General features: G+C 65.0%; 61 protein-coding genes (1 of these 61 cut by a window edge). 28 read left to right on the plus strand and 33 right to left on the minus strand.

The features are described from left to right. Window positions 1-127: 127 nt before the first annotated feature. A complete protein-coding gene (gene ilvD, locus LI953_RS10985; RefSeq protein ID WP_227076127.1) occupies window positions 128-1,987 on the minus strand; it encodes a dihydroxy-acid dehydratase in 1,860 nt (619 codons plus the stop codon). A gap of 146 nt (window positions 1,988-2,133) precedes the next feature. Here ilvD and eno point away from each other — a divergent pair, with 146 nt between their 5' ends. After that, a complete protein-coding gene (eno, locus tag LI953_RS10990; RefSeq protein ID WP_227076128.1) occupies window positions 2,134-3,411 on the plus strand; it encodes a phosphopyruvate hydratase in 1,278 nt (425 codons plus the stop codon). A 53-nt stretch (window positions 3,412-3,464) separates the two neighbouring features. On the opposite strand, the gene LI953_RS10995 is transcribed toward eno, so the two are convergent. Beyond that, window positions 3,465-4,193, minus strand: a complete 729-nt coding sequence (locus LI953_RS10995) for a tetratricopeptide repeat protein (RefSeq protein WP_227076129.1) — start codon at window positions 4,191-4,193, stop codon at window positions 3,465-3,467. A 297-nt stretch (window positions 4,194-4,490) separates the two neighbouring features. Here LI953_RS10995 and LI953_RS11000 point away from each other — a divergent pair, with 297 nt between their 5' ends. From LI953_RS11000 to LI953_RS11020, 5 genes are all read left to right on the plus strand, one after another. Beyond that, window positions 4,491-5,000, plus strand: a complete 510-nt coding sequence (locus LI953_RS11000) for a YbjN domain-containing protein (RefSeq protein WP_227076130.1) — start codon at window positions 4,491-4,493, stop codon at window positions 4,998-5,000. 13 nt (window positions 5,001-5,013) lie between these two features. Beyond that, window positions 5,014-5,820, plus strand: a complete 807-nt coding sequence (proC, locus tag LI953_RS11005) for a pyrroline-5-carboxylate reductase (RefSeq protein WP_227076131.1) — start codon at window positions 5,014-5,016, stop codon at window positions 5,818-5,820. A 63-nt stretch (window positions 5,821-5,883) separates the two neighbouring features. Further along, window positions 5,884-6,816 carry a ribose-phosphate pyrophosphokinase gene (locus tag LI953_RS11010; RefSeq protein ID WP_227076132.1) on the plus strand — a complete coding sequence of 311 codons (933 nt, stop codon included), beginning with the start codon at window positions 5,884-5,886 and terminating at the stop codon, window positions 6,814-6,816. Between the two features lie 29 nt (window positions 6,817-6,845). Continuing rightward, window positions 6,846-7,463: a glutathione S-transferase family protein gene (locus LI953_RS11015; protein ID WP_227076133.1), complete on the plus strand. Its 618-nt coding sequence runs from the start codon at window positions 6,846-6,848 to the stop codon at window positions 7,461-7,463. A gap of 4 nt (window positions 7,464-7,467) precedes the next feature. Next, window positions 7,468-8,031, plus strand: coding sequence for a histidine phosphatase family protein (locus LI953_RS11020; RefSeq protein ID WP_227076134.1), 564 nt, complete (start codon window positions 7,468-7,470; stop codon window positions 8,029-8,031). A 172-nt stretch (window positions 8,032-8,203) separates the two neighbouring features. Here LI953_RS11020 and LI953_RS11025 read toward each other — a convergent pair whose 3' ends face one another. The 8 genes from LI953_RS11025 to LI953_RS11060 all read right to left on the minus strand — a co-directional run bounded on the left by LI953_RS11025 (window position 8,204) and on the right by LI953_RS11060 (window position 14,158). Then, complete coding sequence (locus tag LI953_RS11025) at window positions 8,204-9,004, minus strand: exodeoxyribonuclease III (protein ID WP_227076135.1); 801 nt, start codon at window positions 9,002-9,004, stop codon at window positions 8,204-8,206. 31 nt (window positions 9,005-9,035) lie between these two features. Next, the gene (locus tag LI953_RS11030; RefSeq protein ID WP_227076136.1) at window positions 9,036-9,671 is read right to left on the minus strand and encodes an outer membrane lipoprotein carrier protein LolA; all 636 of its coding nucleotides are present in this window, start codon (window positions 9,669-9,671) and stop codon (window positions 9,036-9,038) included. A gap of 7 nt (window positions 9,672-9,678) precedes the next feature. Further along, window positions 9,679-10,059: a MarR family transcriptional regulator gene (locus LI953_RS11035; RefSeq protein ID WP_227076137.1), complete on the minus strand. Its 381-nt coding sequence runs from the start codon at window positions 10,057-10,059 to the stop codon at window positions 9,679-9,681. Window positions 10,060-10,421: 362 nt separating this feature from the next. After that, window positions 10,422-11,792 (minus strand): M17 family metallopeptidase, encoded by a 1,371-nt coding sequence (locus LI953_RS11040; RefSeq protein ID WP_227076138.1) that lies wholly within the window; start codon window positions 11,790-11,792, stop codon window positions 10,422-10,424. Window positions 11,793-11,913: 121 nt separating this feature from the next. Then, on the minus strand, window positions 11,914-12,162 hold the full coding sequence (locus LI953_RS11045; protein ID WP_227076139.1) for a cold shock domain-containing protein: 249 nt from the start codon (window positions 12,160-12,162) through the stop codon (window positions 11,914-11,916). 184 nt (window positions 12,163-12,346) lie between these two features. Next, window positions 12,347-12,793: a GcrA family cell cycle regulator gene (locus LI953_RS11050; RefSeq protein WP_227076140.1), complete on the minus strand. Its 447-nt coding sequence runs from the start codon at window positions 12,791-12,793 to the stop codon at window positions 12,347-12,349. A gap of 115 nt (window positions 12,794-12,908) precedes the next feature. Continuing rightward, complete coding sequence (locus tag LI953_RS11055; protein ID WP_227076141.1) at window positions 12,909-13,421, minus strand: SH3 domain-containing protein; 513 nt, start codon at window positions 13,419-13,421, stop codon at window positions 12,909-12,911. Further along, entirely contained in the window at window positions 13,403-14,158 is a 756-nt protein-coding gene (locus LI953_RS11060) for a molybdopterin-synthase adenylyltransferase MoeB (protein WP_227076142.1), read from the minus strand. Before LI953_RS11060 ends, LI953_RS11055 begins: the two co-directional genes overlap by 19 nt. A gap of 142 nt (window positions 14,159-14,300) precedes the next feature. On the opposite strand from LI953_RS11060, the gene LI953_RS11065 reads away from it, so the two are divergent. The 3 genes from LI953_RS11065 to LI953_RS11075 all read left to right on the plus strand — a co-directional run bounded on the left by LI953_RS11065 (window position 14,301) and on the right by LI953_RS11075 (window position 17,206). Continuing rightward, a complete protein-coding gene (locus tag LI953_RS11065; protein ID WP_227076143.1) occupies window positions 14,301-15,716 on the plus strand; it encodes a nitronate monooxygenase family protein in 1,416 nt (471 codons plus the stop codon). Window positions 15,717-15,734: 18 nt separating this feature from the next. Further along, on the plus strand, window positions 15,735-16,277 hold the full coding sequence (locus LI953_RS11070) for an NADPH-dependent FMN reductase (protein ID WP_227076144.1): 543 nt from the start codon (window positions 15,735-15,737) through the stop codon (window positions 16,275-16,277). Between the two features lie 77 nt (window positions 16,278-16,354). Beyond that, entirely contained in the window at window positions 16,355-17,206 is an 852-nt protein-coding gene (locus LI953_RS11075; RefSeq protein WP_227076145.1) for a division plane positioning ATPase MipZ, read from the plus strand. Here the strand turns inward: LI953_RS11075 and LI953_RS11080 are convergent. Next, entirely contained in the window at window positions 17,203-17,601 is a 399-nt protein-coding gene (locus tag LI953_RS11080; RefSeq protein ID WP_227076146.1) for a cytochrome c family protein, read from the minus strand. The two genes, LI953_RS11075 and LI953_RS11080, sit on opposite strands and share 4 nt — an antisense overlap. A 247-nt stretch (window positions 17,602-17,848) precedes the next feature. On the opposite strand from LI953_RS11080, the gene cobA reads away from it, so the two are divergent. The 11 genes from cobA to LI953_RS11135 all read left to right on the plus strand — a co-directional run bounded on the left by cobA (window position 17,849) and on the right by LI953_RS11135 (window position 27,347). Continuing rightward, window positions 17,849-18,604 carry a uroporphyrinogen-III C-methyltransferase gene (gene cobA / locus LI953_RS11085; RefSeq protein ID WP_227076147.1) on the plus strand — a complete coding sequence of 252 codons (756 nt, stop codon included), beginning with the start codon at window positions 17,849-17,851 and terminating at the stop codon, window positions 18,602-18,604. A gap of 114 nt (window positions 18,605-18,718) precedes the next feature. Next, window positions 18,719-20,635, plus strand: a complete 1,917-nt coding sequence (locus LI953_RS11090; RefSeq protein WP_227076148.1) for a methyl-accepting chemotaxis protein — start codon at window positions 18,719-18,721, stop codon at window positions 20,633-20,635. Window positions 20,636-20,685: 50 nt separating this feature from the next. Continuing rightward, entirely contained in the window at window positions 20,686-20,985 is a 300-nt protein-coding gene (locus tag LI953_RS11095; protein WP_227076149.1) for an STAS domain-containing protein, read from the plus strand. Further along, window positions 20,982-21,347, plus strand: a complete 366-nt coding sequence (locus LI953_RS11100) for a response regulator (protein ID WP_227076150.1) — start codon at window positions 20,982-20,984, stop codon at window positions 21,345-21,347. Before LI953_RS11095 ends, LI953_RS11100 begins: the two co-directional genes overlap by 4 nt. A gap of 12 nt (window positions 21,348-21,359) precedes the next feature. Then, window positions 21,360-23,456, plus strand: coding sequence for a chemotaxis protein CheA (locus LI953_RS11105; protein ID WP_227076151.1), 2,097 nt, complete (start codon window positions 21,360-21,362; stop codon window positions 23,454-23,456). Window positions 23,457-23,459: 3 nt separating this feature from the next. Further along, window positions 23,460-23,912 carry a chemotaxis protein CheW gene (locus tag LI953_RS11110; protein WP_227076152.1) on the plus strand — a complete coding sequence of 151 codons (453 nt, stop codon included), beginning with the start codon at window positions 23,460-23,462 and terminating at the stop codon, window positions 23,910-23,912. Continuing rightward, window positions 23,909-24,796, plus strand: coding sequence for a protein-glutamate O-methyltransferase CheR (locus tag LI953_RS11115; RefSeq protein WP_227076153.1), 888 nt, complete (start codon window positions 23,909-23,911; stop codon window positions 24,794-24,796). Before LI953_RS11110 ends, LI953_RS11115 begins: the two co-directional genes overlap by 4 nt. Next, window positions 24,793-25,815, plus strand: coding sequence for a chemotaxis response regulator protein-glutamate methylesterase (locus tag LI953_RS11120; RefSeq protein ID WP_227076154.1), 1,023 nt, complete (start codon window positions 24,793-24,795; stop codon window positions 25,813-25,815). The genes LI953_RS11115 and LI953_RS11120 overlap by 4 nt, the downstream gene beginning before the upstream one ends. Further along, window positions 25,812-26,384 (plus strand): chemotaxis protein CheD, encoded by a 573-nt coding sequence (locus tag LI953_RS11125; RefSeq protein ID WP_227076155.1) that lies wholly within the window; start codon window positions 25,812-25,814, stop codon window positions 26,382-26,384. The genes LI953_RS11120 and LI953_RS11125 overlap by 4 nt, the downstream gene beginning before the upstream one ends. Before the next feature lie 77 nt (window positions 26,385-26,461). Next, window positions 26,462-26,839 (plus strand): hypothetical protein, encoded by a 378-nt coding sequence (locus LI953_RS11130; RefSeq protein ID WP_227076156.1) that lies wholly within the window; start codon window positions 26,462-26,464, stop codon window positions 26,837-26,839. 25 nt (window positions 26,840-26,864) lie between these two features. Continuing rightward, the gene (locus tag LI953_RS11135) at window positions 26,865-27,347 is read left to right on the plus strand and encodes a chemotaxis protein CheW (protein WP_227076157.1); all 483 of its coding nucleotides are present in this window, start codon (window positions 26,865-26,867) and stop codon (window positions 27,345-27,347) included. A gap of 52 nt (window positions 27,348-27,399) precedes the next feature. Here the strand turns inward: LI953_RS11135 and LI953_RS11140 are convergent, their stop codons facing one another. Beyond that, window positions 27,400-28,065: an alpha/beta hydrolase gene (locus tag LI953_RS11140; RefSeq protein WP_227076158.1), complete on the minus strand. Its 666-nt coding sequence runs from the start codon at window positions 28,063-28,065 to the stop codon at window positions 27,400-27,402. A gap of 230 nt (window positions 28,066-28,295) precedes the next feature. On the opposite strand from LI953_RS11140, the gene cysE reads away from it, so the two are divergent. The 5 genes from cysE to LI953_RS11165 all read left to right on the plus strand — a co-directional run bounded on the left by cysE (window position 28,296) and on the right by LI953_RS11165 (window position 32,719). After that, window positions 28,296-28,958, plus strand: a complete 663-nt coding sequence (gene cysE / locus LI953_RS11145; protein WP_227076159.1) for a serine O-acetyltransferase — start codon at window positions 28,296-28,298, stop codon at window positions 28,956-28,958. A gap of 5 nt (window positions 28,959-28,963) precedes the next feature. After that, the gene (locus LI953_RS11150; protein WP_370635795.1) at window positions 28,964-30,055 is read left to right on the plus strand and encodes a cysteine desulfurase family protein; all 1,092 of its coding nucleotides are present in this window, start codon (window positions 28,964-28,966) and stop codon (window positions 30,053-30,055) included. A gap of 31 nt (window positions 30,056-30,086) precedes the next feature. After that, window positions 30,087-30,410, plus strand: a complete 324-nt coding sequence (locus LI953_RS11155) for a ferredoxin family 2Fe-2S iron-sulfur cluster binding protein (RefSeq protein WP_227076161.1) — start codon at window positions 30,087-30,089, stop codon at window positions 30,408-30,410. Window positions 30,411-30,417: 7 nt separating this feature from the next. Then, window positions 30,418-31,458 (plus strand): tRNA 2-thiouridine(34) synthase MnmA, encoded by a 1,041-nt coding sequence (gene mnmA / locus LI953_RS11160; protein WP_227076162.1) that lies wholly within the window; start codon window positions 30,418-30,420, stop codon window positions 31,456-31,458. A 112-nt stretch (window positions 31,459-31,570) separates the two neighbouring features. Further along, on the plus strand, window positions 31,571-32,719 hold the full coding sequence (locus LI953_RS11165) for a Hint domain-containing protein (protein ID WP_227076163.1): 1,149 nt from the start codon (window positions 31,571-31,573) through the stop codon (window positions 32,717-32,719). Here the strand turns inward: LI953_RS11165 and LI953_RS11170 are convergent. The 15 genes from LI953_RS11170 to LI953_RS11240 form a co-directional block, all read right to left on the minus strand. Then, window positions 32,703-34,463 carry an ABC transporter ATP-binding protein/permease gene (locus LI953_RS11170; RefSeq protein WP_227076164.1) on the minus strand — a complete coding sequence of 587 codons (1,761 nt, stop codon included), beginning with the start codon at window positions 34,461-34,463 and terminating at the stop codon, window positions 32,703-32,705. The two genes, LI953_RS11165 and LI953_RS11170, sit on opposite strands and share 17 nt — an antisense overlap. A 1-nt stretch (window position 34,464) precedes the next feature. Beyond that, window positions 34,465-34,728 carry a DUF3253 domain-containing protein gene (locus LI953_RS11175; RefSeq protein ID WP_227076165.1) on the minus strand — a complete coding sequence of 88 codons (264 nt, stop codon included), beginning with the start codon at window positions 34,726-34,728 and terminating at the stop codon, window positions 34,465-34,467. Window positions 34,729-34,771: 43 nt separating this feature from the next. Beyond that, the gene (locus LI953_RS11180; protein ID WP_227076166.1) at window positions 34,772-35,617 is read right to left on the minus strand and encodes an EAL domain-containing protein; all 846 of its coding nucleotides are present in this window, start codon (window positions 35,615-35,617) and stop codon (window positions 34,772-34,774) included. A 132-nt stretch (window positions 35,618-35,749) separates the two neighbouring features. Beyond that, complete coding sequence (locus LI953_RS11185; protein ID WP_227076167.1) at window positions 35,750-36,985, minus strand: glycosyltransferase; 1,236 nt, start codon at window positions 36,983-36,985, stop codon at window positions 35,750-35,752. 16 nt (window positions 36,986-37,001) lie between these two features. Beyond that, window positions 37,002-37,337 (minus strand): Grx4 family monothiol glutaredoxin, encoded by a 336-nt coding sequence (gene grxD / locus LI953_RS11190; protein ID WP_227076168.1) that lies wholly within the window; start codon window positions 37,335-37,337, stop codon window positions 37,002-37,004. A 15-nt stretch (window positions 37,338-37,352) separates the two neighbouring features. After that, window positions 37,353-37,586, minus strand: a complete 234-nt coding sequence (locus LI953_RS11195; protein ID WP_227076169.1) for a BolA family protein — start codon at window positions 37,584-37,586, stop codon at window positions 37,353-37,355. A 17-nt stretch (window positions 37,587-37,603) separates the two neighbouring features. Continuing rightward, entirely contained in the window at window positions 37,604-39,772 is a 2,169-nt protein-coding gene (gene purL, locus LI953_RS11200) for a phosphoribosylformylglycinamidine synthase subunit PurL (RefSeq protein WP_227076170.1), read from the minus strand. Next, entirely contained in the window at window positions 39,769-40,428 is a 660-nt protein-coding gene (gene purQ / locus LI953_RS11205; protein ID WP_227076171.1) for a phosphoribosylformylglycinamidine synthase subunit PurQ, read from the minus strand. Before purQ ends, purL begins: the two co-directional genes overlap by 4 nt. A 30-nt stretch (window positions 40,429-40,458) precedes the next feature. Next, a complete protein-coding gene (gene purS / locus LI953_RS11210; protein WP_227076172.1) occupies window positions 40,459-40,701 on the minus strand; it encodes a phosphoribosylformylglycinamidine synthase subunit PurS in 243 nt (80 codons plus the stop codon). A gap of 101 nt (window positions 40,702-40,802) precedes the next feature. Continuing rightward, window positions 40,803-41,567 carry a phosphoribosylaminoimidazolesuccinocarboxamide synthase gene (purC, locus tag LI953_RS11215; protein ID WP_227076173.1) on the minus strand — a complete coding sequence of 255 codons (765 nt, stop codon included), beginning with the start codon at window positions 41,565-41,567 and terminating at the stop codon, window positions 40,803-40,805. Between the two features lie 122 nt (window positions 41,568-41,689). Then, entirely contained in the window at window positions 41,690-42,754 is a 1,065-nt protein-coding gene (locus LI953_RS11220; protein WP_227076174.1) for an alkene reductase, read from the minus strand. A 13-nt stretch (window positions 42,755-42,767) separates the two neighbouring features. Beyond that, window positions 42,768-43,073 carry a helix-turn-helix transcriptional regulator gene (locus tag LI953_RS11225; protein ID WP_227076175.1) on the minus strand — a complete coding sequence of 102 codons (306 nt, stop codon included), beginning with the start codon at window positions 43,071-43,073 and terminating at the stop codon, window positions 42,768-42,770. Window positions 43,074-43,121: 48 nt separating this feature from the next. Beyond that, window positions 43,122-44,144, minus strand: a complete 1,023-nt coding sequence (locus tag LI953_RS11230) for a TrkA family potassium uptake protein (RefSeq protein ID WP_227076176.1) — start codon at window positions 44,142-44,144, stop codon at window positions 43,122-43,124. A 70-nt stretch (window positions 44,145-44,214) separates the two neighbouring features. After that, window positions 44,215-45,528, minus strand: coding sequence for a citrate synthase (locus LI953_RS11235; protein WP_227076177.1), 1,314 nt, complete (start codon window positions 45,526-45,528; stop codon window positions 44,215-44,217). Between the two features lie 137 nt (window positions 45,529-45,665). Then, window positions 45,666-46,184: a histidine phosphatase family protein gene (locus LI953_RS11240; protein ID WP_227076178.1), complete on the minus strand. Its 519-nt coding sequence runs from the start codon at window positions 46,182-46,184 to the stop codon at window positions 45,666-45,668. Between the two features lie 82 nt (window positions 46,185-46,266). Between LI953_RS11240 and LI953_RS11245 the strand changes: the two genes are divergently transcribed. Further along, entirely contained in the window at window positions 46,267-46,926 is a 660-nt protein-coding gene (locus LI953_RS11245; protein WP_227076179.1) for a DUF6134 family protein, read from the plus strand. 6 nt (window positions 46,927-46,932) lie between these two features. On the opposite strand, the gene LI953_RS11250 is transcribed toward LI953_RS11245, so the two are convergent. From LI953_RS11250 to LI953_RS11270, 5 genes are all read right to left on the minus strand, one after another. Then, window positions 46,933-47,220, minus strand: coding sequence for a hypothetical protein (locus LI953_RS11250; RefSeq protein ID WP_227076180.1), 288 nt, complete (start codon window positions 47,218-47,220; stop codon window positions 46,933-46,935). A gap of 192 nt (window positions 47,221-47,412) precedes the next feature. Further along, window positions 47,413-48,456, minus strand: a complete 1,044-nt coding sequence (locus LI953_RS11255) for a ribonucleotide-diphosphate reductase subunit beta (protein WP_227076181.1) — start codon at window positions 48,454-48,456, stop codon at window positions 47,413-47,415. 106 nt (window positions 48,457-48,562) lie between these two features. Further along, a complete protein-coding gene (locus tag LI953_RS11260; RefSeq protein ID WP_227076182.1) occupies window positions 48,563-50,449 on the minus strand; it encodes a ribonucleoside-diphosphate reductase subunit alpha in 1,887 nt (628 codons plus the stop codon). A gap of 211 nt (window positions 50,450-50,660) precedes the next feature. After that, a complete protein-coding gene (locus LI953_RS11265; RefSeq protein ID WP_227076183.1) occupies window positions 50,661-51,731 on the minus strand; it encodes an acyltransferase in 1,071 nt (356 codons plus the stop codon). Between the two features lie 25 nt (window positions 51,732-51,756). Continuing rightward, window positions 51,757-52,479, minus strand: a complete 723-nt coding sequence (locus LI953_RS11270) for a tRNA1(Val) (adenine(37)-N6)-methyltransferase (protein WP_227076184.1) — start codon at window positions 52,477-52,479, stop codon at window positions 51,757-51,759. Between the two features lie 80 nt (window positions 52,480-52,559). Here LI953_RS11270 and LI953_RS11275 point away from each other — a divergent pair, with 80 nt between their 5' ends. Then, window positions 52,560-53,561, plus strand: coding sequence for a polyprenyl synthetase family protein (locus LI953_RS11275; protein ID WP_255643151.1), 1,002 nt, complete (start codon window positions 52,560-52,562; stop codon window positions 53,559-53,561). A 40-nt stretch (window positions 53,562-53,601) separates the two neighbouring features. Here LI953_RS11275 and yajC read toward each other — a convergent pair whose 3' ends face one another. Continuing rightward, a complete protein-coding gene (gene yajC / locus LI953_RS11280; RefSeq protein WP_227076185.1) occupies window positions 53,602-53,919 on the minus strand; it encodes a preprotein translocase subunit YajC in 318 nt (105 codons plus the stop codon). Window positions 53,920-53,994: 75 nt separating this feature from the next. Here yajC and LI953_RS11285 point away from each other — a divergent pair, with 75 nt between their 5' ends. Beyond that, window positions 53,995-54,715 carry the 5' portion of an ATP-binding protein gene (locus tag LI953_RS11285; RefSeq protein WP_227076186.1) on the plus strand. Its footprint extends 128 nt past the window's final position, so the window shows 721 of its 849 coding nt (coding positions 1-721); its start codon is at window positions 53,995-53,997; the stop codon falls past the right edge of the window.

A 54,715-nucleotide genomic window follows, 5' to 3' on the forward strand; every position in this document is an offset into this window, starting at 1 on the left:
ACGCCTACTCGCGCGCGGCTGTGGCGTAAAACGAACCGAAGTTTTTGTGCCGCTTGTTTACAAAAGCGGCGTCTTTTGAGCCTCAAACGAAAAAGGCCATGTCGCGAGGAGCATGGCCTTTTTGTATTCAGCCGCGCTTGAGCTGGGTCACATCGCGCACCGCGCCGCGGGCGGCGCTGGTGGTCATGGCGGCATAGGCTTGCAGCGCGGGGGAGACGTGGCGTTCGCGCTTGGGCGTCCAGGCGTCTTTCCCCTTGGCTTGCATGCGCGCGCGCCGGGCGGCCAATTCATCGTCGCTCACCGCCACGCGCAGCACGCGGTTGGGGATATCGATCTCGATGGTATCGCCCTCCTCGACCAGGCCAATGGCGCCGCCCTCGGCCGCTTCCGGCGAGACATGGCCGATGGAGAGCCCCGCCGTGCCGCCGGAGAAGCGGCCATCGGTGATGAGCGCGCAGGCTTTGCCCAGGCCCTTCGATTTCAGATAGCTGGTCGGGTACAGCATCTCCTGCATGCCGGGGCCGCCTTTCGGGCCTTCGTAGCGGATCAGCACGACATCGCCCGCCTTGATACGGTTGCCGAGAATGGCGGAGACCGCGTCATCCTGGCTCTCAAAGATGCGGGCGGGGCCAGAGAATTTCAGGATCGAGGGATCGACGCCGGCGGTCTTCACGATCGCGCCATCCAGCGCGATGTTACCGGTGAGCACGGCGAGGCCGCCATCCGGGCTGAAGGCATGGGCGATGTCGCGGATCACGCCTTTCTCGCGGTCCGTATCCAGCGCCTCATAGCGGCGGGACTGGCTGAACGCTTCGGTGGTGCGCACGCCGCCGGGCGCGGCGCGGAACAGGGTGGAGGCGGCATCGTTGCCGGTATGGCCGGGGGCGCAGATATCCCAGGCGGCGATGGCGTCGCCCAACGTGGGGGCATGCACGGTCGGCACGCCGGTATGCAGCAGCCCGCCGCGCGCCATCTCGCCCAGAATGGCCATGATGCCGCCGGCGCGGTGCACGTCTTCCATATGCACATCGGCCTTGGAGGGCGCCACCTTGCACAGATTGGGCACGTGGCGCGAGAGCCGGTCGATATCCGCCATGGTGAAATTCACCCCGCCCTCCTCGGCGGCGGCCAGCAGGTGCAGCACCGTGTTGGTGGAGCCGCCCATGGCGATGTCGAGCGACATGGCGTTCTCGAACGCCTCGAAGGTGGCGATGCCGCGGGGCAGGGCGGTGGCGTCGTCCCGCTCATACCAGCGCCGCGCGAGGTCCACGATCTTGCGCCCGGCTTCGAGGAATAATTCCTTGCGGTCGGCATGGGTGGCGAGCAGGCTGCCATTGCCGGGCAGCGAGAGGCCGAGCGCCTCGGTGAGGCAGTTCATGGAGTTGGCGGTGAACATGCCGGAGCAGGAGCCGCAAGTGGGGCAGGCGGAGCGCTCCATGCCCGCGGCCTCTTCGTCCGACACGTTGGGGTCGGCCGCCGCGACCATGGCGTCGATCAGGTCCAGCGCCTCGGTCTTGCCGCCATGGATGTATTTGCCCGCCTCCATCGGCCCGCCGGAGACGAAGATGGCCGGGATGTTGAGGCGCATCGCAGCCATCAGCATGCCCGGCGTGATCTTGTCGCAATTGGAGATGCAGACCATGGCGTCGGCGCAATGGGCGTTGACCATGTATTCCACCGAATCCGCGATCAGCTCGCGCGAGGGCAGGGAGTAGAGCATGCCGGAATGGCCCATGGCGATGCCGTCATCCACCGCGATGGTGTTGAACTCCTTGGCGACGCCGCCCGCCGCCTCGATCTCGCGCGCGACCATCTGGCCGAGATCCTTGAGGTGGACATGGCCGGGCACGAACTGGGTGAAGGAGTTGACGACGGCGATGATCGGCTTGTTGAAATCGCCATCCTGCATGCCGGTGGCGCGCCACAGCGCGCGGGCGCCAGCCATGTTGCGGCCGGAGGTGGAGGTGCGGGAGCGGTATGCGGGCATGGGTGCGTCCTGAGCTGAGGGCCGGAAAATGATGGCTTCCGGGTTATCCCTCTATGTAAGGAATGGCAACCGCCAAGGCCAATAGTGCTTGCTTGGGGGGCGTGGCTGGGCTACTCGCGCGGCATCATCAAGCAGGAGCCAGTCCGATGACCGCCATTGCCGATATCGTCGCCCGGGAAATTCTCGACAGCCGGGGCAACCCCACCGTGGAAGTGGATGTGCTGCTGGAATCCGGCGCGTTTGGCCGCGCCGCCGTGCCGTCCGGCGCCTCCACCGGCGCGCATGAGGCCGTTGAGCTGCGCGATGGCGACAAGAGCCGCTACAACGGCAAGGGCGTGCTGAAGGCGATCGAGGCCGTGGAGGGCGAGATCCTGGACACCATCGGCGGGCTGGATGCCGAGGACCAGGTCGGCATCGACAATATCCTGATCGACCTGGACGGCACCCCGAACAAGGCCCGCCTGGGCGCCAACGCCATTCTCGGCGTGTCGCTGGCCCTGGCCAAGGCCGCCGCCGTCGATAACGGCCTGCCGCTCTACCGCTATGTGGGCGGCGTGTCGGCCCGCACCCTGCCGGTGCCGATGATGAACATCGTGAATGGCGGCCAGCATGCCGACAATCCGATCGACATCCAGGAATTCATGATCCAGCCGGTTGGCGCCTCCTCGATCGCCGAGGCGGTGCGCATTGGCGCCGAGATCTTCCACACGCTGAAGAAGAAGCTGCACGATGCCGGGCACAACACCAATGTCGGCGACGAGGGCGGCTTCGCTCCGAACCTGAAATCGGCCGACGAGGCGCTGGGCTTCATCGCCAAGGCCTGCGAGGCCGCCGGGTATAAGCCGGGCGAGGATGTCACCTTCGCGCTGGATTGCGCCTCCACCGAATTCTTCAAGGACGGCGTGTATAAGCTCGAAGGCGAGGGCAAGACCTTCGACGCCGGGCAGATGATCGACTATCTGGCCGATCTGTGCGCGCGCTACCCGATCGCCTCGATCGAAGATGGCTGCGCCGAGGATGACTGGGCGGGCTGGAAGATGCTGACCGAGCGTCTGGGCGGCAAGGTTCAGCTGGTGGGCGATGATCTGTTCGTGACCAACCCGGTGCGCCTGCGCCGCGGCATCGAGGCGGGCACCGCCAACTCCATCCTGGTGAAGGTGAACCAGATCGGCACGCTGACCGAGACGCTGGAAGCCGTGGAGATGGCCCACCGCGCCGGATACACCGCCGTGATGTCGCACCGCTCGGGCGAGACCGAGGACGCCACCATCGCGGACCTCGCGGTGGCGACCAATTGCGGGCAGATCAAGACCGGCTCGCTGGCCCGCTCCGACCGTATGGCGAAGTATAACCAGCTCATCCGCATCGAGGCCGAGCTCGGTGGCACTGCCCGCTATTATGGCCCGCTGATGCGCCGCGTGTAAGCGCCGCGCCGCGGCACAAATGAAAAGCCCCGGCACTTGCCGGGGCTTTTTTGTTACGACCAGCTATTGGTGTCGATGCCGCCGCCGCCGGAATCATCCCAGCCAGGATTGCCGAGCAGCCCGTCATCGCGGCCCGGATCAGGGAAATCCGGCGTGGCCGCCTGGGCTGAGCCGCCGCCCATCATGCCGTCGATAATGCGCTCACCGGCCGCGAACCCGGCGCCCGCCGCCAGCCCGCCGAGCAGCGAGCCGCCCAGCCCGCCGCCGCCAAAGCCCGCGAACCCGCCGCCCGGACCATAGCCGGGGTTGCCGTAGCCGGTCGGTCCGCCCGGCATGCCGGGGGCGCCATACGGCGCATAAGCGCGCCGCCGCCCGAACAGCCGCAGCAGCAGGAACATCAGGACCAGACCGCCAATCACCATGAGCGCGGGGCTGGCATGGTGCGCGGCTGGGCGCGGCGGCGCGGCGGCGACATGCGCCTGCAGGGCCGCGACGTCCTGCGCATTGGCAAAGGGCAGGCCGGGCGCGATCTGCTGCGCCTTGGCCAGGGCCTGGGCGGCGGCGGATTCATGGCCCTGGGCATCCTGCGCCTCGGCCAGCAGATACCAGGCGACGCCGCTATTGGGGTGCTGCGTCAAAACATTGTTGAGCGCCTGCACGGCCTGGGTCTCCTGACCGGCGGCGATCATGGATTGAATGTCGTGCGGCGTCTGCGCCTGCGCGGCGGTGCCGAGCAGCAGCGCGCCAGCCAGCGCGAACGGGGCAAAGAAGACTTTGTTCATCGAAACTCCTGTGTCTGCCCCCAATATGGGGGCGACGGGTCAATATCCATGCGGGTATATTAGCACACCGCTTTGCCCGAGGGGATGAAATGCGTGCGCCAATTGGGTAACGGCCTGTTACGCTCCGGCAGAGGTATTAACGGCTAGTTAACCGTTTTAGCGCATTCCCTACGAAATCGGTTTTCGTTGCGCCGTATTGGGGAATCCGCTTAGACTCGGAGTCGCGGGGAGAAACACTGAGGCTCGGCGTCCCAGCAGCGTCTCACCCGGCACATCTGGCCGCAAGGAGACTTGGTGATGACGAGCCTCGCCCTTCATGAAGACGATACCGCCACCGTCTCGAATCCCCTCGATCTGGTTGAACAGGTGATCGCCGGCAATGACTGGATGTTTGACCGCCGCTCGGATGCCGAGCTGGCCGCCGAGGCCAATGGCAAATGGTGCGATTACGGGCTGTTCTTCTGCTGGTCCGACGAAATCTCGGTGCTGCATTTCTCCTGCGCGTTCGACATGAAGGCGCCGGTGAAGCAGCGCGCGGCGCTGTATGAGCTGCTGGCCAAGGCGAATGAGCGGCTCTGGGTCGGGCATTTCGGCATGGATGAGGAAACCGGGATGCCGGTGTATCGCCAGACGGTGCTGCTGCGCGGCACGCCCAGCGCCTCGGCCGAGTCGGTGGAGGATATGGTGGACATCGCCATCACCGAATGCGAGCGCTTCTTCCCAGCCTTCCAATTCGTGCTCTGGGGCGGCAAGAGTGCCGATGAGGCGCTGGACGCGGCGATGCTGGAGTGCGCCGGCGAAGCGTGACATAACGCCGCGCATGACTGATCTTCCCTCCCTCCTGCTCGTCGGCGGTGGCCGTATGGGCGGCGCCATGCTCGCCGGCTGGCGCGAGCGTGGCCTGTCTCAGGCCGTCGTCGTGGACCCTTCGCCCGAGGCCGCCAAGCTGGCGGGGCCGGGCGTGACCGTGGTACCGGCGGCGGCGGCGATCCCTTCGGGGTTCGCGCCCGCCGCCGTGGTGCTGGCCGTGAAGCCGCAGATGGCGGCCGAGGCGCTGCCCGCCTATGCGCGATACGCGGGGCAGGCGGTATTCATTTCCATCATGGCAGGCAAGACCGTGGATGCGGTCAGCCGGATGCTCGCCGCCCCGGCGGCGATCGTGCGCGCCATGCCCAATACCCCGGCGGCGGTGCGCCAGGGCATCACCGTGGCCTATGCCGCCGCGGCGGTGACGCCGGCGCAGAAGACCCTGGCCGACACGCTGCTGGCCGCCACCGGCGAGATCGCCTGGGTGGCGCAGGAGGGGCTGCTAGACCCGGTGACGGCGATCTCGGGCGGCGGTCCGGCCTATGTTTTTCTGCTCACCGAGCTGATGGAGCAGGCGGGGCTGGACCAGGGCCTGCCCCCGGCGCTGGCGCGGCAGATGGCCCGCCAGACCGTGATCGGCTCCGCCGCGCTGCTCGCGGCTTCCGACGAGGATGCGGCGCAACTGCGGATCGCGGTGACCTCGCCCAAAGGCACGACCGAGCGCGCCCTGGCAGTGTTGCGCGCGGATGACGCCTGGCCAAAAACGTTCAAACAGGCGATTCAGGCTGCAACAGAACGGTCACGAGAGCTCTCGTCTTAATTTACATTCCAGGACCTGATTGCTACACCCCGCCCGTCAAGACCTGTACCGGGAATAGCCAGCATGAAGATTGTCGCCTGCAACAGCAACCGCCCACTGGCCGAAGCTGTGGCGGCAGGGTTGAACCTGCCATTGGCGAAAGCCTCGATCCGCCGTTTCGCGGATATGGAGGTGTTCGTCGAAATCCAGGAGAATGTGCGCGGCGAGGACGTGTTCGTTGTCCAGAGCACCTCTTACCCGACCAACGACAATCTGATGGAGCTGCTGATCACCTGCGATGCGCTCCGCCGCGGCTCGGCCCGGCGCATCACCCCGGTGATCCCGTATTTCGGCTATGCCCGCCAGGACCGTAAATCCGGCCCGCGCACCCCGATTTCCGCCAAGCTGGTGGCGAATCTCATTACCGAGGCTGGCGCCAACCGCGTGCTGACGATGGATTTGCATGCCGGGCAGATCCAGGGCTTCTTCGACATTCCGGTGGATAATCTGCCTGCCGCACCGCTGTTTTCGCGCGATATCGAGGAGCGCTTCGCCAGCCGCTCGCCGATGATCGTGTCGCCCGATGTTGGCGGCGTGCTGCGCGCGCGCATCATCGCCCGGCGCCTGAACACCGATCTCGCCATCATCGACAAGCGCCGCGAGCGCGCCGGGGTGTCCGAGGTGATGAACATCATCGGTGAGGTGAAGGGGCGCGACTGCATTCTGGTCGATGACATCGTCGATTCCGGCGGCACGCTGTGCAACGCCGCCGAGGCGCTGCTGGCCGCGGGCGCGAAATCGGTTGAGGTGTATGTGTCGCACGGCGTGCTCTCGGGTGGCGCGGTGGCGCGCATCGCAGCCTCGCCGATCGAGATGATGACGATCACCGACTCGATCATGGCCACGGAAGCGGTGCGGCTCGCGCATAATATCCGCCAGCTTTCCATTGCCCCGCTGCTGGCCGAGGCGATGCGCCGTATCTCCACCGAAAGCTCGGTCAGCTCGCTGTTCGACTGACAGTTTCGCAAAACATAAGGGAAGCGCCGATGAAACTCTTCTATTTTCCGGGAGCCTGCTCAATCGGGATCCATGCGCTGCTGGAGGAGATCGGCAAACCCTATGAACTGCTGAAGGTCGATTTCCTCACAGGTGCTCAGTTTAAGCACGAATATACCGACATCAACCCGAAGGCGAAGGTGCCGGCCCTGCTGCGCGACGACGGCACGCTGGTCACGGAATGGCCCGCGATCGCCTGGTATTTGGCGAAATCCAACCCGCAGCTGGGCATGATTCCGGCGGATCTGGAAGGCGAAACCCGCCTGCTGGAAGTGCTGGATTACATGATCGCCACCGTGCATATGCGCGGGTTCACTCGTATCTTCCGCTCTGGTGCGTTTACCCCGACCAAGGCGGACGAACCGGCCGTGCAGCAAACCGGGCGCGATATTATCGCTGATGGCTTCAAGCTGCTCAGCCATACGCTTGGCGAAAAAACCTATCTCCTGGGTGAATATTCGATCGGCGATCTGGCCTTGTTCATGCTCGAATTCTGGGCCGGGGCGCGGCTGAACCTGCCGATGCCCGAGAACCTGAAGGCGCATTATGAGCGCATGTGCGCCCGCCCGGCGGTGCAGCGCACGCTGGCGGCGGAAGGCTTCGCGTAAGCCCTTGGCCCTGCCTCGCGTTCCCTTTTGGTTTCTCCGCCACGGCGAGACGGATTATAACGCTGCAGGGCTGAGCCAGGGCGCGCTCGATATCTCGCTGAATGCGACCGGCCGGGCCCAGGCAGCCGCGGCCGGGCCAATGCTGGCGGGGCAGGGGATCACCACGATCATCTGCTCGCCGATGCAGCGCACGCGCGAAACGGCTGATATCGTGAATGACTTCCTGAATCTGCCGGTAAGCTATGAGGCCGGGCTGCGCGAGGTGGTGTTTGGCGGCATGGAAGGCAAGCCGCTTTACCCGTGGTTCAGCGAGTGGCTGGAAGGGCGCTACACCCCCGAGGGCGCGGAGACGTTCTTTGAGGTATTGGCGCGGGTTGAGGACGCGATGGAGCGGGTGCTGAGCGGTAGGCAGGGGCCGTTGCTGATCGTGGCGCATGGCGGCATCTTCCGCGCGCTGCGCGACCTGATGCGCCTGCCCAAGCAAGGGCTCACCCCCAACGCGGTACCAATGTTTTGCGTGCCGGAAGATGATGGCTGGCAGGTACGCCTGCCAGAGCAGGACGCTTGATGCGCCTAGCTGGTTAGCGCCGCCAGGGCCATGCCCGCCAAAAAGGCGAGGCCGATGATCGCGGGTTTAGGCAAGGTGAACTTCATAGGACAACTCCATCGGCGCGCTATATGGGCGCAAAACGCCCGCGGGAGTCGCGATGATTCCACGCTTTAGCCATGCGGCATATGCGTTACAGTTTTAATGTTACGGCAACCGGCACGTGATCTGAAGGCTGAGCCCAATCCCGTGCCGTGCGCAGCACCTGACAATTTTGCAAGCCGCCGACAAGGTCTTGCGTGACCCAAACATGGTCGAGTCGGCGCCCGCGGTTGGAGGCCGCCCAGTCGCGGTTGCGGTAGGACCACCAGGTGTAAAGTTTTTGGTCCGCCGGAACGAAATGGCGCATCGCGTCGTGCCAGCCTTGCGCCATCCAGGCATTCAGCCCCGCGACCTCGACCGGCGTGTGGCTGACGACATCGAGCAACTGCTTGTGGCTCCAGACATCATGCTCCAGCGGCGCGATGTTGAGGTCGCCAACCAGCACCGCGCGATGCGGCGGATAAGCGGCGAAATGCGCTTTGGTCTCGGCCAGAAAGTCGAGCTTATGCGCGAATTTCTCGTTCTGCGCGCGGTCTGGAACATCGCCGCCCGCGGGCACGTAGAAATTATGCAGGGTGATCGGCGCGCCGCCGGTCTCCACCTCGGCGGAGATATGGCGGCAATCGGTTTTGCCGCACCAATCCGGCGTGTTTTCGGCCAGCCGCAATGGCAGGCGCGAGAGAATGGCGACGCCGTTATAGCCCTTCATGCCCCGCTTGAGCATGTGCGGGAAGCCGATCTCGGCGCCGATGCCTTCGGGGAACAGCTCATCCGGCACCTTGGTTTCTTGCAGGCAGATGATATCTGGCCGCAGTTCGGCGACGAGCTCGTGCAGTAGCGACTGACGCAGACGCAGCGAGTTGATGTTCCAGGTGGCGATGGTGAGTTGCATCGGGCCTTCCTACAGCAGCCGGCGCGAAAAACTACCCCCCGGAAGGCTGCGGCGCATGCGCCTCAAAGGTGAACAGCGAGTCGGGGTAAGGGCCGCCGGGCAGGATGTCATACAGGCTGACTCGGGTCTGCTTGCCCTGAGCGTCGGTGACGACCCATTGGCGCAGTTGCAGCGGATTGGTGCCGAACACCAGGGTGAGCGTGCCCTGGCCCGGCTTATCCTTGCGGATCAGGGTGATGTCATCCTCGCCGGGCAGGCGCTGGATGCCGGTAATGACGGTGTTGGAGGAGGTGAGATTAACATGCTCGGCCAGCAGGATGCCGAGCGGCGTGCTGTTGAGCGGGATATAGGAGGTCTGGTTCACCGATGGGTCGTGATACACCAGCGTGCCGAATCCGGCGACGAGTAGCGCTGGATCGGGCGGATCATATTGAAAGCGCATGCGCCCGGGGCGCTGCAGCCAAGCCTTGCCAGTACGGGTCGAGCCATCCCACGCGACCTGAAGGAAATTGGCGCTCAGCCCCTTCTGGTCGTTGAGATAGGCCTCAACCTGCGACACCAAGGCCTGATCGTCGGCGCTGAGTTGCAGAGGCGTGGTCTGGGCGGCCGCGGGCGCGGCCACACCTAGCCCCAAAAGCAACGCCGCCAAGGCGCGGCGGCGGATCATGGAGGATTTAGCCGGCGTTGCGGCGGCTGGCGGATTCGGTTTTGTTCGCGGCGAGAGCATCAGCCATAATATGGCGCGTTTCGCGCAGGAAAGCAGCCCCCTTCACGGTACGCTGCACCAGCACGCTGCGCCGGTCGGCGGGGTCAACCTTGCGGCGGATATAATCGAGCTCGCTCAGCCGATCGAGCGCGCGGGTGATTGCCGGCTTCGAGACGTTCAGCTCCTGTGCCAAGCCACGCACGGTATGCGCGCCTTCGGTCAGATAGCAGGTGAGAAACACGCCAAGCTGACGGGCTGAGAGATCGACGCCTTCCCGGCGGACCAGGGAGACGATTGTATCGCGGAGTATCCCAACCAGTTGGTCAGAGGAGAGCGGCGCAGCAGCCATAATCTTTTTATCCTTAAGCATCGAGGTGCGTAATGGTATCGCAACGAACGGCACAGCCGATACGGTGAGAAGATTTAGTACACTAAGTAATTATGAAACTCCAATAGTCGAAGGTTGTATTGGAAGAATTTCTTTGTCGGATTTATTAACGGTTCGTCATTAGCGCCAGCTAACGGTACTGTGTCGAAACGCACAACCTTGGCGTTGATTTGTCCAAAAAAAGCATAAATTTCTGCAATTCTGACGATTATTACACGCTGTTTTAGCGACGCGGCAGCGGCGATGTTAACGGTGTATCGTTCCGGTCTGTTAGATGAAACACACGTTTAACAAGATAATGTAATAACTTAGTGGGTCTGATTTCAGAATGTTTCAAGTGCGGTGGCAAGAGCCCGCAAGGTTTGCGCCTCGCCGCCTTCGGGCCGTCCGGGGCGCGCCGTATCGTTCCAGGCATAGACATCGATATGCGCCCAGGAGATGCCAGCCGCTACGAAACGTTGCAGGAATAAAGCCGCGGTGATTGCACCCGCATGCGGCTTGTTGGAGACGTTGCACAGATCGGCAACCGGGCTGTCCAGCCAGGCGGCATAGCCATCATGCAGCGGCAGGCGCCAGAGCGGGTCGGCGGTTTCCCGCCCCGCGTGCAGCAGGCGCTCGGCCATCTCGTCATCGTTGCAGAATAGAGCTGGCAAGTCTGGGCCAAGCGCGACGCGCGCGGCGCCGGTGAGGGTCGCGGCGTCGATCAGCCAGCGCGGCTTCGCCTCCGCCGCCTCGGCGAGAAGATCGCAGAGCACGAGCCGACCTTCAGCATCGGTGTTGCCGATTTCAACCGAAAGTCCAGCGCGCGTGCGCAATACATCTGAAGGTCGCATGGCGTGGCCAGAGATACTGTTCTCCACACAGCCAATCCGCAGCTCTAAGCGAATGGACAGATTCATTAACATGACCGTCTGCGCCAGGCCGAGCATGATGGCGGCGCCGCCCATGTCCTTTTTCATGCGTAACATCGCCGAACTGGGTTTGAGGTCGTAACCGCCCGTGTCGAAACAAACACCCTTGCCGCAGAGTGAGATCAGGGGGGCGTCGTCGCCGGCTTGGCTGCCACGCCAGCGCAGGATCACGGCCTCCGGCGCGCGCTCAGAGCCCGCGCCAACGGCGGTGAGGGTTGGGTAGCGGGTGGTCAGGGCAGGGCCGTTGACGCGCTCTGCCTGCGCGCCGTGGCGCGCCGCGAGGTGCATGGCGGCGTCAGCGAGTTCGGCGGGGCCGAGCAGGTTGGCGGGTGTGTTGATGAGATCCCGCGTTAGCGTGGCGGCGCCGGCGAGGATCGCGGCGCGGGGCGGCACGCTGTTTCTGGCCAGCTTGGCGGGGGTGGCGGGTTTTTGTTTTAACCGGTCGAACCGGTAGGCGCCGAGGAGAAAGCCGAGGGCGGCATCCTCCGCCGTGTAATCACCCGGGGCGATGGCCCAGGTGCTGCCTGTCGGAAGGCCGAACGCGCAGGCACCGAAACCATGCACCGCTGGGGCGCTGCCGAGGCCGAGCAGGGCGCGGGTTGGCCTGGCGCCGTCGGCCAGCAGCAAAATCTGCCCAGGCGCGGCCGTGAAATTTTGTAATTGCGCGGTTGCCGCGGCCTGCGGCCATTGGCGCAACAAATTGTCCAGCCCGCTGGGCCGCACGCCATGCAACGGCAGGCCCGCCACATCGTCATCCGCCAGCCCCGCGATGTGTCCGCTCATGCTCAAGCCCCTTCGTTGCGGGCGCTCTATAGCATGGGATGCGATCCGCCAATTGACCGCAAAAAACAAAAGGCCGGCGGAGCGGCTCCGCCGGCCTGGTTAGACGGCCCGGCGAGGCGGGTTAGTGCAGACGCTCGATGCCAACAGCGGCGACGCGGCCCTCGCGTTGCTGCAGCGCGAAGCGCACGCGCTCACCCTCGTTGAGCTTGCGCAAGCCTGCATGCTGCACGGCGCTGATATGCACGAAAATATCGTTCCCACCGGTATCCGGGGCGATGAACCCATAGCCCTTACCGGGGTTGAACCATTTCACGACACCCGTGAGCGACGCCCCCTCGGGGCGGTTCTGGTCTTCCTGCACCGTTTCCATTTTGATACCTTTCTTGGCCCGGTTGTCCCGGACATGCGTCAAACCCGCCGGCGCTTTTGTCCGGCGGAGTTAATTTAGGCGCAATGATTTCGCTGGGCAATCAAAAGAAGTGCTGCGGCGCAGCGGAGGATTACGTAAACAAGAGGTTTGTCTTGCTGACGTTATGGCGCTCTCGGCGGGGGTGTCAGGCTGCGTCCTCACGCTTGTCGCGCACGCGCACATAGGCGATGGCGGCGTGCTCCTCGCAATACGGCTTACCGGCGGCGGCGGCGGCATTGCAAAAATGGAAGCTCGGCTTGCCGGGCTCGCCGATGGGCCAGCAGCACGGCGTGGCGCGCGGCGCGGCCTTCGCGGCGGGCATGATCGCGCGCAGCGCCGGCATCGGCGCGCCGATGGAGGCGGCGAGCGGCGGCAGCGTGGGGCCCTGGGTACGCTTGGGCGCGGCTTGGCGCGGGGTGGCGTCACCCTCCAGGCGGCGGATCGGGGAGGGGCGGGCCGGCAGATTCAGCCGATGCGCCTTGCCGACCACCGCGTTCTTGGAAATGTTCAAACGCCGGCCGATCTCGGCCGTGGAAAGCCCTTCCGCCCAAAGCGTCCTGAGCTTGGCGATGGTCTCGTCTGTCCACTCCATATTGTGGGTCCCCCAGTTGCGGCTACCAAATACAGTATAGGCCGGGGCATGGTCTCGCAATATCTAGGGAAGGGCGTCCGAGTCCTTTTCTGTGGAAAACCGGAATTTTATGCGCTCACTTCACCGCCTCGCCGGGGAAGGCGCCCCAAAAATCGGCGCGCGCCAGATAGCCGGTCTCGTGCCCGGTGGAAACCTTGCAAAACGCGGCGCCGGCGGCGCAGCGCAGCAGGGCGCCGCTCACGCCCTGGCTGAGATAAGCCACGACCCCGGAGCCCTGGCTCGGCCCGGAATGCAGCACGGCCTGCGTGGCGGTGACGTAAAAACCGCGCCGGGCGCGAATGGTGGCCTCATGCACCCAGCCGGTGCCGCCATCGGGGGCCAAAACCTGCCGCCAGACATCGAATTCGCCGATGATCTCCACCGGCAGCCCGGCGCGCTGGTACACCCAGTTCACAGGATATTGGAAACCCGGCCCGGCGCGGAAATTCACCTGGTCTGAGCGCAGCGAGACGAAGCGCGGCACCGGCAGCTTGGTCACCTGCCCCAGCGCGGGCCCAGGCCCCTGGCCAGGATCGGGCGCGGCGGCGCAGAGCAGGAGCAGCGGGAGTATCAGCCACAGACGGGGCATGCGGGATCCTTGTTCAGCTTGATCTTGCGGAATTGCGCGTCGAGGGCGTTCCATATCAGCAGCCAGCCGGACATCGACTGCCCGATGCCGGTGATTTCCTTGATCACCTCGGTCGCTTGCAGCGTGCCCATCACGCCGGTGACCGCCCCCAGCACCCCGGCCTCCGAGCAGGAGGGCACCATGCCTTCGGGCGGCGGCTCGGGGTGCAGGCAGCGATAGCACGGCCCGCCCGCATGCGGCTTGAAGGTGGAGAGTTGCCCCTCGAAGCGCAGCACGGCGGCGCTGACCAGCGTCTTGCCCGCGGCGACACAAGCGTCGTTGAGCAGAAAGCGGGTGGTGAAATTATCGGTGCCGTCGCAGATGATGTCGTAATCGGCCAGCAGCGCGGCGACGTTGCCCGCGTCCAGCCGGGTCTCGTGCTGCACCACCTGCACCAAAGGGTTGATCCGCGTCAGGGCCTCGGCGCCCGAGGCGGTTTTGGCCCGGCCCAGGCTGGCGACGCCATGCATGATTTGCCGCTGCAGGTTGGAGAGCTCAACCCGGTCGGCATCGACCAGCCCGATCGTGCCCACCCCGGCCGCGGCCAGATAGAGCGCCAGAGGCGAGCCCAGCCCGCCAGCCCCAACCACCAGCACGCGCGCCGCCTTGAGCCGCGCCTGGCCGGTGCCGCCCAGCTCACGCAGCAGGATATGCCGCGAATATCGCTGGATTTCGTCTTCTGTGAGATTAAGTTCCATACTCTACTCTATTATTATGTGCGGCGCGCGGGGCCAAATCCTGGCAAAACACTTCACGCCTCATGTCAATGTGTAATACAAGCGGCATTGAGGGGTCTGCTCCAATCCGGGGGTGGCGTCCGTCCGAGCAAGGTTAGGGTTAATGAAGGCTATCAACGCCATCCGCATGGGTGGGTCGGAAATTCTTCCGCTGGTCGAGGGTGGCAAGGGTGTCGCCGTGTCCAACGGCGTGACCGCTGGCAGCTGGGCTGCCTGTGGCGGCGCGGGCACGTTCTCGGCCGTCAACGCCGACAGCTACGATGCCGATGGCAATGTGATCCCGCAGATCTACCGCGGCAGGACGCGGCGTGACCGGCATGAGGAGCTGATTGCCTACGGCATCGAAGGCGGCGTGGCGCAGGCCCAGCGTGCCTGGGACCTCTCAGGCGGCAAGGGGCGCATCCACGCCAACATCCTGTGGGAGATGGGCGGGGCCGAGCGCGTGATCACCGGCGTGCTGGAGCGCACCAAGGGCATTGTCAACGGCATCACCTGCGGTGCGGGCATGCCCTATCGCCTAGCCGAGATCGCGGCGCGCTTCAACGTCCATTACTATCCCATCGTATCCTCGGGCCGCGCCTTCTCGGCGCTGTGGAAGCGCGCCTATTCCAAGGTGGCGGAGCTGCTCGGCGGCGTGGTGTATGAAGACCCGTGGCTGGCCGGCGGGCATAATGGCCTGTCCAACTCCGAGGACCCGACCAAGCCCGAATCCCCGTTCCCCCGGCTGGTGGCGCTGCGCAAGGTAATGCGCGAATTCGGCCTGGGCGAAACCCCGATCATCATGGCCGGCGGCGTATGGGCGCTGGAGGACTGGGAAGATTACATCGACAACCCGGATATCGGGCCGATCGCCTTCCAGTTCGGCACCCGGCCGCTGCTGACCAAGGAAAGCCCGATCCCGCAAAGCTGGAAGGACCGGCTGCTGACCCTGAAGCCCGGCGATGTGTTTCTCAACCGCTTCTCGCCCACCGGGTTTTATTCCTCGGCCGTGAACAACAGCTTCATGCGGGAGTTGCGCGCGCGCAGCGAGCGCCAAGTGGCGTATTCGCCCGAGCCCGTGGGCGAGCATGTGGTCGAATATGGCGTCGGCGCGCGCAAGCGCTCGGTCTATCTCACCGCGCCGGATTATGAGCGGGTGAAGGGATGGGAGGCGCAAGGCTTCACCGAAGCGCTGCGCACCCCGGATTCCACCCTGATTTTCGTGACCCGCGAAAATGCCGAGGAAATCCATGAGGATCAGGTCAATTGCATGGGGTGTCTGAGCCAGTGCCGGTTCTCCAACTGGAGCCAGGAAGGCCCGAGCTACGATAACGGCAAGAAGGCCGATCCGCGCAGCTTCTGCATCCAGAAATCGCTGCAAAACATCGCTCATGCCGCGCCCGATGACCTGGAGGCGATCGAGAACAACCTGATGTTCGCGGGCCATAATGCCTATCGCTTCGGCAGCGACCCCTTTTATTCCAACGGCTTCATCCCCACTGTAAAAGAGCTGGTGGAGCGCATTCTCACCGGCAAATAAAACCGGTGGGAGTGAGGCATGAAAATTCTGGGGATTTCGGGGAGCCTGCGCGCGGGCTCCTGGAATACCGCGTTGCTGCGCACGGCGGCGGCGCTAATGGCGGGGCATGAGCTGAATATCGCCAATATTGGCGATTTGCCCCTGATGAACCAGGATTTGGAGCAGGATGGGCGCTTTCCGGCGCCAGTGGAGCGGCTGCGCGCCGAGATTCTGGCCGCCGACGCACTGCTCATCGCCACGCCCGAATACAACGCCTCGATCCCCGCGCCGCTGAAAAACGCGATCGACTGGGCCTCGCGCCCGGCCAACACCCTGGCCGGTAAGCCCGCCGCCATCATCGGCGCCTCGCCCGGTGCGCTGGGCACGGCGCGGGCGCAATACCCACTGCGGCAGACGCTGGGCGTGCTCAATGTGCAATTGCTCGGCCAGCCGGAGGTGTTTATCGGCGGTGCGGCGCAGAAATTCACCGATGGCAAGCTGACCGACACCGCCACGCGCGACTTTCTCGCCAAGGCGTTGGAGAGTTTTGCCGCCTTCGCGGCCAGGGTCAGGCTTCCGTAATCCTCTGCGCGACTCGGGCCGGGCGGCTAGATTCGGCTTCGCCCCCCAACCAAGCGCAACAGGAGCGGAGCAGAAACATGTCGAGCATCACCGCGCGGACGCGCCCTTATGTTGTCGTGCTGGGCAATGAGAAGGGCGGCTCGGGCAAATCCACCACGTCGATCCACATCATCGTCGCCCTGCTGCGCGATGGCTACCGCGTGGGCGCGATGGATCTCGACGCGCGCCAGGGCACGCTGGCCGGAACGCTGGCGGCGCGGCGGCAATTCGTGGACGCCAAGGGCATCGAGCTGCCGCTGCCGGAATTCCGTCCGGTGCATCGCTCCAGCCTCGATAACCGGCTGGAGGCCGAGGCCGAGGAGCGCGCGCGCTTCGAGGCGGCGATGGCCGAGCTGGAGAGCACGGGGGCAGAGGTGATCGTTATCGACTGCCCCGGTGCCGACACGCATCTCTCCCGTCTCGGCCATTCCTACGCCGACACGCTGATCACCCCGATCAATGACAGCTTCGTCGATTTCTCCATGCTGGCGAAGGTGGACCCGGACAACCACGATATCGTCAATCCGAGCATCTATTCCGAGATGGTATGGGAAGCCCGCAAGCAGCGTTTCATGCGCGATCGCGGGCGGATGGACTGGATCGTGATGCGCAACCGGCTCGCCGCCTCGGAAGCACGCAACAAGCGCGATGTGGGCGAGACGCTGGAATTGCTGGCCAAGCGCATCGGCTTCCGCACGCAAAAAGGGTTCGGCGAGCGCGTGATCTTCCGCGAGCTGTATCTGCTCGGGCTGACGCTGATGGATGTGCGCGAGGCGAATATCGGCATCGCCATGGGGCTGTCGCACATCGCCGCGCGCAACGAGGTGCGCGCCCTGGTCGGCGCCATCAGGCTGCCGCCGGCCAGGGCCAAGATGGAGATGGTCGCCTAACCCTTGTTCAGGCTGCGCAGATAGGCGATCAAATCGCCCCGGTCCTGCGCGCTGGGCACGCCCATATGCATCTCCGTTCCCGGCTGCGGCATTTTCGAGCCCGCGGCGATCAGGTCGGGGTTCATCAGGAATTTGGCAAGCTCATCGTCGGTCCAGACGACATTGGCTGTCCTCATCGCGGGCGAGTAATTGAAGCCCGGCTGTGAGGCCGAATGCATGCCATATACATTGGCGAGGCTGGGGCCGATGCCATTCTGGCCCGGCATCACGCTATGGCAGGCTGAACATTCGGTGGCGAATAGGAGCTTGCCTCTGGCGGCGTCCTGCGCCTGGGCGGCGCTGGCGAGCGCCAAGCCGCCGAGCAGGGCGGCCGTCATTATCCGGTAAGGGGTCATTGTGGCGTTCCTCTTGTTGATCGTGGTGGCACAAGGTCACGCCCGGCACCTCGGCCGATGAATATCAGGCGGCAGGCCAATCCGCCGTGCAATGACGTAGATCAATTCGCCGGGTCACCGGATGGTGGGCAAATGCAGAGACTAACGATACGTTATCATTAATAATAATCTGACAGGCGAAAAAATTTTTCTTGTAATCGGCCGAATTTCCGCCAATTAGAGAGCTGTGTCCGCGAGTGGTTTAAAAATGCCAAGTGTTTTCCTTGTTGGTTCAGGTCCTGGCGATCCTGATCTGCTGACGGTCAAGGCCCTGCGCCTGCTGCAACAGGCTGATGTTGTGCTGTATGACAGCCTCGTCGGGGAAAAAATTCTGGAACTCGTCTCTAACAGAGCAAGACTTGTCGATGTCGGCAAGCGCTGTGGAAAAACATCCGCCGCGCAGGCAGAGATCTGCCGCCTGCTGGTGCGCGAGGCGCGGGCCGGACAGCGCGTGGTACGGCTCAAAGGGGGCGACCCGATGGTGTTCGGCCGCGCCACCGAGGAGATGGACGCGCTGCGCCAGGCCGGGATCGCCTTTGAGGTGGTGCCCGGCATCACCGCGGCCACGGCGGCGGCGGCGGCGCTGCAGATTTCGCTGACCCGGCGCGAGGTGGCGCGCTCGGTGCATTTCCTCACCGGCCATGGGGCGGCGGGCGGTCTGCCCGCGCATGACTGGGTGGCCCTGGCGCGGGGCGGCGGCACCCTGGCCGTATATATGGGCGCGCAGACCCTGCCGGGGCTGGCGGCGCACCTGGTCGAGGCCGGGATGGCGCCCGCGACGCCGGCGCTGGCCGTGGAAAACGCCAGCCAGCCGGGGCAGCGCGTGTTGCGTGGCACGCTTGGCGGTTTGCCTCGGGTTTTGTCCGCGGCGGCGCCGGAGGGGCCGGTCTTGCTGCTCATCGGCCAGGCTTTAGCCGAGGACATGGCGGCGCAAGGCGCGCTGGCAGTGGCGCTGGCGGAATAGTTTACCGCTGAAAATAGTTTTTTAAGGATCTGGCCGCATAACCAGCCGGCGCCCGCGGGGCGCTGGCTGGCGCCGGAGCCGTTCATCGCCAGCCCGTTTCACTGGAGGCTGTGCGTGAAAAATCTGCCGATCATCGTTAAATCTCTTGCCGGATTGGCGGGGCTGGGGGTGTTTGCCGTCGCTGTCACCGTGTTTGCCACCCTGCAGATGCATAGCATCAACCAGCGCGCGGTTATGATGAACCAAACGGTGGTACGCGCGGCCGGGCAAATCACGAAGGCCGAGCAAGCGCTGAATGCGGAGGAAGCGGGGATGATCTGGTCGATGATCACCACCGACCCGCAGCAGGACAGCGCCGCCAAAGCGCAGGTTGCCGACTCGCGCAAGGCTTTCGACGCGGCATTGAGCGCCGCAGAGACCTCTGCCCCCGTGCACGCGGCCGAGATTGAGGCGGTGCGCCTAGCGGGCGACAAGTTGTTTGATCAGACTTGCGCCAACACGATGCAGATCGCGATGAACGCGACGACCGTGGCGTCGAACGAGCAGGGGCAGGCCGATTTCAACGCCCATTGCGAGCCAGCAATTCCTGAGGTGGGCGCGGCGATGAGCAATCTGCGCCAGGAATTACAGACGGAGGCCGATGCGGCATTTGCCCAGCTTCAGGACGAGGCGCGGCTAACCATCGTCGAGACCGATGCGCTGATGCTGGGCGGCTTCGGCATGGTGCTGGTGGCGGCGTATTTCGCCATCTCGGCCTCGCTGGTGCGCCCGCTGCAGCGCCTGCGCGCCAATATGGAGCGGATGGCGAAGGGGGATTTCAGCGTCGGGATCGAGACCGGGCGCGGCGATGAGATCGGCCAGATGGCGCGGACACTGCTGGTGTTCAAGGAGACGGGGCTGGAGAAGCAGCGCGCCGACGCCGCGGCGGCGGCGGCATCAGCGGCGCTGGACGCCGAACGAGAGCGCGTCCGCCTGGCCAATGAAGCGGCGGCGGCGGTGCAGGCGCAGGTGGTGGAGGGGCTGGCCGCAGGGCTGGAGCGGCTCTCCGCTGGCGACCTGCTATTCCGCCTGCACCACGTCTTCGCGCCAGAATATGACAAGCTGCGCACCGACTTCAACACCATGGTGGAGACGTTGGGCAAAACCATGCGCACCGTGGCCGTCAATGCGCAGGGTGTGCGCGCGGGCGCGGGCGAGATCACCCGCAGCGCGGACGATATGTCGCGCCGTACGGAGCAGCAGGCCGCGAGCCTGGAGGAGACCGCCGCGGCACTCGATGAGATTACCGCCACCGTGCGCAAGACCGCCGAGGGCGCGAATGAGGCCCGCGATGTGGTGAAGGTGGCGAAATCCGACGCCGAGCGCTCCGGCGCGGTGGTGAACGAAACCGTGGCGGCGATGAGCGGCATCGAGGCCTCATCGAAGCAGATTGCCAACATTATCGGTGTGATCGACGAAATCGCATTCCAGACCAACCTGCTGGCGTTGAATGCCGGGGTCGAGGCGGCGCGCGCGGGTGATGCCGGGCGCGGCTTCGCCGTGGTCGCCACCGAGGTGCGTGCCCTGGCCCAGCGTTCAGCTGATGCGGCCAAGGAGATCAAGACGCTGATCGCCGCCTCCGGCGTGCAGGTAGAGGCCGGGGTGAAGCTGGTTGGTGAAACCGGACGGGCGCTGACGCGCATCGTTGAGCAGGTGGAGCGGCTGAATCTGCTGGTGAGTGCGATCGCGGGTTCAGCGCAGGAGCAGGCCGCAGGGCTGAACCAGGTGAACGCCGCGGTGAACCAGATGGACCAAGTGACGCAGCAAAACGCCGCGATGGTTGAGGAAAGCACGGCGGCCAGCCATGCCCTCGCTGAGGAGGCCGAGGCGCTGGCGCGGCTGGTGGCGCGGTTCCGGCTGGATGACCTGCCAGTGCATGACGGCGCGGTGCCCGCGGCCAACCCCGCCCCAAAGCGGGCCGCGCCCGCCGCGCCGGTCGGTAAATTTGTCGCTCTGTCGACCGGCGCAGGTGATGATTGGGCGGAATTCTGAGCCGCGCGGCGTTAGCGAAGTCTTATGGATTATCAAAGAAAGTTTGATTCATGATGGAAACTCTTGACCTGCCCCCGGTGCTCGATCTGGTTGCCGCGCCTGGCTTGCTCGAAGCATTCAACGTCCGCCGTGGCCAGGATCTGGCCGTGGATGCCAGTGCCGTGCAGCGCCTGGGGGCGCAATGTCTGCAAATCCTGCTGGCGGCGCGCGCGGCTTGGGCGGCGGATGGCCAGGAGCTTGGCCTCAAGGCGCCATCAACCGAATTTTCCGCCGCGTTGGAATTGATGGGCGCCAGCCCGGCGCAACTGACGCATCAGGCAACGACCGGGCATAAGGAACAGGCCGCATGAGCACGACGGTATTAACGGTGGATGATTCGCGGGCGATGCGCGACATGCTGCGCCACTCTTTGGTGGCTGCGGGGTTCCGCGTGTTGCAGGCTGAGGATGGGATGCACGGGTTGGAGGTGTTGGCGCAAGAAACCCCGGATGTCATCGTCACCGATATCAACATGCCGCGTATGGACGGTTTTGGATTCATCGAGGCTGTGCGCAAGGATGAGGCCCGCCGCGCCGTGCCGGTGCTGGTGCTGACAACCGAGGTTGACGCGGCAAAGAAGCAGCGCGCCCGCGCCGCCGGGGCGACCGGATGGATCGTGAAACCGTTCGATCCGGTGAAGCTGGTCGAAGCTATCCGCCGCGTTGCGGCCTGAACAGGAGGGGCCATGCAAGACCCAATGGCGGAAATCCGGGCGACGTTTTTCCAGGAATGCGAAGAGCAGCTGGCGGCGCTTGAGGCGGGGCTGATCGCGATGGAAAGCGGCGCGTCGGAGGCGGAGACGGTAAACGCCGTATTCCGCGCCGTGCATTCGATGAAGGGTGGTGCGGGGATTTTCTCGCTCGATGCCTTGGTCCGCTTCGCCCATGTGTTTGAGACGGCGTTGGACAAGGTGCGCTCGGGCGATCTGACGGCGACACCGCGAGTGGTCGGGATTTTTCTGCGCGCCGCCGATGTTCTGGCGGATCTGGTGCGTGCGGCGCGCGATGGCGGCGCGGTGGATGAGCAGCGCACCGCGGCGATGGCGGCGGAGTTTGAGCATCTCGACACGCCCGGCGACGCCGTTGCCCCACTGGCCGAAGATGGCGTTGGGAGCTGGGAGATTGTCTTTTCCCCGCGTGCCGAACTTTACGCCAAGGCGAATGAGGCGGCGCTGTTGCTGCGCGAACTCGGGCGGCTTGGTGAGGCCCGGGTGACACTGGATACCAGCCGCCTGCCTGATTTAGAGGCGATTGATCCGGAAGGCGCTTATCTGAGCTGGAACATTTCATTACAGTCGGATTGCGACGAGGCGGAGATCCGCAATGTATTCGAGTTTGTCGAGGATGATTGCGAGCTCACGATTTCGCGCGCCGGGGTGTCAGGCTTCGCGCCCGGTACCGTGATCACCGGCGATAATGGCTTCAAGTTCGAGTTCTTCGCGCCGATGATGGAGGAAGAGCCGGAACCCGAACCGGCCGCGATACCCGCCACGGTGCAAGCAGAGGCCGCAGCCGAAGCACCGCGCAACGCGGTGGTTGAAGCGATAGCCGCGAAGGCGGAGAGTGCGACCGCGGTGAGCGCCACCATCCGCGTCGATCTCGACCGCGTGGACCGGATGATTGATCTGGTCGGCGAGTTGGTGATCAACGAGGCGATGCTGAGCCAGCGCGTGATGGAGGCGGGTATCGCGCGCGCTTCCGGTGTGGCCATGGCGTTGGAAGAGTTGGAGCATTTGACGCGGGAAATTCAGGACAGCGTGATGGCGATCCGCGCTCAGCCGGTGCGCTCTGTGTTCCAGCGCATGCCACGCCTGGTGCGCGAGGTGGCGGCGCAGACGGGCAAGCAGGTGCGGCTGCTCACCGAAGGCGAGGGCACGGAAGTCGACAAGACCGTGATCGAGCGCATCTCTGATCCGCTAACGCATATGATCCGCAACGCCATCGATCATGGTTTGGAGACGCCGGAGAAGCGCGTCGCCGCCGGTAAGCCGGAGGAAGGCACGGTGAAGCTGACGGCGCTGCACCGCTCGGGACGGATTGTGCTGGAAGTGGCCGATGATGGCGCGGGCATCAACCGCGCGCGGGTGAAGCAGAAGGCGATCGAGAACGGCGTGATCGGGACCGATGCGCAGCTCACCGATGATGAAATCGATAATCTCATTTTCCTGCCAGGATTTTCGACCGCGGCGAAAATTTCCGACATCTCGGGGCGTGGTGTCGGCATGGATGTTGTGCGTCAATCCGTGCAGGCGCTGGGTGGACGAATTTCGATTTCCTCAAGGCCAGGCCTAGGATCGACATTTACGTTGTCGCTGCCGCTAACATTGGCGGTGCTCGATGGCATGGTGGTTTCGGCGCGCGGGCATACGCTCATCATCCCGCTTGGCGCGATCGTCGAAACGCTGAAGCCGCGGGGGCAGGATGTGTTTCCGCTGGACCGCGACACAAATCTACTCGCGCTGCGCGGCGGTTATGTGCCGATGGTCGATGTCGCGGCGAGCCTCGGCTATTGCGAGGAATTGCTGGAGCCAGAGCAGGGTGTGGCGCTGCTGGTGGAGGGTGAGGGCGGTGTGCGGGCAGTATTGCTGGTCGATGCCATTCACGGCCAGCGACAGGTTGTGATCAAGAGCCTGGAAGCGAATTATCGCGCCGTGTCCGGCATCGCCGCTGCCACGGTGATGGGCGATGGCCGCGTGGCGCTGATTCTCGATGTGGATGCGGTGGTGCGCCAGGCGCGGAGCGAAGGCAACCGGGTCGATGCCGCGGCGATGGAGGCAAGCTGAGCCATGGGTCATGAAGCAGGCAACCGCGAGTTGATCGCGTTCCGTGTTGGCCGGCAGGAATTCTGCATCAACGTGATGATGGTGCGCGAGATTCGCGGCTGGACGGGCGCCACCGAGCTGCCGCGCACGCCGCGCTATGTGAAGGGCGTGATCAATCTGCGTGGCGCGGTACTGCCGATCGTTGATCTGGCGCAGCGGCTCGGCTTGCCGGGTACGGAGCCGACGGCGCGCAATGTCATCATCGTCGTCCAGATCGGGCATCAGCAAATCGGTCTTCTGGTTGACGCTGTGTCAGATATCCTTGCGGCTAGCGACGCTGAGATTCAGGTGGCACCGGATCTTGCGTCGGATCTGGTGAAGAATTTCGTGAAGGGGCTGCTGCCGGTGGAGGGGCGGATGATCAGCCTGATCGCGCTCGATAACGTGCTGCCCGCAAGCGAGCTGGAAGCCGCATGAGCACACAGCTCGAAGCCCGGCAACCGGCGCTGGTGGAGAATGCCGAGTTCGTTCTCACCGCGCGCGATCTTGGCGTCATCGCCCGGATCATGCAGGAAGAGGCGGGCATCTCGCTGTCCACCGCCAAGGCCAATCTGATTTATTCGCGTCTGGCCAAGCGGGTGCGCAAGCTGGGTCTTCCAGGCTTTGCGGAATATTGCGCGCTGGTGGGCAGCAGCGAGGGCGCGGCCGAGCGCGGCGAGATGATCGCGGCGCTAACCACCAATGTCACTAGGTTTTTTCGCGAGCTGCATCATTTCGACCATTTGCGCGAACATGTGTTGCCGCCCTTGCTGGCGCAGGCGCGTGCGGGCAAGCGCGTGCGGCTGTGGTCGGCGGCGTGTTCCTCGGGGCAGGAGCCATATTCCATGGCGCTGACCGTCTTGGCGCTGGTGCCCGAGGCCGCGCGCTATGACGTGAAAATCCTGGCGACCGATATCGACCCTAACGTGTTGGCGGTTGGCGAGGCTGGCGTTTATGACGAGGCAGCGCTGGAGCCGGTACCGGCCGCGTTGCGGCGCAACTGGTTTACCCCGGTAAATGGCGGCAGCGGGCGACTACGCGCCAATGACGAACTGCGCAGCCTGATCAGTTTCCGCAAACTTAATCTGATCGGCAGCTGGCCGATGCGGGGCAGATTCCAGGCCATCTTTTGCCGCAACGTGGTGATTTATTTCGATAGTGGCACCCAGGAAGCCTTGTGGTCGCGCATGGCGCCGCTGCTGGAGGAGAATGGCGCGCTGTATATCGGACATTCCGAGCGTGTCTCTGGCCCCGCTGAGGCGCAATTCGCCAATGATGGCATCACCGCCTATCGCAAGCGTGGGGGAGGCGTGGCGGCATGAGCGTGAAAGTCCTGGTGGTGGATGACTCCGCCACGATGCGTAGCCTGATCAGCGCCACGCTGCGGGCCGATCCCGAGATCGAAGTGGTGGGGCAGGCGGCCGACCCCTATGAGGCGCGCCAACTTATCAAGCAATTTTCGCCCGATGTGGTGACGCTGGATATCGAGATGCCGAACATGGATGGGCTGGCATTTCTCGACAAGATCATGCGCCTGCGCCCGACACCGGTGATCATGGTCTCCACGCTGACCCAGGCCGGGGCGGAGATCAACCTGAAGGCGCTGGAGATCGGCGCGTTCGATTGTGTGGCGAAACCCTCCTCTTATAACCCGGATAGTTTCGAGCAACTGCCCGAGAAGGTGAAGGCCGCGGCGAAATCGCGCCGCCGGCCATTGCTGGCGCAGCCCGCGCCGGTGAAGGTGAGCGGCGGCTACGCGCCCGATGGGCGGCTGGTAGCCATCGGCTCGTCGACGGGCGGGGTAGAGGCGCTGATCACCATTCTTGCCAAATTTCCGGCGAATTGCCCGCCCACCATCATCAGCCAACACATGCCGCCAGCCTTCACCACTAGCTTCGCGGCCCGGCTGAACACGCTCTGCGCCGCGGCGGTGAGCGAGGCGGTGGATGGCGCGCGGCTGCAAGCCGGGCAGGTCTATCTGGCACCTGGCAACATGCATCTGGAAGTCGCGGGAGGTGCCGTGCGCCTGAGCGACGCGCCGAAGGTGAACGGGCATCGCCCCTCGGTGGATGTGATGTTCCATGCGGTGCGCCGCAGCGTCGGCGGCCGGGCGGTGGGGGTTATCCTCACCGGGCTGGGGCGCGACGGCGCGGAGGGGCTGCTGGCCCTGCGCGAGGCCGGCGCCGAAACCATCGGCCAGGATGAAGCGAGTTGCGTGGTCTACGGGATGCCGCGCGCGGCTTATGAACGCGGGGCCGTGGCGCACCAATTGCCGCTGGAGCGGATCGCCGAGCGCATCCTGCTCGCCACCAATGCCCGCAGCCGGGCGTATGCCGGATGAGCCTGTTGAGGGATGTACCGGCCGGGCCCCAGCCTCAGCGCAAGATCAATATCGTGCAGGGTGAGCATTGCGTGTCGGATGACCCGTACACCGTGCTCACCACCATCCTTGGCTCGTGCATCGCCGCCTGCATCTGGGATGGCGGGGCCGGGATCGGCGGCATGAACCATTTCCTGTTGCCGGGCGATGGCGTGCACCGCCAGCCGGGTGGCGATGCGATGCGTTTTGGCGTGCATGCCATGGAATTGCTGCTGAACGCGCTGCTGCGCCGTGGCGCGCAGAAAAGCCGGATGCAGGCCAAGGTGTTTGGCGGCGCGCGGATGATCTCGGGGCTCACCGATATCGGTGAGATGAACGCCGCTTTCGCCGAGCGTTTTCTGCGCGAGGAGGGGATTGCGTTGGCTGGCGGCAGTTTGCGCGGCGATCAGGGGCGGCGCATCCAGTTTTGGCCCGTCACCGGCCGCGCGCGCCAAGTGTTGCTGGCCAAGGAGACCGCCTCCATCCTGCGGGCCGAGCGCGTGCGCCCGGCCGCGCCGCCACTGAATACCGGCATTGTTGAATTGTTCTGAAAACTTTGCCCGCCATTAACCCGCGGGCGGCATGTTCGGCCAACAGGCTTGCCCTGACGCGAGACGGGAGAGACAGGATGCAGACTGAGCGGAACGCCGAGGACGAACGGCACCATGCCTCGCTGAACGAAATCCTGGAAGCGCTGGGTGAGGAGTTCCACGAGCTTGGGCGCTTCGCCGAGCAGTTCCAGAGCTCGCTGAGCCCGGCGCTGCTGGAGGTGGCGAAGAACGCGGAGTGCCACCGCGATGTACAGTCGCTGGACCTGCTGGCCCAGCGGCTTGGGGCGCTCGCCAAATACGTACTCACCATCAGCCGCCTGCTGCCCGAGGAATGGCGCGTGAACCCCAATCACGCGCTCAACAGCATCACCCTCTCGGACCTGCAATACCGCCTGAAGGGCGTGCCAGTGCCGGAGGACAGCTCACGCCAATCCGGCGAATTCGAATTGTTCTGACCACAAGAGCCAAAGGAATTGAACGATGGACGGGATGCATCACCGCCACAGCCAGGAGCGCCGGGTGGAATTGCTCTCCGTGCGCAGCGGGGCGCAGGAATTCGCGCTGGATATACGCGCGATCCGCGAGATCCGCGGCTGGATCGCCTCCACCCACCTGCCGCACGCGCCCAGCTTCATCAAGGGCATGATCAATCTGCGCGGCACCGTGCTGGTGGTGGTGGACATGGCCGAGCGCCTCGGCCTGCCGCCGCATGAGCCAAGCCCGGCCTCGGTGGTCGTGGTGGTGGAAGCAGGTGACGCGGTCGCCGGGCTGTTGGTGGACGCGGTGTGCGACATCATCACCGTCACCGACGACATGCGCCAGCCTATCCCCGAGACCGGCTCGGCGGCGCCAAAGGACTATCTGCAAGGGCTGATCATGCGGGATAACCGCATCATCAGCATTATCTCCATCCCGGCCCTGATGCCCGATGCGGCGGTGAGGGAGCTGGCGGAAAGCTTCTGACCATAAAAAACGGCGCCCGAGGGCGCCGTTTTCGTCTGCGGAGTGGCGGGGGTTAGTCCGCCGCCAGCGCCATTTGCTTGCGGGCGAGCTGCTGGGCCACATAGCCCTCCACCGCCTCGGCCACCTTGTCGGCATGGTTGGCGAACACATGGTCCGCCCCCTCAAACACGCGGTAGTCGATGGCCACGCCCTTTTGCAGGTTGAGCTTATCCACCAGCTTGCGCACGGAATTCTCCGGCACCAGCTCGTCGGCATCGCCATGGATCATCAGCCCGCCGCAGGGGCAGGGGGCGAGGAACCCGAAATCATAATGTGCCGCGGGCGGAGCCACCGACACCCAGCCCGAGACTTCCGGCCGGCGCATCAGCAATTGCATGCCGACAAAGGCGCCGAACGAATAACCGGCGATCCACAGCCCGCCATGGCCGGGGTTGAGCGCTTGCATCCAGTCCAGCGCCGAGGCGGCGTCGTTGATCTCGCCCATGCCGCCATCAAACTTCGACTGGCTGCGGCCGACGCCGCGGAAATTGAAGCGCATGACTGAGAAGCCCAGGCGCTGGAACACCTGGTACATGGTGTAGGTGATGCGGTTATTCATGGTTCCGCCATGCAGCGGGTGCGGGTGCAGCACCAGGGCCAGCGGGGCGCCACGTTCCTTGGCATGGTGGTAACGGCCCTCAAGACGGCCTTCAGGGCCGGCAAACATCACTTCAGGCATTCTCTGACTCGTCTTTCATCAACATCATACGGGAAAACGCTCCAGCAGAGCTTTAGCTGTAAAACCACCGGCCCGGGGGAAGCCCGCTGCCGGTGTAAAGTTGACCTCTCCGGTCCTGATAACTAAATGCTCCTCGAAGCTCGACAAGATTGCAGATCGTCTAGCGCGGACGCTCCGCACTGGTCTGTTAATATAGACTGCTTCTGGCCTGTTTATCCACGGAAATTCGCATGCCCCTTATGTTTTTAGCAGAGACGGTCAGGGCCTACCGGGAGCGGGACCCGGCAGCGCGTTCGAATCTCGAGGTTTTGCTGTGTTACCCTGGGTTGCACGCGGTGGGCATCCACAGCGTCGCCAGCTTCTGCTGGCGCCATGGTTGGCACACGCTGGGGCGGTTCATCTCGCATATCGGGCGGTTCCTCACGGGCATCGAGATCCACCCCGGCGCCAAGCTGGGGCGGCGTTTTGTCATCGATCACGGCATGGGGGTGGTGATCGGCGAGACCGCCGAGATCGGCGATGACGTGTATATTTACCATCAGGTGACACTGGGTGGTACCAGCCTGTCGGGCGGCAAGCGCCACCCGACCATTGGCAATAACGTGATCATCGGCGCCGGGGCCAAGGTGCTGGGCGCGATCCAGATCGGCGATGGCGCGCGGATCGGGGCGAATGCGGTGGTGGTGTCGGAGGTTCCAGCGGAGACCACGGTGGTCGGCATCCCGGCCCGCCCGGTGGAGCGCCAAGCCAACCGGCCGCGTTTCGACGCCTATGGCACGCCCTGCGATCCGTGCCTCGACCCGCTCTTCCATGAGGTGGAGCTGCTGCGCGCGGAACTGACCTCGCTGGAGGCCAGGCTGGCCACACAGGCCTCTCGCCAGCCAGAGGCATGAACCAGATGCTGTATCTCGACGCCAACGCCACCGAGCCGGTCCGCCCCGAGGCGCGCGCCGCCGCGCTGGCAGCCATGGAAACGCTGGGCAATCCATCCTCCACCCATGCGGCGGGCCGGGCGGCGCGCAAATTGCTGGAAGAGGCGCGCGACGCCGTGGCCCGCGCCTGCCATGCGCGCCCGGCGGATATCGTGTTCACCGCCGGGGCGACCGAGGCCAATGCCCTCGCTTTGCACGCGCTGGGCGAGGGGCGGACGATCCTGACTGGCGCCACCGAGCATGACTCGATCCGTGCCGCCGCCCCGCATGCCGTGCCCGTGCCGGTGCGGACGGATGGCACGCTGGATTTGGACGCCCTGGCGGCGCTGCTGGAAATGCACCCGGACCCGCTGGTCTGCCTGATGGCGGCGAATAATGAGACCGGCGTGCTGAACGACATCGAAGCCGCCGGGCGGCTCTGCACCGCGCATGGCGCGCTGTTGCATGTGGACGCCGTGCAGGCGGTGGGCCGCTGCAACCAGAATTGGCTGGCCCTGGGGGCGACGAGCTTCGCCCTGTCGGGGCATAAATTTGGCGGCACCATGGGGGCGGGGGCGCTCATCACCAGGCCCGGGCAGGAGCTGCGGCCGCTGATGCGCGGCGGCGGCCAGGAGTTGGGGCGGCGTGGCGGCACGCCCCCGCTGCCCGCCATCGCGGCCCTGGCGGCGGCGTTGGGCGCGGGTTACGACGGCGCCAAGATCGCCAAATACCGTGACGAGATGGAGGCCGCCTGCGTCGCGGCGGGCGGCGTGGTGATGGGTGCGGGGGCGCCGCGCCTGCCCAACACGCTCTGCGTGGCGCTGCCGGGGCGGCGGGCCGATGCGCAGCTCATCGCGCTGGACATGGCGGGCATTGCCGTTTCCGCCGGAGCGGCCTGTTCCTCCGGCAAGGTCACGGCCAGCCATGTGCTAGCCGCCATGGGCGCGGGGGAGCTGGCCGGGCAGGCCATCCGTGTCTCGCTGCCCTGGAACGTGGCGCCGGACGCGATGCCGGAATTCAGCACCGCCTATGCCGCGATGGCCAAACGCGGCTTGCGCGCCGGGGCCGCTTCGGCTTAACGACGCCGCGACAGTATCAGGGTACTCAGACATGCCGAAAATGACTTTTATCGAACGTAATGGCGAGCAGCGCGAGGTGGACGCCCCGCTCGGGCTCTCGGTGCTGGAGGTGGCGCACAAGCATGGCGTCGATCTTGAAGGCGCATGCGAGGGATCGCTGGCCTGTTCCACCTGCCATGTCATCGTCGCGCCGGACTGGTTCGACCGGCTGAAGCGCCCCTCCGAGGACGAAGAGGATATGCTGGACGTGGCGTTCGGGCTGCAGAAAACCTCGCGCCTGGGCTGCCAGATCGTGATGACCGAGGCGCTGGACGGGCTGACCGTAAGCCTGCCGCCCAGCAAGAAGGCGGGTTGAACCGGCGATGAAGGTGGTGGTCGCCATGTCCGGCGGCGTCGACAGCTCGGTGGTGGCCGGGCTGATGGCGCGCGAGGGACATGAGGTGATCGGCGTCACGCTGCAACTCTACGACCACGGCGCCGCCGTGGGCCGCAAGGGCGCGTGCTGCGCCGGGCAGGACATCCACGACGCCAAGCGCGTCGCGGACCGGCTGGGCATCGCCCATTACGTGATCGACTCGGAAGCCCGCTTCCGGCAGAGCGTGATCTCCGCCTTCGCCGATTCCTATGCCGACGGGCAGACGCCGGTGCCGTGCATCGCCTGCAACCAACACCTGAAATTCGGCGATCTGCTGGAGATGGCCCGCGATTTGGGTGCCGACGCCATGGCCACCGGGCATTATGTGCGGCGCTTCGAAGGCCCCGAGGGTGCGGAGATGCACAAGGCGGTGGATGACAGCCGCGACCAGAGTTGGTTCCTGTTCGCCACCACCCGCGCGCAGCTGGAATTCTGCCGGTTTCCGCTGGGCGGCTTCGCCAGCAAGGCGGAGGTGCGCGCCATCGCCGCCGAGATGGGCCTTGCCGTGGCCGAAAAGGCCGATAGCCAGGATATCTGCTTCGTCCCCTCCGGCACTTATGCCGGGATCGTGGAGAAATACCGCCCCGAGGCGCTGGCCCCGGGCGAGGTCGTGGCCGAGGATGGGCGCGTGCTGGGCGCGCATCAGGGCATCGCGCGCTATACCATCGGCCAGGCCAAGCGCCTGCCGGATGCCGCGGCGCATATGGTGGTCAAGCGCATCGAGCCAGGTACGCGGCGCATCGTCGTCGGCCCGCGCGGGGTGCAGAGCCGCGAGGTGCGGCTGCGCGGCGTGAACTGGCTGACCGACCCGCGCGAACTCCGCGCCGGGGTAAAGCTGCGCGCGCGCGATACGCTGCACCCGGCCCGCGTGGTGCCGGAAGGCGAAGGCGCCGTGCTATATCTCGACGAGCCGGCCCTCGCCGCGCCGGGCCAGGCGGCTGTGTTTTACGACGGCACGCGCGTGCTCGGCGGCGGCTTCATCGTCTGATCCGTTGCGTTGTTGATTCGTTAACCGGATCATCTACAATCTAAAATAGATAGCCTGTTGATGATCCGGCGCGCTGGTTGTGCCGGGTGGAGCATGGCGCGTGGGAACAGAAATGGCGACTTACAGCATCGCGTCGGGCGGCACGCTCACCATCACGCAGCCCTCGACGGTTGGCACCAATATCGAGTTTCTCAACAACGCCGGGGATAGCGGCGTGCTGATCTTCACGAATGGCGCGATGGGGGTGAACACCGCAACGGTCAATGGCACGCTCTCCACCAGCGCCTATTTCGGCGGCACGGTGCAGAATTTCCAGCCCGGCGCTTATGGTGTGGGCGGAGATCAGGTGACGCTGCAGGTTATCAAGAGCCTGTTCTCGGCGCTCGATGTCGCCGCCACCGCGGCCACTGACAATGTCAGCTTCGCCAATATCGCCACCTTGGCGTCGCAAGGCGGCGAGGCGATCCTGCTCGTCGATGGCACGGTGACGCCCGCCGCTGGCGCCCCCTTGACGCTGGACGCCAACCAGCAGACGATCATCGAGGAGATGGCGGTGGGGCTATTCGGCACCGCCGTGGCGAGCGCGACCCTGATGCTGAGCTTCGCTGATGTCAGGCCGGACCCGAACAGCAACCACCCTTACGTCGATGGCGTGTTCACCGCGCTGGCGCCGGTCAATCCGTGTTTCGCGGCGGGCACGCGCATCCTCACCCCGCGCGGCGAGGTGGCGGTGGAGGAGCTGGCGGTGGGCGATCTCGTCATCACCCGCGCGGGCGAGGAGCAGCCGGTGGTGTGGATCGGGCGACGCGAGATCGATCTCACCGCGCAGTTGCGGCCCGAGGCCGTGCGGCCCGTGATCATCGAGGCCGGGGCGCTGGGCGAGGGCATGCCGGCGCGCGATCTGCGCCTTTCGCCCGATCACGCGCTGTATCTCGACGGCATGCTGGTGCCGGCCAAGGCGCTGGTGAATTGGGCGAATATCCGGCAGGACCATGCGGCAAGGCGCGTGACCTATTACCATCTGGAATTGCCGCGCCATGACGTGATTTTCGCCGAGGCGGCGGCGGTGGAGAGCTTCCTCGATACCGGGCATCGCGGCGTGTTTGATAACGCCGACGAGCCGGTGATCGCCCTGCCTGAGGCGATGCAAGCGCGGCGCGAAGCGGAGAGCTGCGGGTCGCTCTGCACCGGGGGCCCGGCGCTGGAGGCGATCCGCCAGCGCATCGCGGGCCGTCAGGTGGGGGTCAGGCTCTCGCTGTAGCCCCCGCCGCCTCCGCCAGCGCGCCATTGGCGAGATGCAGCCGGCGCGCCCCCCCACCATCATGGTGGCTGATGGCGACGATGGTGGTGTTGGGCAGGTGCTTGGCCAGCGCGGCCTGCACCTGCGCCGCCAAAGGCGGGTCGAGTGCCGAGGTGGCTTCGTCGAGGAACAGCCAGTCCGGCGCCGCGACCAGGGCGCGGGCGAGGGCGAGGCGCTGCTGCTCACCGCCCGAAAGTTGCAACCCCCAATTGGCGGTGTCGTGCAGGCGCGGCGCCAGATGCCCCAGCCCCAGCGCGGTCAGCGCGTCCACCGCCGCTTCATCGCTCACCGCGTCTTCCGTCGCCGGATAGGCGATGCTGCGCTTGAGGCTGCCGAGCGGGAAATAAGGTTTCTGCGGCAGGAAGAGCAGGCTGCCGGAAGGCGGGGTGATCCGCCCCTCGCCAAACGGCCAGATGCCCGCGATGGCCCGGAACAATGTGGATTTGCCCGCGCCGGACGGGCCGGTGACGGTGATCTTTTCGCCCGGCGGCAGGGAGAGCGAGGCGTTCTCCAGCAGCTTGCGCCCGCTGGGCAGGGTGAGGGTGAGGCCGTGCAGCATGAGCGCGGCGCCCGGCTCGCCCAGGCGCGGCCCGCCTGCGGCGGCGAGGCGCGCGGCCTCCATCGCCTCGCGGAAGCCGTAAAGACGCGACACGGTGGCGCGCCACACCACCAGCTGCGCGTACACATTCACAAACCATGACAGCGCGCCCTGCACCTGCGGGAACACGCTGCTGATCTGCGTCAGCCCGCCGAGCGTGATCTTGCGGGCGAAATATTGCGGCATGGCGGCGATAAAGGGGAAGTAATTGGCGACCTGCGTGAACCCGATGGTGAAGAAGTTCAGCAGCTTGGTCCGGCGCATGATCGCCCAGAAATTATCCCGCACCGCCTGGAAGCGCTCGCCCAGCGTGGCCTGCTCATCCCACTCGCCGCGCGAGAGGGCGATCGCCTCCGGGTTTTCGCGCACGCGCATCAGGCTGTAGCGGAAATTCGCCTCCAGCCGCTGCTGGCTGAAGGAGAGCGCCACCAGCTTGCGGCCGATGAGCTGGGTGATGATGGTGCCGAAGATGGAGTAGAGCAGCGCCACCCACACCATGTAGCCATTGATGGTGACGCCAAACAGCGTGATCGAGCCCGAGATGGCGTAGAGCACGAAGATGAAGCTGAACAGCGTGACGACGTTGGAGATGAAATCCAGCCCCAGCGACAGCGTGTTGGTGGTGAAGTCGCGCAAATCCTCGGAGATACGCTGATCCGGGTTGTCGATCACGGCGCCGGGGTCGTGGCTCAGGCTGATCGTGTAATAGGCGCGGTCGGACAGCCAGTTTTCGACATAATGCGTGGTCAGCCATTGCCGCCACTTAATCTGCAGCATCTGGTTGAGGTAGAACGCATAGACCGCGATGATGATGTAGAGCACCAGCAGCTCGCTCAGCCCCGCCATGGCCAGATGGCCCTTGGAATAGATGAGCGGCAGGAACAGCAAATGCCAAGCGGCGGTGGCGTCGTAGGTCTGGATCGCGTTGAAGAACAGGTTTTGCCAATAGGTCAGCACCACGTTCATCCCGACCATGATCAGGTTGAGGGCGATGATGGCGCCGAGCAGCAGGAAGGCGCCCCAGCGCTCCTCGGACGAGAAATAGGGCTTGGCCAGCGTCCAGGCTTCGCCGAAGCCGGTGATGAAATTGCTGATCCGCTCGCGCATTTCAGTCCTCTTGTTTCAGGCGCAGGCGCAGCACACCGTGCAGCACATCCGGGCTGATCGGCTTGCCCTTGCGCAGGATCTCGATAACCCCGGCGCGGGCGAGGCGCTGGGCGGCCAGCTTCACCGGGGCGAGGCTCTTGCGCCAGCTGTCATCCGCTGGGTTGCCGGCCAAGGTGCGGGCGGCTTCCGTCGGGCAGATGGATTTATGGGGCCCGCGCGCGGCGAGCGTGGTGAGGATCGCCTGTTCGGCGGGATCGTTGGTCATGCGGCAAGGCTTATGCCCGAATGTCCGCCCAGGGCAAAGATGCTCAGCCGGGGGCGAACATCGCGGCCATCTCCTCTGGCCCTACCGCCGCGCCGAAATACGACCCCTGGCCCTCATCGGCGCCCAATTCCAGCAGGCGCTGATATTGCGTCTCGGTCTCCACGCCGTCGGCCAGCACCGTCTGGCCCAGGGCGTGCCCGGCCTCAATGGCGGCGCGGATCATGGCGGCGCCGGAGGGTTCCTCAAGATTTTGCACCAGAGAGCGGTCGAGCCGCAGGGTGGCGAAGGGCAGGCGTTTCAGCGCGCTGAGGCTGGCGTAGAACGTGCCGAATTGGTTTAGCGCCAGGCGCACGCCGATGCCTTGCAGCGCCTTCAGCGCAAACATCGTATCGTCATTGCCGTCGAGCAGCATCGGTTCGCTGATTTCCAGTTCCAGCCGCTCGGGCGCGATCTTGCTGTCGCTCAGCCCCTCCAGCAACTGCCGCACCATCTGGCCGCTCTGCAAATAAGGCAGTGATAACGGCATGGCGATGGAGAAATGCGGTGGCCAGGCGGCGGCCTGACGGCAGGCTTCGTGCAGCGCCCAGCCCGATATGGCTGTGGAGAGGTCGGAGCGCTCTGCGATGGGCATGAAATGCTGGGCCGGGACGAAGCCGCGCCGTGCATGGCGCAGGCGGATCAGGGTCTCCGCGCCGCGGGCGAAACCGCTGCGCAGCGTGATGATGGGTTGGTAATGCAGCACGAAGCCGCCGGCCATCAGCGCCTGGCGCAGGCGTTGGGTCATGCGGCGGCGTTCGGTGATCTCGCGCCGCGCGTTGCGCTGGCGCAATTCCCGCAGGTCGCCGGGCGTGGCGGGCAGGTCGGCGGTGTGGAGATCAAGCTCGGTCATGGCGCATCCAGAAAGTCATGGGCGCGAGACTGCGGTCCGGTGGTTAATGAATTGGAAAAGAAATTTTCTAAAATTTAGGCAAAGTTTGGCGATTTCCGCCGATAGGGCGCGCCCGGGCGTGCGCTTTTTGGCTCAAAGGCTGAGCGGGCGGAGATCGTCCTGCATTTCGGTGGCGGCCCGATGGCTGAGCGCGGCGCCCAGCCCGGCGAAGCTGGCCGCCACACCGTAATGCAGCGTGGCGTAGGCCAGCGCCGATTCGGCTGTGGGCGGAGATTTAGCATGGCGGAGCACGGCCTCGGCGAAGATGCCGGTACTACCCGCCATGACAAACGGGGCGCCAGGGCCAAGATAGAACCCTTGCAGACTCGGCGGGGTGGCGATGGTGGTGAGCCCATGGCGGGCGTAATCGAGCAGCTTGATCTTAAGACCAGACCCGGTGCGCAGCGGCGCGATGGCGAGCGAGGCGCTGTGCAGGAGGGGGGCGAGATCCGGCACCCGCCCCCAGGCCTTCACCCCGCGCGGCAGGCGCATCAGGGCGCGGCCGCAATCGCCCACCAGGTCCAGCGTGACGCCGCTTCCCTGTAATTGCGGCCAGATTTCGGAGAAGAACCAGCGTAGCCCGTCGAGATTGGGCAGGCTGTCGCTGCCGACGAAGACCAGCCGGCCAGGGATGCGCGCCGCATCGGGCGGCGGCGGGCAGGGCAGGGCAGGCATCGGCGCGGTGAAGATGTTGCGCGCCGGGCACATGGCGCGCAGCACCTCGGCCTCCTCGGGCTGAATGGCGGCGATGGAGCGCGCCCGCCCGAGCAGCGTGGCCTCGCGCACGCGGGAGAAATGTTCGGGCAGCACGCGATACCCGGCCGCCGCGAGCGCCTGGGCCCGGCGGTGGAAGACATCATGCGTGATGACGATGCTGTTGCGCCCGGCCAGCTCCGGTTCGGCCAGTAGCGGCGCGCGGAACACGGTGTCGATGAGCACGGCGCTGGGGTTCAGCCGTTCCACGGCGCGGGCGCACCAGCGCAGATCGCCAGGGCTGGGAAAGCTGCCGAGCACCGCATCGGCCCCGTGCCGGGCGCGGCGCAACTGGGCGGAGAGGCGGGGCGGCAGGCGCCGCAACAAGGCGCGCAGGGAGATGCCGAGCGCCGTTTTTGGCGATAGCGCGGCGACATGCTGGCCAAAACCGGTGACATGCGGGCCAATCACCGGGGCGATGCCGTAGCGCTGCACCGGTGCCGCGAGCCGCGCGCCGGTGAGCAGGATGGTGACCGCAAAACCCTGGCTTTGCAGCCAATCGATGATCGCGTGATTTAGGGCCAGATGTCCGGCGCTGCCGGGCCTGGGCAGTTCATCGGTGACGAAGGCGATCACCGGGGCATGGGCGCGGTCAGGCGGCGTTTTGCGTGATGCCTTTTTCTTCGAGCAGGGCCTGCAATTCGCCCGTCTGGTACATTTCAGCCACGATGTCGCAACCGCCGATGAATTCGCCCTTGACGTAAAGCTGCGGGATCGTCGGCCAGTTGGAGAAGGATTTGATGCCTTCGCGGATTTCCGCGTTCTCCAGCACGTTGAGCGAGGCGAACGGCACGCCGGAATGCTTGAGGATCTGCACCACCCGCGCGGAGAAGCCGCATTGCGGAAAAAGCGGCGTGCCCTTCATGAACAGGAACACGTCAGAACCTTCGATATGGTTCTGAATTTCAACGAAGACGGGGTTATCCATGGGTCTCTACAATCCTTATTCGGGCGCCGAGGTTTGCAGCGCCAAAGCGTGAAGTTCGCCGCCCATGCGGCCCTGGAGCGCGGCATAGACCATCTGATGCTGGCGCACCCGCGGCACGCCGCGAAATGCCTCAGACACCACGGTGGCGGCGTAGTGGTCGTTATCGCCGGCCAGATCCTCGATCTCGATCTTCGCGTCGGGGAACGCGGCTTTGATCAAGGCCTCGATCTCATTCGCTTGCATGGCCATTGGTCTTGCTACCCTGTTCAGGCGAACCAGCGGGGAAAGAACCCCTCATGGGCATCGCGCAACTGTGCCAGAGATATGGCAACACCGTTTGGCAGAGTCAATTTATCTGAATTGACGGTATGGCCGATGCGCTGTGCCGGAATACCGGCGGCGGCGGCGGCTTTCAGCAAGGCGGCGGCGTCGCGCACGGCGACCACGTAGCGGGCCTGGTCTTCGCCGAACCAGAAGGCGGCGTCGCCCGCGGCGGCGAGTTCCACGCCAGTGTCACCGGCCAGGGCCATCTCGGCCACCGCGATCAGCAGCCCGCCATCGGCGATGTCGTGGCAGGCGGCGACATGTCCGGCCAGGATCTGCGCGCGGACGAAATCGCCATTGCGGCGCTCGGCGTCGAGATCGACCGGCGGCGGCGCGCCGTCCTCGCGGCCCAGGATTTCACGCAGATAGAGCGAGCAGCCGAGTTCGCCGTGGGTCTGGCCCACCAGCACCAGCTCCTGCCCCGGCGCGATGGCATAGCCCACGGCCTTCGACACATCGTTGATCACGCCGACACCGCCGATCGCGGGGGTGGGCAGGATCGGGCGGCCCTCGGTCTCGTTATAGAGCGACACATTGCCCGACACGACCGGATAATCGAGCGCCTCGCAAGCCGCGGCCATGCCTTTGATGGCGCTGGCGAACTGGCCCATGATCTCCGGCTTCTCGGGGTTGCCGAAATTCATGTTGTCGGTGATCGCCAGCGGCAGGGCGCCGGTGGCGGTGATGTTGCGCCAGGTCTCGGCCACGGCCTGCTTGCCGCCTTCCTCCGGGTCGGCCACGACATAGCGCGGCGTCACGTCGGTGGTGATGGCGAGGGCGCGGTTGGTGCCCTCCAGCCGCACGATAGCGGCATCGGCCTGGGCGGGGCGCTTCACCGTCTGCCCGCCCACGGTGGAATCGTACTGGTCGTAGATCCAGCGGCGGGAGCACAGATCGGGGCAGGCGATCAGCTTCAGCAGTGCCTGGTCGAGCGGCGTGCTGCCCTCCACCGGGCCGAGCTTGGCGGGCTTCGGCGTCTCGGCGGTGGGGCGGCGGTAGAGCGGCGCGGCATCCGAGAGCGGGGCTAGCGGGATATCAGCCTCGATGGCGCCCTTATGCTTGACCACGATGCGCCCGGAATCGGTGATATGGCCGATGATGGCGTAGTCGAGGTCCCATTTCTCGATGATGGCGCGGGCCATCTCGCTGCGCTCCGGCTTGAGCACCAGCAGCATGCGCTCCTGGCTCTCGGAGAGCATCATCTCATAGGCGCTCATGCCGGTCTCGCGCTGGGGCACATCGTCCAGAACCAGCTCGATGCCGACGCCGCCCTTGCCCGCCATCTCGACCGAGGACGAGGTGAGCCCGGCCGCGCCCATGTCCTGAATGGCGACAATGGCGTCGGTCTGCATCAGTTCCAGGCAGGCCTCGATCAGCAGCTTTTCGGTGAACGGGTCGCCCACCTGCACGGTCGGGCGCTTTTCCTCGGAGGAGGCGTCGAACTCGGTGCTCGCCATGGTGGCGCCGTGGATGCCGTCGCGGCCGGTCTTGGAGCCGACATACACTACCGGATTGCCCACGCCCGCGGCGGCGGAGAGGAAGATCTTGTCGGTGCGGGCGATGCCGACCGTCATCGCGTTGACCAGAGGGTTGCCATTATAGGCCGGGTGGAAATTCACCTCGCCGCCGACAGTCGGCACGCCCACGCAATTGCCATAGCCGCCAATGCCGCGCACCACGCCATCCACCACGCGCTTGGTCACCGGCAGCTTGGGGTCGCCAAAGCGCAACGCGTTGAGGTTGGCGATGGGCCGCGCGCCCATGGTGAACACATCGCGCAAAATGCCGCCGACGCCGGTGGCCGCGCCCTGATACGGCTCGATGAAGCTCGGATGGTTATGCGACTCCATCTTGAAGACCGCCGCCAGCCCCTCGCCGATATCGATCACGCCCGCATTCTCGCCCGGCCCGTGAATAACCCAGGGCGCCTTGGTCGGCAGCTCCTTGAGCCATACGCGGCTGGATTTATACGAGCAATGCTCGGACCACATGACCGAGAAGATGCCCAGCTCGGTGAACGTGGGCTCACGGCCCATGATCTCCAGGACTTTGCCCCATTCCTCGGCGTTGAGCCCGAAGGATTTGGCGAGATCGGCGTTTACTTGTGTCATGCGGCGGCCAGTGCGTCGAAGAGGGGTTTGCCGTCGGTGCCGCCCAGCAGCGGGTCGACGAGGTTTTCCGGGTGCGGCATCAGGCCGAGCACGCGTAGATTGGACGAGAAAATACCCGCGATATCGCGCGCCGAGCCGTTGCGGTTGCCATCGGCGTAGCGGAAGGCGACGAGGTTCTCGCCCTCCAGCCGGTCCAGCGTGGCGACGTCGGCGGTGTAATTGCCGTCGCCATGCGCCATCGGGGCGCGGAAGGTGGCGCCCTTGGCCCAGCCTTTGGTGAACACCGTGTCGTTGCGCTCAACCCGCAGTAGCGTGTCCATCGAGAGGAAGCGCAGCCCGGCATTGCGCAGCAGCGCGCCCGGCAGCAGCCCGGCCTCGGTGAGGATCTGGAAGCCGTTGCACACGCCCAGCACATAGCCGCCGCGCTCGGCATGGCGTTTCACCGCCTGCATGATCGGGCTCTGCGCGGCCATCGCGCCGCAGCGCAGGTAATCGCCAAACGAGAACCCGCCGGGCAGGATCACGAGATCCACCGCGGGCAGCTCGGTCTCCTTATGCCAGACGATTTGCGGCTCGGCGCCGAAGCTCTGGCGCACGGCGATGATCATGTCGCGTTCCCGGTTGATGCCGGGGAAGTGAAGGATGGCGGCTTTCACTATATACTCCTGCGGGCGCGGGGGCGGGCGTTACGCCGCGATCTCGACCTTGAAGCTCTCGATGACGGTGTTGGCCAGCAGCTTGCGGGCCATCTCTTCGGCGGCGGCTTTGGCCTTGGCCGGGTCGATCTCGGCCAGTTCCAGCTCGATCACCTTGCCCATGCGCACCTCGCCCACCTGGGCGAAGCCGAGATTATGCAGCGCGTGCTCGATGGCCTTGCCCTGCGGGTCCAGCACGCCGTTCTTCAGCATGACGTTGACGATGGCTTTCATGTTCTATCCTTGGCTGGTGGGGGAGCGATGGCTTTACGGGGCCGGCCGATTCGCGCGCTCATGAGGCGGCTGCGCCACCTCATTCAAGCGCGATCCGACGGTCACTGCATCGTTTCCGGGCCCTTCATGTCACGCGCCCCGGCCTCGGGCAGAATGCCGAGGCGGCGGGCGACTTCCTGATAGGCTTCCTCGATCTTGCCGAGGTCGCGGCGGAAGCGGTCCTTGTCCATCTTCTCGTTGGTCTTCACGTCCCACAGGCGGCAATTATCCGGGCTGATCTCGTCGGCCAGCACGATCCGCATCTCCTCGTTCTCATACAGACGGCCGAATTCCAGCTTGAAATCAACCAGCGTGATGCCGACGCCGAGGAACAGCCCGGTGAGGAAATCGTTGATGCGCAGGGTAAGGTGGACGATGTCATCCATATCCGGCGGGGTGGCCCAGCCAAAGGCGGTGATATGCTCCTCAGCCACCATCGGGTCGCCGAGCTGGTCGTTCTTGTAATAATACTCGACGATCGAGCGCGGCAGGCGGGTGCCCTCGGGGATGCCCAGGCGCTGTGCGATGGACCCGGCGGCGATGTTGCGCACCACCACCTCGATGGGGATGATCTCGACCTCTTTGATGAGCTGCTCGCGCATGTTCAGCCTGCGGATGAAATGCGTGGGGATGTTGATCTCCGCCAGCTTGGTCATCAGGAACTCGCTGATGCGGTTATTTAGCACGCCCTTCCCGGTGATCGTGCCCTTCTTCTGGGCGTTGAACGCGGTTGCGTCGTCTTTGAAGTATTGCACGAGGGTGCCGGGCTCGGGGCCCTCGAACAGGATTTTCGCTTTGCCTTCATAGAGCTGCCGGCGCCGGGCCATGATCGGGTACCTTCGGAAAATTTATGGATGCGGTCTATACCAACCAGGGCGGTCTTGCACCATGGGCGACGCGCATGGAAGCCCCCCGGCGGCTTGCCGGGGGGCTTTTGCCTCAATCAGGCTCAGGCGGCGGCGGTTTCCAGCGCCGGATAGTCGGTATAACCGTGCGCGCCGCCGCCATAGAAGGTGGCGGGGTCCATCTCGTTGAGCGGCGCTCCGGCGCGGAAACGCGCCACCAGATCGGGGTTGGCGATGAATTCGCGGCCCCAGGCCACGGCGTCCACCTCGCCCGTGGCCAGTATTTCTTGGGCGGAGTCGCGGGTGAAGCCTTCATTGGCGATATACACGCCGCCGAAAATCTTCTTTAGCTGCGGGCCGATCCAATCCTCGCCCTGGTGCTCGCGGGTGCAGATGAAGGCGATGCCGCGCTCGCGCAACTCGCGGGCCACATAAGAGAAGGTGGCCAGCGGGGTGGAATCGGTGAGGTCGTGGCGGTCGGGCCGCGGCGAGAGATGCACGCCCACGGCCTCCGGCCCAAACACCGAGGCGGCGGCGTCCGTCACCTCCAGCAGCAGCCGTGCGCGGTTGGCGATGGAGCCGCCATATTCGTCGGTGCGCTGATTGGCGCCGTCACGCAGGAATTGGTCGAGCAGGTAGCCATTGGCGCCATGCACCTCGACGCCGTCGAACCCAGCCATCTGCGCGTTCATCGCTGCCTTGCGGTAGACCTCGATGATGCCCGGAATCTCGGAGAGCTCCAGCGCGCGCGGCGTAACGAATTCCTGCTGCGGGCGGACCAGCGAGACATGCCCCTCCGGCTTGATGGCCGAGGGCGCCACCGGCAGCTCGCCATTGAGGTAGAGCGGGGCGGAGATGCGCCCGACATGCCAAAGCTGCGCGAAGATGCGCCCACCCGCCTTGTGCACGGCGTCGGTGGTGAGCTTCCAGCCCTCCACCTGCTCCTGACTCCACAGGCCGGGGGTGTCGGGGTAGCCCACGCCCATCGGAGTTACCGCCGTGGCCTCCGAGATGATCAGCCCGGCGCTGGCGCGCTGCGCGTAATATTCAGCCATCAGCGCGTTGGGCACGCGGCCCTCCGAGGCACGGCAGCGGGTGAGGGGCGCCATGATGATGCGGTTGGGCAGGGTGAGGTCGCCAAGTTTCAGCGGGGTAAACAAATCGGGCATGGAAAACTCCGGTTCATAATGTTTGGCCGAGATCGCGGACGAAAGCGGCGATCGCGGCTTCGTCGCGCTGGTAGAACACCCATTGGCCGATCTTCTGGGCCGTCAGAAGCCCGGCCTGATGCAGCACCGCCAGATGCGCCGATACGGTGGATTGCGACAAGCCGCACACCGCCTCGATCCGCTGGGCGCAGACGCCAAGCGTGTAAGGGTGCTCCTGGCCGGGGAAATTCTGCGCCGGGTCTCTCAACCCGCACAAGATTTTCCGCCGGACCGGGTTGGCCAGGGCTTTCAGCGCATCGTCGAAATTCGGTTCATGCATCGTCGATGAGCGATATATAGATCGAAAATTTCCGATGCAAGGCCGATGTCAGCTTACCTTCGGCGTGCTGCGGCTGGCGCGGGTGATCATTACCACCCCGTCGCCGGGCTCGATCACGGTGGAGGGGTCGGGGCGGGTCAGCGTCTCACCGTTCTTGCGGTTGATGGCGACGATGAACATCGCGCCGCCCGCTTCGCGCTCGATGCTCTCGATCGTCGCGCCGGCCTGCTTGCTTTCGGCAGGCACGGCGGTCACCTCCAGGTCCAGCCCCAGGCTGTGCAGCCCGGCGGCGAGGGCGCGCATGCGCTGCGTGCCCTCGGTATAGCGGGCGGTGCGGGGGAACAGGATGAGCTGGGCGATGCGCTCGGCGCCAATATGCGTGGGCTCCACCACCGAGCTGGCGCCCGCATGCAGCAGCTTACCCTTGGTATTGGGCGAGACGCCGCGGGCGATGATCTCTAGATCCTTGTTCAGGCTGCGGGCAGTGAGGGTGATGAATACGTTCACCGCGTCATTGGGCACCACCGTGGCCAGGGCGCGGGCGCGATGCACGCCGACCTCCTCAAGCACCGCCTCGGTGGTGGCGTCGCCCGCCCAGGTGGGAAAGCCCTGCGCCGCCGCCAGGGTGAGTCGCGCCTCGTCGAGATCGACGATCACGAAATCAGCCCCGCCCGCGCGCAGCTCCTCGGCCAGGGCCTCGCCAATGCGGCCATAGCCGCAGATGATGACATGGCCGCTCATCTTCTCGATTTGCGTTTTCATGCGCCTGTTTCCGAGTAATTGCTGGATTTGCGTATAAGTGAAGGCCTGCACCAGCGCACCGGTGAGGAAAATGACCCCCGTGCTGCCCAGCACGATGGTGCCGATGGTCAGCGCCCGCAACTCGGGCGAGACGATCGGATGCACCTCCTCATACCCCACCGTGAAGATGGTGATGATCACAAAATAGAAGGCGTCGCCCAGGTTCCAGCCCGCCAGCACATAAGCGAGCGTGGCTAGGGTGATGACGCAGAGCATGTAGATGAGCCCGATGGCGAGGTTGCGCCAGGGGCCGGTGGGCAGGCGGGTCATGCTTCGATGGTAAAACAAAAAAGGCCAGGGGGAAGCACCCCCTGGCCCGTGATGGCGGAATTTCCGCGGTTCAGCCGCGCTGTTCGAGCGGCACGTAATCGCGCACCGGGGCGCCGGTGTAGATCTGGCGCGGACGGCTGATGCGGTTGCTGGGGTCCTCCATCATCTCCTTCCACTGGCTGATCCAGCCCACAGTGCGGGCCAGCGCGAAGATCGGGGTGAACATCTGGGTGGGGAAGCCCATCGCCTTGAGGATGATGCCCGAGTAGAAATCGACGTTCGGGTACAGCTTGCGGGAGACGAAATAATCGTCGTGCAGCGCGATCTTCTCCAGCTCCATGGCCAGGTCGAGCATTGGCTCGTCCTTGATACCCAGCTCGCCCAGCACTTCATAGCAGGTCTTCTGCATGATCTTCGCACGCGGATCGTAGTTCTTGTACACGCGATGGCCGAAGCCCATCAGCTTGACGTTGGAGTTCTTGTCCTTCACCTGCTTGATGAACTCGGGGATGTTGTCCTTGTGGCCGATCTCGGCCAGCATTTTCAGCACGGCCTCATTGGCGCCGCCATGGGCGGGGCCCCAAAGCGAGGCGATGCCCGCCGCGATGCAGGCAAACGGGTTGGCGCCGGTGGAGCCGGCCAGACGCACCGTGGAGGTCGAGGCGTTCTGCTCGTGGTCCGCGTGCAGGATCAGGATGCGATCCATGGCGGCGGTGAGGATCGGGTTCGGCTTCCACTGCTCGGCCGGCACGGCCTGGAACATGTAGAGGAAGTTCTCGGCATAACCCAGGTCGTTGCGCGGATACATGAAGGGCTGGCCGACATTGTATTTATGCGCCCAGGCGGTGATGGTGGGGATCTTGGCGATCATGCGATAGGCCGAGATCTCGCGCTGGTGCTCGTCATGCACGTCGATGCTGTCGGGGTAGAAGGCGGACATCGCGCCGACCACCGAGCAGAGCATGGCCATCGGGTGGGCGTCGCGGCGGAAACCGTCCCAAAAGCGGCGGATCTGCTCGTGCAGCATGGTGTGGCGCATCACGCCATTGGTGAACTTTTCAAGTTCGGCCTTGTTCGGCAGTTCACCGAACAGCAGCAGATGGGCGACCTCAAGGAAGGTCGAGTTCTCAGCCAGTTGCTCGATCGGGTAGCCACGGTGCAGCAGCACGCCCTCGTCGCCATCAATATAGGTGATGGCGCTTTCGCAGGAGGCGGTGGAGCCATAGCTCGGGTCGAAGGTGAAGAGGCCGAGCTCGCCATTCAGCTTGCGCACGTCGAGGCAGTCAGTGCCCAGGGTGCCGCCAAGGACGGGCAGCGTTGCTGTCTTGTCGCCCAGGGTAAGTGTTGCCGAGCCGACCTGCTTGCTGGTTGCGGTTTGAGCCATGCGGATTTACCTTCTGCTGTGAGGTATTAGTTGACCAGGATCGTGAGGAAGGTCCTGGCACGGGTCACGCGGAGAGCGTTATTAAATCCGCCGCCCCCTGTAAAGCCGCTGGGTGCGGTGCAACAAGCCCGAACAGGTCAGGCAAGGTCCTTCGGCACGATGAAACGTTGCAGTGCCGCGCCGCCGGGCGCGAGCCGCCGCCACGGCGTTGTCACCAGGAATTCCGCCAGTGCCGCCGTGGGGAAGCCCTCGTCGATGCGCTTCAGCTCGGGCCGCGGGCGCAGCGGGCCGGCGAGGCTCAGCGCCAATTCATGCAGACCTGGGTTGTGGCCGATGACCAGCGCGCTGCGCACACTCTCGGGCAGATCCTGCAACACGTCGCGCAATTGGCCTGGGGTGGCCATGTAGAGCTGGGGCAGGGAGTCGATATTCGGCCATTCATCCCAGACATTCGCGGCTTGCAGCGCCTCCAGCGTCTGCTGCGTGCGGGTGGCGGTGGAGACCAGCACCACATCCGGCGCCAGCCCCGCCTTGCGCATGGCCCGCCCGATCTTGCCCGCGGCCTCGCGCCCGGTCTCGGTGAGCTTGCGCTCGTGGTCGGATTTGCTGCCCTGGGGTTCGGCTTTGGCGTGGCGAAGTAGAATCAGCTGGTGCATGAAGTTATAGTGCCATGGCGCGCGGCGTGTGTCGCCCCTATCTGTGGTCTGGAAAGTGAACGGACGAAGGAGGTTGGAGCGGATGGACAGACGGCGATTTTTGGCCGCGGCTGGGGCTTCGGCGCTGGCGTTTCCGGCCTTGGCCGAAGATCTGCCCGTGCCACCCAGCGGGGAAATCGCCTTCAAGGTCCTGCGTAACGGCACGCCGATCGGCGAGCATCATATCAATTTCACCCGCTGCGGCGATGCTCTGCGTGCCGAGATCAACGCCGACATGGCGGTTAAGCTGGCCGGGATCACGGTGTTCCGCTACCAGGCCCAGGCGGTGGAATGCTGGCAGGGCGGGGCGTTCCAGACCCTGGATAGCCAAGTGAACCATAACGGCACCAAGCTGGAGGTGCATGCGCAGCCGATCACCGGGGGCTATGCCATTCAGAGCACCAAGGCCGGCGATTACACCTATACCGGGCAGCCGCCCATGCTGCCGATGACCTATTGGAACAAGGCGATGCTGAACGCCATGATTCTGAATGTGGAGACCGGGCGGCATTATCCGGCGATCGTGAATTCGCCGGGCTGGAACTACCTGCCCACCGCCGAGGGGGGCAGGTTGCTGGCGCAGCGCTTCGACATCACCGGCAAGCTGCATCTTAGCCTTTGGTACGACCAGTCCGGCCAATGGGCGGGGCTGGAGTTCCACATCAGCGGCGATGAAACCTTCCAGAAATACGTGTCGAGCTGAGGCGGCTCAGCCGAACTGCTTCTCAGGGTGGCGCAGATGCCAGAGGCGCTCATGCGCCGCCACCAGGCTCTCGATGCTCTTGCGGCGGTTGGCGTCGGGCGGAACGGTGCGGCGGGTGAGCATGCTTTCCAGAATGCGCAGGAGCTGCTCGGCGATCTCGTAATCGCCCTGGTCGCAAGCGTGGTGGAACGCGATCAGGATCTTGTCGGACAACCGCCGGCTATAGCGCGGGGCGCCGCTTTGGTTGCGCCCCGTAGTCTCCGTGTCGTCCTGGGTGTCTGTCACGCCTGCCATATCATCATTCAGTCCAAACTAAAGCCCAACCCCGAGCATCGCTTCTTGGTTGTATGGCCGGCATTTCAAGGTGATGAACAGGTGGTTTGTCAATGAATATTATCTGGGTTCCGCATGCGTTCCAGAATCCATGCTGAAACGGCGGCACCATGCCCCGGCGCTTGGCCGGGCGGCACAGGCCGCCGCGGGGCATCAGGCGGGCACCGAGGCCATGGTGTCGCCGGCCGAGAAATCGGAGAAGGCGTCTTCCCAACTTCCAGTTGTGGACGCTTTGCTGTACTCGGTTGAGCGGTTCTCGAAGAAATTGGCGTGCTCCACCGCGTTCAGCATCTCATCCAGCCAAGGCAGCGGGTTCTTCTCGACATGGAAGAGCGGGTTCAGGCCAAGCTGGGCGAGGCGGCGGTCGGCGATGTAGCGGATGTAGCGCTTCACCTCCTCCGAGGTGAGGCCCTCGATCGGCCCCAGCTCGAAGGCGAGGTCGATGAACGCGTCCTCGTGATCGACGATGGTGGCGCAGACGAGATACAGCTCGCGGCGCAGATCCTCGGTCCAGACCTCCGGGTTTTCAGACACGAAGGTGCGGAACAGCTTGATGATGCTCTCGCAGTGCAGGGATTCGTCGCGCACCGACCAGGTGACGATCTGGCCCATTCCCTTCATCTTGTTGAAGCGCGGGAAGTTGAGCAGGATGGCGAAGGTGGCGAAGAGCTGAAGCCCCTCGGTGAAGGCCCCGAACGCGGCCAGGGTCTTGGCGATCTCATGCTTATTCTCGACCGAGAAGCCGTGCATGTAATCGTATTTGTCCTTCATCTCCTTGTATTTGAGGAAGGCCTGGTACTCCACCTCGGGCATGCCCACGGTGTCGAGCAGATGCGAGTAGGCGGCGATATGCACGGTCTCGATGTTGGAGAACGCCGAGAGCATCATCAGCACCTCGGTCGGCTTAAACACGCGGGAGTACTGCTTCATATAGCAGTTATTCACCTCGACATCCGCCTGGGTGAAGAAGCGGAAGATCTGGGTGAGCAGGTTGCGCTCGGAATCGGTGATGTTCTTGTGCCAATCCTTCACGTCATCGGCCAGCGGCACTTCCTCGGGCAGCCAATGCACGCGCTGCTGCGTCAACCAGGCGTCATAGGCCCAGGGGTAGCGGAACGGCTTGTAAACCGGGTTCTCGGTTAGCAGGTCGTATTTATGCTCCACCACGGGGGCGGGGGTGACAATCTGTCCGCTCATCAGAAACGCCTTCAAACTCTGGGCCATTATGCTTGCCCCGGAAACATATGAGGTCCGGGGACGCGAGGCCTCCGGCAGGAACGCAAGGGGCTTTGCCCCAGGCGGTTTACTGGCAGGCCAGGCATTCCTCGTAATTGGTGCCGCTGGCCGCCACCGGCAATGGCTGGGCGCCATCATTCGCCGCCGGCGCGGCGTGGAAATCCACCGCCTTCTCCTTCTTCTCGGAGACGTTATCGGCGCGCTGGATGGAGAGCGAGCGGCAGTAATACAGCGATTTCACGCCCTTCTTCCAGGCTTGGTAGTGGATCTGGTGGAGGTCGCGCTTGTTCACATTGGCCGGCAGGAACAGGTTGATCGACTGGCTCTGGCAGATATAGGGCGCGCGGTCGGCGGCGTGTTCAACGATCCAGCGCTGATCCAGCTCGAAGGCGGTCTTGTACACATCCTTCTCGTGCTGGGTCAGGAAGTCGAGATGCTGCACCGAGCCCTTGTTGATGGTGATCGAGGTCCAGGTTTCCTCGTCATCCTTGCCGTATTTGGCCAGCACCTGCTGCAGCGGCCGGTTGCGCACCGAGAAGCTGCCCGAGAGCGTCTTCTGCAGGAATACATTGGCCGCGATCGGCTCGATGCCCGGCGAGGTGTTACCGGCGATGATCGAGATGGAGGCGGTGGGGGCAATGGCGATCTTGTGGCTGAAGCGCTCCATGATGCCATAATCGGCGGCGTCCGGGCAGGCGCCGCGCTCCTCGGCCAGCTTGCGCGAGGCGGCATCGGCCTGGGCGCGGATATGCTTGAACATCTTAATGTTCCACACCTTGGCCATGACGCTTTCCAGCGGCACGTTCTGCTCCTGCAGGAAGGAGTGGAAGCCCATCACGCCCAGCCCGACCGAACGCTCGCGGAAGGCGGCATATTTCGCCTTCTCCATCGAATCCGGGGCTTTGTTGATGAAATCCTGCAACACGTTGTCGAGGAAGCGCATCACATCCTCGATGAACTGCTCGTCCTGGTGCCATTCCAGCCAGGTTTCCAGGTTGAGCGAGGAGAGGCAGCACACGGCGGTGCGCTGCTTGCCGTATTGGTCGATGCCGGTGGGCAGGGTGATCTCGGCGCAGAGATTGGAGGTCTTCACCTCCAGCCCGGCCAGCTTGTGCTGCTGCGGGCGCGCGTTGTTCACATGGTCGGAGAAGATCAGATACGGCTCGCCGGTCTCGATGCGGGCGGTGAGGATGCGGATCCACAGGGCGCGGGCCGAGATGGAGCGGACATGCGAGCCGTCCTTGGGGGATTTCAGCGGCCATTGCTCGTCAGCCTCGACCGCGCGCATGAAGGCGTCGGAAATGAGGATGCCGTGATGCAGGTTGAGCGCCTTGCGGTTGGGGTCGCCGCCGGTAGGGCGGCGGATTTCCACGAATTCCTCGATCTCTGGGTGCCAGACCGGCAGATACACCGCCGCCGAGCCGCGGCGCAGATCGCCCTGGGAGATGGCGAGGGTGAGAGAGTCCATGACGCGGATGAAGGGGATGATGCCCGAGGTCTTGCCCGCGCCTTTCACCTTCTCGCCGATGGAGCGCAGATTGCCCCAATAGGAGCCGATGCCGCCGCCCTTGGAGGCCAGCCAGACATTCTCGTTCCACAGCCCCACGATGCCCTCCAGGCTGTCGGAGGCTTCGTTGAGGAAGCAGGAAATCGGCAGGCCGCGATCGGTGCCGCCATTGGAGAGCACCGGGGTGGCGGGCATGAACCACATCTTGGAGATGTAGTCATAGAGCCGCTGCGCATGGGCGGAATCGTCGCCATAATAAGAGGCGACGCGGGCGAACAGGTCCTGATAGGTCTCGCCGGGCAGCAGATAGCGGTCATCCAGCGTGGCGCGGCCGAAATCGGTGAGCAGCGAGTCGCGCGAGCGGTCAACCTGCACCGGGTGGCGTCCACGCATCTGCACGATGTCTTCATTCAGCAGCGCGGCTTCGGGTTTCGTCATCACGTTCATCTGCTGGTTCCCAGTTGGTAAAGCGGGGGGCATAACAACATATAGTCAGGGGCTCGTGCAATCACTACTACATGAAGCTGGTAAACATTTTTTCATGGACCTTGTTTTGCCACGAGTCACGCGCCGGGAGGAATCACGGCGTTCGCTTTATGTTCCAGAACATGGGCATGCGGCGCCGGGCCGTCAAGCGAGTCGGGCGGGCCGAATCGGCTCAGACCGGCAGGCGGCGCAGGGCGCGTTGCAGAGGCTGGTCGAGGAGGAAGGCCGCAAGCGCGGTTACGGCCAGCGACACGGCTATGAGCAAGCCGAACAATAGCACCGCGGGCATGGTGTGGTTGATATGGAGCTTGAATACGATGATGTATCCGGCGAGGAACGAGCAAGCCGGATGCAGCAGGTAGAGAGGGTAGGACAAGGTGCCCAGCGCGCCCGTCCAGCGTGGCGGGCGCAGTGCGCCGGCGCGTTCCAGCGCCGCAAGACAAAAAATAACCCCCGCGTAGAGGATCCCGACAAAGGGCTCCAGCGGCTTGGTCGGATAATGAAAGCCCCAGTTTTCGAGGCGGATCTGGTTCAGGAGCACGCCGCCAAGCACGGCCAACGCCAGCCACAGGATATCCTTGCGCAGTGTCGTCCGGGCCAGCAGCAGCGCGGCGCCGATACCGCAGAAAAACAGCCAGTCATGGCCGTCGAACATGTGCCATTTGAGGCCCGGCGGCAGGATGTCCGGCAGCGGATGCGGAGCGTGCGGGAAGGTGACACTATACCATTGATAGGTCAGCCCGGCGAGCCAGAGGCCGAACACGTAACGCCGTGCCCGGGGCAGCAGCGCCAACCCGAACATGGCGTAAAACAGGATTTCAAAGCGCAGGCTCCAGGCGGGCGGGTTGAGTTCCCAAAACTGGAAGGGCGTGAACGGGTCGAGCGAATAAATCTCCGCCATATATAGGTGCTTGTGCCCGTAGATGGGCCATAGCAGCCAGACCATCGGAACCAGCGAGAGCCAGTAGAGCGGGTAGATGCGGCAAAAACGGCGCCAGACATAGCGCGGCAGGCGCGAGAGGCGTCCGGCGTCTTGATAATGCGCCTCGGTCATCACGAAGCCCGAAAGCACGAAGAAAAACAGCACGGGCGCGATCGGCGGCGCGGTGAGCCAGCCCGGCATGCTGCCGGCGCCATATTGGCCCGAAAACGCGGAGAGGTGTTCGGTGGCCACGCAGAGCGCCGCGATGAAGCGGGCGATTTCGAGCGTTAAGATACGGTTGGCGGGGCTTGGCGCGGGCATGCATTCGCGGATAGGTGCGGTAGGATTAAGCGTCAAGCGCCGCCCCGCCGCGCAAAATCGCTTCGGCCTGGGCGGTGATGCCCTGCTCGTCATGCAAAACCAGGCCCGGATGCACCGTATCCGCGCTTTTACCGCCTTTGCGGGCGGTCAGGATCACCATTTTCGCGGGTTGCCCGGCGCGCGGCCAGAGCGGGATGAGCGTGATGCTACCGCAGGCCGGGCGCAGGCAGGCGGCGGCCTCGGCGAAGCTGGCGGCGGGCAGGATCAGCGCCAGGGTGCCGCGGGTGCGCAACACGCGCAGCAGCTCCGCGATCCAGCGGTGCAGCAGGCCCTCCGGCGCCATGTGGGCGGCGGCGCGGCGGGCATCCGGCGGGGCTGTGTTGCGCGCGCCGAACCAGGGCGGGTTGGCCAGAGTATGGTGGAAGCTGTCTGGCGCGAAGGGCAGGGCGGTGGCGTCGGCCCGCAGCGCGTGCATCGCACCCAGCCCGTTGGCCGCGAAATTCTCCGCGGCCAACGCCGCCAGGGCGGCGTCGCGCTCAACCCCCACGCCCTGCACACCTGGCACCCGGGCACCCAGGCAGAGCAGCGCCGCCCCGGCGCCGGTGCCGGCCTCCAGCACCCTCTCGCCCGCCCGCGCTGGCACGGCGGCGGCGAGCAGCACTGGCTCGAAGCCGCTACGATGGCCGCCCCGCAACTGCCGGTAGGTCAACCGCCCGCCGAGCAGGCCACCTGTGCTTACCTCGTCCATGCCCGCTACCTTGACCTCCGCTACAACCGGCTAGATATGGAGCTATCGCATATCCGCGAGACAGGTTAAGGCGCAAAAAATTGGATGGTTCGACGCCGGTGACAAATGATGCTCTGGGACGGCTGACGGCGCTGCTGGCGCGCGATCTGCAAGCCACCAACGAAACCATTCTGGCGCGCATGGACAGCCCCGTCGCCCTGATCCCGCAGCTGGCGGCGCATCTGGTGGCGGCGGGCGGCAAGCGGCTGCGCCCGCTGCTCACCTTGGCCACGGCCCGGCTCTGCGGCTATGGCGGCGACCGCCAGATCAGGCTCGCCGCCTGTGTGGAGTTCATCCATACCGCCACGCTGCTGCATGACGACGTGGTGGACGAATCGCTCCTCCGGCGCGGTTTCGCCAGCGCCAACGCGGTGTTTGGCAACAAGGCCTCGGTGCTGGTCGGCGATTTCCTGTTCGCCCGCGCCTTCCAGCTGATGGTCGAGGATGGCTCGCTGGAGGTGCTGCGTATCCTGTGCGCCGCCGCCGCCACCATCGCTGAGGGTGAGGTGCTGCAACTCACCACGCAAAACGACCTCTCCACCACCGAGGAGAAATATTTCGAGGTGATCCGCGGCAAAACCGCCGCGCTGTTCGCCGCCGCGTGCGAGGTGGGCGGGGTGATCGCCGGGGAGCCGCCGGAGCGCTGCGCCGCGCTGTATCAGTTCGGCATGGATCTCGGCATGGCGTTTCAGCTTGTGGATGACGCGCTGGATTACTCCGCCGTGCAGGCCGAGCTGGGCAAGACGGTGGGCGACGATTTCCGCGAGGGCAAGCTGACCTACCCGGTGCTGGTGGCGATCGCCGCGGCCGAGGGCGAGGAGCAGGAATTCTGGACCCGCACCATCGAGCGCGGCGAGCAGGCCGAGGCGGATCTGCCGGCGGCGCTGGAGCTGATCCGCAAGCATGGCGGAACCGCGCGGACCATCGCCCGGGCCGAGGCGTTTATCGACTCCGCTTGTGCGGCGTTGCAGGCCTTCCCGGAGAGTGAGATGCGCGCCACCCTCATCGAGGTTGCGCGCTACACCACCGCGCGGCGATTTTGAACATCAGCCGCCCGCCCAGGAAGGCGGGCGGCTGAGCAGCTCAGCTCTTGGCGCCGACGACGCCGGTCACGGTGGAGCGCACCACGCTCACCACCACGTTCGGGGCGATCTCCACCTCGATCTCCGAGGCGCCGTCCGCCGCTTTTTTAACCGTGCCGACGATGCCGCCAGCGGTGACCACCTTGTCGCCGCGCTTGAGCGCGGAGATCTGGGCCTTCAGCTTCTTTTGCTGCTTCTGCTGCGGCAGCACGAGCAGGAAGTAGAACACCGCGGCCATCAGGATGATCGGCCCCCATTGCACGAGGGTGGTGATGGCGGAGCCGCCCGGGGCGGCGGCGTAGGCGGGGGTAACGAACATGAAGGCTCCGTGGTTGCGATGACGTGCGGCGGACCATAGGTTGCGCGGCGATGCAGTCAACAGGGGATAAGTCGAATGGATGATGCTTTGCTCCGCCGGATCGCCGAGGCGCTGGAACGCCTGGCCCCGCCGCTGCCCACGACGCCGGATTTGCGCGGGGCGGACGCCTTTGTCTGGCATCCCGAACGCGCGGCGCTGGCGCCGGTGCCGGTTGTGTCGCGGATGGAGATCGGGCTGCTCCAGGGAATCGCGCAGCAGAAGGAGATCCTGCTGGAGAACACGCGCCGCTTCGCCGCCGGGCTGCCGGCCAATAACGCCATGCTGTGGGGCGCGCGGGGCATGGGCAAATCCTCGCTGGTGAAGGCGGTGCATGCCGAGGTGAACCGCGCCACGCCCGGGGCGCTGGCGCTGGTGGAGATCCACCGCGAGGAGATCCGTACCCTGCCGGAGCTGCTCAACCTGCTGCGCGCCGGGCCGCGCCGTTGTGTGATTTTGTGCGACGACCTCTCCTTCGAGCGCGAGGACGCCGATTACAAGGCGCTGAAATCGGTGCTCGATGGCGGCATCGAGGGGCGGCCGGAGAATGTGCTGTTCTACGCCACCTCCAACCGCCGCCACCTGATGCCGCGCGACATGATCGAGAATGAGCGCTCCACCGCCATTCATCCGGGCGAGGCGATCGAGGAAAAGGTCTCCCTCTCCGACCGCTTCGGCCTCTGGCTCGGCTTCCATAATGCCGGGCAGGACGTGTTTTTCGCCATGATCGAGGGCTACGCCGCCGCCTATAAGCTGCCCA

The organism is Acidocella sp. KAb 2-4 (assembly GCF_020567705.1).
Taxonomy (GTDB): domain Bacteria; phylum Pseudomonadota; class Alphaproteobacteria; order Acetobacterales; family Acetobacteraceae; genus Acidocella.

Bases quoted from the DNA above. Each gene is read 5' to 3' on its own strand.
- LI953_RS11030 (WP_227076136.1), bottom strand. From the start codon at position 9,671: ATGATCCGCCGCCGCGCCTTGGCGGCGTTGCTTTTGGGGCTAGGTGTG.
- LI953_RS11140 (WP_227076158.1), bottom strand. From the start codon at position 28,065: ATGCCTGAAGTGATGTTTGCCGGCCCTGAAGGCCGTCTTGAGGGCCGT.
- LI953_RS11135 (WP_227076157.1), top strand. From the start codon at position 26,865: ATGGACGGGATGCATCACCGCCACAGCCAGGAGCGCCGGGTGGAATTG.
- LI953_RS11010 (WP_227076132.1), top strand. From the start codon at position 5,884: ATGAAGATTGTCGCCTGCAACAGCAACCGCCCACTGGCCGAAGCTGTG.
- LI953_RS11220 (WP_227076174.1), bottom strand. From the start codon at position 42,754: ATGCCCGATTTGTTTACCCCGCTGAAACTTGGCGACCTCACCCTGCCC.
- LI953_RS11250 (WP_227076180.1), bottom strand. From the start codon at position 47,220: ATGGCAGGCGTGACAGACACCCAGGACGACACGGAGACTACGGGGCGC.
- LI953_RS11225 (WP_227076175.1), bottom strand. From the start codon at position 43,073: ATGCATGAACCGAATTTCGACGATGCGCTGAAAGCCCTGGCCAACCCG.
- cysE (WP_227076159.1), top strand. From the start codon at position 28,296: ATGCCCCTTATGTTTTTAGCAGAGACGGTCAGGGCCTACCGGGAGCGG.
- LI953_RS11075 (WP_227076145.1), top strand. From the start codon at position 16,355: ATGTCGAGCATCACCGCGCGGACGCGCCCTTATGTTGTCGTGCTGGGC.
- LI953_RS11245 (WP_227076179.1), top strand. From the start codon at position 46,267: ATGGACAGACGGCGATTTTTGGCCGCGGCTGGGGCTTCGGCGCTGGCG.
- LI953_RS11175 (WP_227076165.1), bottom strand. From the start codon at position 34,728: ATGACCAACGATCCCGCCGAACAGGCGATCCTCACCACGCTCGCCGCG.
- LI953_RS11115 (WP_227076153.1), top strand. From the start codon at position 23,909: ATGAGCACACAGCTCGAAGCCCGGCAACCGGCGCTGGTGGAGAATGCC.
- proC (WP_227076131.1), top strand. From the start codon at position 5,014: ATGACTGATCTTCCCTCCCTCCTGCTCGTCGGCGGTGGCCGTATGGGC.
- LI953_RS11100 (WP_227076150.1), top strand. From the start codon at position 20,982: ATGAGCACGACGGTATTAACGGTGGATGATTCGCGGGCGATGCGCGAC.
- LI953_RS11155 (WP_227076161.1), top strand. From the start codon at position 30,087: ATGCCGAAAATGACTTTTATCGAACGTAATGGCGAGCAGCGCGAGGTG.
- LI953_RS11110 (WP_227076152.1), top strand. From the start codon at position 23,460: ATGGGTCATGAAGCAGGCAACCGCGAGTTGATCGCGTTCCGTGTTGGC.
- LI953_RS11000 (WP_227076130.1), top strand. From the start codon at position 4,491: ATGACGAGCCTCGCCCTTCATGAAGACGATACCGCCACCGTCTCGAAT.
- LI953_RS11040 (WP_227076138.1), bottom strand. From the start codon at position 11,792: ATGAGCGGACACATCGCGGGGCTGGCGGATGACGATGTGGCGGGCCTG.
- LI953_RS11015 (WP_227076133.1), top strand. From the start codon at position 6,846: ATGAAACTCTTCTATTTTCCGGGAGCCTGCTCAATCGGGATCCATGCG.
- LI953_RS11070 (WP_227076144.1), top strand. From the start codon at position 15,735: ATGAAAATTCTGGGGATTTCGGGGAGCCTGCGCGCGGGCTCCTGGAAT.
- LI953_RS11050 (WP_227076140.1), bottom strand. From the start codon at position 12,793: ATGGAGTGGACAGACGAGACCATCGCCAAGCTCAGGACGCTTTGGGCG.
- LI953_RS11240 (WP_227076178.1), bottom strand. From the start codon at position 46,184: ATGCACCAGCTGATTCTACTTCGCCACGCCAAAGCCGAACCCCAGGGC.
- LI953_RS11095 (WP_227076149.1), top strand. From the start codon at position 20,686: ATGATGGAAACTCTTGACCTGCCCCCGGTGCTCGATCTGGTTGCCGCG.
- purC (WP_227076173.1), bottom strand. From the start codon at position 41,567: ATGGCCCGGCGCCGGCAGCTCTATGAAGGCAAAGCGAAAATCCTGTTC.
- grxD (WP_227076168.1), bottom strand. From the start codon at position 37,337: ATGGATAACCCCGTCTTCGTTGAAATTCAGAACCATATCGAAGGTTCT.
- LI953_RS11165 (WP_227076163.1), top strand. From the start codon at position 31,571: ATGGCGACTTACAGCATCGCGTCGGGCGGCACGCTCACCATCACGCAG.
- LI953_RS11150 (WP_370635795.1), top strand. From the start codon at position 28,964: ATGCTGTATCTCGACGCCAACGCCACCGAGCCGGTCCGCCCCGAGGCG.
- purL (WP_227076170.1), bottom strand. From the start codon at position 39,772: ATGACACAAGTAAACGCCGATCTCGCCAAATCCTTCGGGCTCAACGCC.
- LI953_RS11130 (WP_227076156.1), top strand. From the start codon at position 26,462: ATGCAGACTGAGCGGAACGCCGAGGACGAACGGCACCATGCCTCGCTG.
- LI953_RS11265 (WP_227076183.1), bottom strand. From the start codon at position 51,731: ATGCCCGCGCCAAGCCCCGCCAACCGTATCTTAACGCTCGAAATCGCC.
- eno (WP_227076128.1), top strand. From the start codon at position 2,134: ATGACCGCCATTGCCGATATCGTCGCCCGGGAAATTCTCGACAGCCGG.
- LI953_RS11270 (WP_227076184.1), bottom strand. From the start codon at position 52,479: ATGGACGAGGTAAGCACAGGTGGCCTGCTCGGCGGGCGGTTGACCTAC.
- LI953_RS11195 (WP_227076169.1), bottom strand. From the start codon at position 37,586: ATGGCCATGCAAGCGAATGAGATCGAGGCCTTGATCAAAGCCGCGTTC.
- cobA (WP_227076147.1), top strand. From the start codon at position 17,849: ATGCCAAGTGTTTTCCTTGTTGGTTCAGGTCCTGGCGATCCTGATCTG.
- LI953_RS11045 (WP_227076139.1), bottom strand. From the start codon at position 12,162: ATGGAAACGGTGCAGGAAGACCAGAACCGCCCCGAGGGGGCGTCGCTC.
- mnmA (WP_227076162.1), top strand. From the start codon at position 30,418: ATGAAGGTGGTGGTCGCCATGTCCGGCGGCGTCGACAGCTCGGTGGTG.
- ilvD (WP_227076127.1), bottom strand. From the start codon at position 1,987: ATGCCCGCATACCGCTCCCGCACCTCCACCTCCGGCCGCAACATGGCT.
- LI953_RS11170 (WP_227076164.1), bottom strand. From the start codon at position 34,463: ATGCGCGAGCGGATCAGCAATTTCATCACCGGCTTCGGCGAAGCCTGG.
- LI953_RS11065 (WP_227076143.1), top strand. From the start codon at position 14,301: ATGAAGGCTATCAACGCCATCCGCATGGGTGGGTCGGAAATTCTTCCG.
- LI953_RS11260 (WP_227076182.1), bottom strand. From the start codon at position 50,449: ATGAACGTGATGACGAAACCCGAAGCCGCGCTGCTGAATGAAGACATC.
- purS (WP_227076172.1), bottom strand. From the start codon at position 40,701: ATGAAAGCCATCGTCAACGTCATGCTGAAGAACGGCGTGCTGGACCCG.
- LI953_RS11180 (WP_227076166.1), bottom strand. From the start codon at position 35,617: ATGACCGAGCTTGATCTCCACACCGCCGACCTGCCCGCCACGCCCGGC.
- LI953_RS11120 (WP_227076154.1), top strand. From the start codon at position 24,793: ATGAGCGTGAAAGTCCTGGTGGTGGATGACTCCGCCACGATGCGTAGC.
- LI953_RS11235 (WP_227076177.1), bottom strand. From the start codon at position 45,528: ATGGCTCAAACCGCAACCAGCAAGCAGGTCGGCTCGGCAACACTTACC.
- LI953_RS11035 (WP_227076137.1), bottom strand. From the start codon at position 10,059: ATGGCTGCTGCGCCGCTCTCCTCTGACCAACTGGTTGGGATACTCCGC.
- LI953_RS11255 (WP_227076181.1), bottom strand. From the start codon at position 48,456: ATGAGCGGACAGATTGTCACCCCCGCCCCCGTGGTGGAGCATAAATAC.
- LI953_RS11025 (WP_227076135.1), bottom strand. From the start codon at position 9,004: ATGCAACTCACCATCGCCACCTGGAACATCAACTCGCTGCGTCTGCGT.
- yajC (WP_227076185.1), bottom strand. From the start codon at position 53,919: ATGTTCGTTACCCCCGCCTACGCCGCCGCCCCGGGCGGCTCCGCCATC.
- LI953_RS11080 (WP_227076146.1), bottom strand. From the start codon at position 17,601: ATGACCCCTTACCGGATAATGACGGCCGCCCTGCTCGGCGGCTTGGCG.
- LI953_RS11055 (WP_227076141.1), bottom strand. From the start codon at position 13,421: ATGCCCCGTCTGTGGCTGATACTCCCGCTGCTCCTGCTCTGCGCCGCC.
- LI953_RS10995 (WP_227076129.1), bottom strand. From the start codon at position 4,193: ATGAACAAAGTCTTCTTTGCCCCGTTCGCGCTGGCTGGCGCGCTGCTG.
- LI953_RS11230 (WP_227076176.1), bottom strand. From the start codon at position 44,144: ATGACCCGCCTGCCCACCGGCCCCTGGCGCAACCTCGCCATCGGGCTC.
- LI953_RS11125 (WP_227076155.1), top strand. From the start codon at position 25,812: ATGAGCCTGTTGAGGGATGTACCGGCCGGGCCCCAGCCTCAGCGCAAG.
- LI953_RS11060 (WP_227076142.1), bottom strand. From the start codon at position 14,158: ATGGAACTTAATCTCACAGAAGACGAAATCCAGCGATATTCGCGGCAT.
- LI953_RS11105 (WP_227076151.1), top strand. From the start codon at position 21,360: ATGCAAGACCCAATGGCGGAAATCCGGGCGACGTTTTTCCAGGAATGC.